54 protein-coding genes and 1 pseudogene (2 of these 55 cut by a window edge) are annotated in these 57,054 nt (G+C 64.0%); 29 read left to right on the top strand and 26 right to left on the bottom strand.

Annotated elements, in window-relative coordinates:
- Positions 1-2,552, top strand: partial view of an AAA-like domain-containing protein gene (locus tag V7066_RS05935; RefSeq protein WP_334182238.1) — the 3' portion only. The gene continues 46 nt to the left of window position 1, outside the view; only the last 2,552 of its 2,598 coding nucleotides appear in the window; its start codon lies beyond the left edge, outside the window; the stop codon is at positions 2,550-2,552.
- A gap of 151 nt (positions 2,553-2,703) precedes the next feature.
- On the opposite strand, the gene V7066_RS05930 is transcribed toward V7066_RS05935, so the two are convergent.
- The 4 genes from V7066_RS05930 to V7066_RS05915 form a co-directional block, all read right to left on the bottom strand.
- Positions 2,704-3,243 (bottom strand): hypothetical protein, encoded by a 540-nt coding sequence (locus V7066_RS05930; protein ID WP_132470008.1) that lies wholly within the window; start codon positions 3,241-3,243, stop codon positions 2,704-2,706.
- Positions 3,244-3,417: 174 nt separating this feature from the next.
- Complete coding sequence (gene mobF, locus V7066_RS05925; protein WP_132470006.1) at positions 3,418-6,663, bottom strand: MobF family relaxase; 3,246 nt, start codon at positions 6,661-6,663, stop codon at positions 3,418-3,420.
- A gap of 2 nt (positions 6,664-6,665) precedes the next feature.
- On the bottom strand, positions 6,666-9,011 hold the full coding sequence (locus V7066_RS05920; RefSeq protein ID WP_132470004.1) for a type IV secretion system DNA-binding domain-containing protein: 2,346 nt from the start codon (positions 9,009-9,011) through the stop codon (positions 6,666-6,668).
- Positions 8,998-9,291, bottom strand: coding sequence for a hypothetical protein (locus tag V7066_RS05915; RefSeq protein WP_054434477.1), 294 nt, complete (start codon positions 9,289-9,291; stop codon positions 8,998-9,000). The genes V7066_RS05920 and V7066_RS05915 overlap by 14 nt, the downstream gene beginning before the upstream one ends.
- Positions 9,292-9,832: 541 nt before the next feature.
- Here V7066_RS05915 and V7066_RS05910 point away from each other — a divergent pair.
- On the top strand, positions 9,833-10,069 hold the full coding sequence (locus V7066_RS05910) for a hypothetical protein (RefSeq protein WP_054434479.1): 237 nt from the start codon (positions 9,833-9,835) through the stop codon (positions 10,067-10,069).
- 187 nt (positions 10,070-10,256) lie between these two features.
- Here the strand turns inward: V7066_RS05910 and V7066_RS05905 are convergent, their stop codons facing one another.
- The 3 genes from V7066_RS05905 to V7066_RS05895 all read right to left on the bottom strand — a co-directional run bounded on the left by V7066_RS05905 (position 10,257) and on the right by V7066_RS05895 (position 12,835).
- Positions 10,257-10,871 (bottom strand): hypothetical protein, encoded by a 615-nt coding sequence (locus V7066_RS05905; RefSeq protein WP_054434481.1) that lies wholly within the window; start codon positions 10,869-10,871, stop codon positions 10,257-10,259.
- 371 nt (positions 10,872-11,242) lie between these two features.
- Positions 11,243-12,316 carry a DUF2493 domain-containing protein gene (locus V7066_RS05900; RefSeq protein ID WP_132470002.1) on the bottom strand — a complete coding sequence of 358 codons (1,074 nt, stop codon included), beginning with the start codon at positions 12,314-12,316 and terminating at the stop codon, positions 11,243-11,245.
- Between the two features lie 72 nt (positions 12,317-12,388).
- A complete protein-coding gene (locus V7066_RS05895) occupies positions 12,389-12,835 on the bottom strand; it encodes a DUF736 domain-containing protein (RefSeq protein ID WP_132470000.1) in 447 nt (148 codons plus the stop codon).
- A gap of 1,029 nt (positions 12,836-13,864) precedes the next feature.
- Here V7066_RS05895 and V7066_RS05890 point away from each other — a divergent pair.
- A complete protein-coding gene (locus V7066_RS05890; protein WP_054435167.1) occupies positions 13,865-14,479 on the top strand; it encodes a hypothetical protein in 615 nt (204 codons plus the stop codon).
- A gap of 87 nt (positions 14,480-14,566) precedes the next feature.
- Here the strand turns inward: V7066_RS05890 and V7066_RS05885 are convergent, their stop codons facing one another.
- A complete protein-coding gene (locus V7066_RS05885) occupies positions 14,567-15,232 on the bottom strand; it encodes a hypothetical protein (RefSeq protein WP_334182237.1) in 666 nt (221 codons plus the stop codon).
- 334 nt (positions 15,233-15,566) lie between these two features.
- Between V7066_RS05885 and V7066_RS05880 the strand changes: the two genes are divergently transcribed.
- The 4 genes from V7066_RS05880 (at position 15,567) to V7066_RS05865 (ending at position 18,070) form a co-directional block, all read left to right on the top strand.
- Positions 15,567-16,034, top strand: coding sequence for a hypothetical protein (locus tag V7066_RS05880; RefSeq protein WP_054435163.1), 468 nt, complete (start codon positions 15,567-15,569; stop codon positions 16,032-16,034).
- Between the two features lie 88 nt (positions 16,035-16,122).
- Positions 16,123-17,307: a hypothetical protein gene (locus tag V7066_RS05875; protein WP_132469995.1), complete on the top strand. Its 1,185-nt coding sequence runs from the start codon at positions 16,123-16,125 to the stop codon at positions 17,305-17,307.
- Positions 17,308-17,327: 20 nt separating this feature from the next.
- A complete protein-coding gene (locus tag V7066_RS05870) occupies positions 17,328-17,597 on the top strand; it encodes a hypothetical protein (RefSeq protein WP_132469993.1) in 270 nt (89 codons plus the stop codon).
- A complete protein-coding gene (locus V7066_RS05865) occupies positions 17,591-18,070 on the top strand; it encodes a hypothetical protein (RefSeq protein WP_132469991.1) in 480 nt (159 codons plus the stop codon). Before V7066_RS05870 ends, V7066_RS05865 begins: the two co-directional genes overlap by 7 nt.
- Before the next feature lie 93 nt (positions 18,071-18,163).
- Here the strand turns inward: V7066_RS05865 and V7066_RS05860 are convergent, their stop codons facing one another.
- From V7066_RS05860 to V7066_RS05780, 17 genes and pseudogenes are all read right to left on the bottom strand, one after another.
- Complete coding sequence (locus V7066_RS05860; RefSeq protein WP_054435152.1) at positions 18,164-18,358, bottom strand: hypothetical protein; 195 nt, start codon at positions 18,356-18,358, stop codon at positions 18,164-18,166.
- Positions 18,359-18,441: 83 nt separating this feature from the next.
- Positions 18,442-18,720, bottom strand: coding sequence for a helix-turn-helix domain-containing protein (locus V7066_RS05855; RefSeq protein WP_054435151.1), 279 nt, complete (start codon positions 18,718-18,720; stop codon positions 18,442-18,444).
- 80 nt (positions 18,721-18,800) lie between these two features.
- A pseudogene (locus V7066_RS05850) lies at positions 18,801-19,727 on the bottom strand (hypothetical protein).
- Between the two features lies 1 nt (position 19,728).
- Complete coding sequence (locus V7066_RS05845) at positions 19,729-20,112, bottom strand: hypothetical protein (RefSeq protein ID WP_231635534.1); 384 nt, start codon at positions 20,110-20,112, stop codon at positions 19,729-19,731.
- A gap of 107 nt (positions 20,113-20,219) precedes the next feature.
- Positions 20,220-20,477, bottom strand: a complete 258-nt coding sequence (locus tag V7066_RS05840; RefSeq protein ID WP_054435148.1) for a hypothetical protein — start codon at positions 20,475-20,477, stop codon at positions 20,220-20,222.
- Positions 20,474-21,760, bottom strand: a complete 1,287-nt coding sequence (locus tag V7066_RS05835) for a hypothetical protein (RefSeq protein ID WP_334182236.1) — start codon at positions 21,758-21,760, stop codon at positions 20,474-20,476. Before V7066_RS05835 ends, V7066_RS05840 begins: the two co-directional genes overlap by 4 nt.
- Positions 21,757-22,968 (bottom strand): helicase HerA domain-containing protein, encoded by a 1,212-nt coding sequence (locus V7066_RS05830; protein ID WP_054435145.1) that lies wholly within the window; start codon positions 22,966-22,968, stop codon positions 21,757-21,759. The genes V7066_RS05835 and V7066_RS05830 overlap by 4 nt, the downstream gene beginning before the upstream one ends.
- A 14-nt stretch (positions 22,969-22,982) precedes the next feature.
- Positions 22,983-23,489 carry a hypothetical protein gene (locus V7066_RS05825; RefSeq protein WP_054435142.1) on the bottom strand — a complete coding sequence of 169 codons (507 nt, stop codon included), beginning with the start codon at positions 23,487-23,489 and terminating at the stop codon, positions 22,983-22,985.
- Between the two features lie 60 nt (positions 23,490-23,549).
- Positions 23,550-24,191, bottom strand: a complete 642-nt coding sequence (locus V7066_RS05820) for a DUF6927 domain-containing protein (RefSeq protein WP_334182235.1) — start codon at positions 24,189-24,191, stop codon at positions 23,550-23,552.
- 30 nt (positions 24,192-24,221) lie between these two features.
- Positions 24,222-25,148 (bottom strand): ArdC family protein, encoded by a 927-nt coding sequence (locus V7066_RS05815; RefSeq protein WP_054435170.1) that lies wholly within the window; start codon positions 25,146-25,148, stop codon positions 24,222-24,224.
- A 102-nt stretch (positions 25,149-25,250) separates the two neighbouring features.
- Positions 25,251-27,539, bottom strand: a complete 2,289-nt coding sequence (locus V7066_RS05810) for a ParB/RepB/Spo0J family partition protein (protein WP_132469989.1) — start codon at positions 27,537-27,539, stop codon at positions 25,251-25,253.
- A gap of 246 nt (positions 27,540-27,785) precedes the next feature.
- On the bottom strand, positions 27,786-29,030 hold the full coding sequence (locus V7066_RS05805) for a MucR family transcriptional regulator (protein WP_054435136.1): 1,245 nt from the start codon (positions 29,028-29,030) through the stop codon (positions 27,786-27,788).
- A gap of 180 nt (positions 29,031-29,210) precedes the next feature.
- On the bottom strand, positions 29,211-29,816 hold the full coding sequence (locus V7066_RS05800; RefSeq protein WP_054435134.1) for an RES family NAD+ phosphorylase: 606 nt from the start codon (positions 29,814-29,816) through the stop codon (positions 29,211-29,213).
- A gap of 12 nt (positions 29,817-29,828) precedes the next feature.
- Complete coding sequence (locus tag V7066_RS05795) at positions 29,829-30,554, bottom strand: XRE family transcriptional regulator (protein ID WP_132469987.1); 726 nt, start codon at positions 30,552-30,554, stop codon at positions 29,829-29,831.
- 60 nt (positions 30,555-30,614) lie between these two features.
- Positions 30,615-34,847, bottom strand: a complete 4,233-nt coding sequence (locus tag V7066_RS05790; RefSeq protein ID WP_132469985.1) for a strawberry notch family protein — start codon at positions 34,845-34,847, stop codon at positions 30,615-30,617.
- A gap of 34 nt (positions 34,848-34,881) precedes the next feature.
- On the bottom strand, positions 34,882-35,655 hold the full coding sequence (locus V7066_RS28775) for a DUF7146 domain-containing protein (protein ID WP_442947307.1): 774 nt from the start codon (positions 35,653-35,655) through the stop codon (positions 34,882-34,884).
- Between the two features lie 418 nt (positions 35,656-36,073).
- Positions 36,074-37,366 (bottom strand): hypothetical protein, encoded by a 1,293-nt coding sequence (locus tag V7066_RS05780; RefSeq protein WP_054435046.1) that lies wholly within the window; start codon positions 37,364-37,366, stop codon positions 36,074-36,076.
- Here V7066_RS05780 and V7066_RS05775 point away from each other — a divergent pair.
- The gene (locus V7066_RS05775) at positions 37,327-38,295 is read left to right on the top strand and encodes a lytic transglycosylase domain-containing protein (RefSeq protein ID WP_243692770.1); all 969 of its coding nucleotides are present in this window, start codon (positions 37,327-37,329) and stop codon (positions 38,293-38,295) included. The genes V7066_RS05780 and V7066_RS05775 overlap by 40 nt on opposite strands.
- 43 nt (positions 38,296-38,338) lie before the next feature.
- On the opposite strand, the gene V7066_RS05770 is transcribed toward V7066_RS05775, so the two are convergent.
- Complete coding sequence (locus tag V7066_RS05770) at positions 38,339-38,839, bottom strand: hypothetical protein (protein WP_054435040.1); 501 nt, start codon at positions 38,837-38,839, stop codon at positions 38,339-38,341.
- A gap of 462 nt (positions 38,840-39,301) precedes the next feature.
- Between V7066_RS05770 and V7066_RS05765 the strand changes: the two genes are divergently transcribed.
- The 21 genes from V7066_RS05765 to V7066_RS05665 form a co-directional block, all read left to right on the top strand.
- Complete coding sequence (locus tag V7066_RS05765; RefSeq protein WP_054435037.1) at positions 39,302-39,628, top strand: TrbC/VirB2 family protein; 327 nt, start codon at positions 39,302-39,304, stop codon at positions 39,626-39,628.
- A gap of 51 nt (positions 39,629-39,679) precedes the next feature.
- On the top strand, positions 39,680-39,970 hold the full coding sequence (gene traL, locus V7066_RS05760; protein WP_054435036.1) for a type IV conjugative transfer system protein TraL: 291 nt from the start codon (positions 39,680-39,682) through the stop codon (positions 39,968-39,970).
- A gap of 1 nt (position 39,971) precedes the next feature.
- Positions 39,972-40,544, top strand: coding sequence for a type IV conjugative transfer system protein TraE (locus V7066_RS05755; RefSeq protein WP_054435033.1), 573 nt, complete (start codon positions 39,972-39,974; stop codon positions 40,542-40,544).
- Positions 40,541-41,356: a type-F conjugative transfer system secretin TraK gene (locus V7066_RS05750; RefSeq protein WP_054435030.1), complete on the top strand. Its 816-nt coding sequence runs from the start codon at positions 40,541-40,543 to the stop codon at positions 41,354-41,356. The genes V7066_RS05755 and V7066_RS05750 overlap by 4 nt, the downstream gene beginning before the upstream one ends.
- A 3-nt stretch (positions 41,357-41,359) precedes the next feature.
- Complete coding sequence (locus tag V7066_RS05745) at positions 41,360-42,691, top strand: TraB/VirB10 family protein (protein ID WP_054435027.1); 1,332 nt, start codon at positions 41,360-41,362, stop codon at positions 42,689-42,691.
- The gene (locus V7066_RS05740) at positions 42,678-43,553 is read left to right on the top strand and encodes a DsbC family protein (RefSeq protein WP_054435025.1); all 876 of its coding nucleotides are present in this window, start codon (positions 42,678-42,680) and stop codon (positions 43,551-43,553) included. Before V7066_RS05745 ends, V7066_RS05740 begins: the two co-directional genes overlap by 14 nt.
- The gene (locus V7066_RS05735; RefSeq protein ID WP_132469981.1) at positions 43,550-44,512 is read left to right on the top strand and encodes a TraV family lipoprotein; all 963 of its coding nucleotides are present in this window, start codon (positions 43,550-43,552) and stop codon (positions 44,510-44,512) included. The genes V7066_RS05740 and V7066_RS05735 overlap by 4 nt, the downstream gene beginning before the upstream one ends.
- Positions 44,509-47,088 carry a type IV secretion system protein TraC gene (gene traC / locus V7066_RS05730; protein WP_054435020.1) on the top strand — a complete coding sequence of 860 codons (2,580 nt, stop codon included), beginning with the start codon at positions 44,509-44,511 and terminating at the stop codon, positions 47,086-47,088. The genes V7066_RS05735 and traC overlap by 4 nt, the downstream gene beginning before the upstream one ends.
- A 5-nt stretch (positions 47,089-47,093) precedes the next feature.
- Positions 47,094-47,441 (top strand): hypothetical protein, encoded by a 348-nt coding sequence (locus V7066_RS05725; protein WP_054435056.1) that lies wholly within the window; start codon positions 47,094-47,096, stop codon positions 47,439-47,441.
- Positions 47,438-48,124 (top strand): type-F conjugative transfer system protein TrbI, encoded by a 687-nt coding sequence (locus tag V7066_RS05720; RefSeq protein ID WP_082370131.1) that lies wholly within the window; start codon positions 47,438-47,440, stop codon positions 48,122-48,124. The genes V7066_RS05725 and V7066_RS05720 overlap by 4 nt, the downstream gene beginning before the upstream one ends.
- Entirely contained in the window at positions 48,105-48,656 is a 552-nt protein-coding gene (locus V7066_RS05715) for a S26 family signal peptidase (protein WP_054435016.1), read from the top strand. Before V7066_RS05720 ends, V7066_RS05715 begins: the two co-directional genes overlap by 20 nt.
- A complete protein-coding gene (traW, locus tag V7066_RS05710; RefSeq protein ID WP_132469979.1) occupies positions 48,656-49,303 on the top strand; it encodes a type-F conjugative transfer system protein TraW in 648 nt (215 codons plus the stop codon). Before V7066_RS05715 ends, traW begins: the two co-directional genes overlap by 1 nt.
- Positions 49,303-49,575 (top strand): hypothetical protein, encoded by a 273-nt coding sequence (locus tag V7066_RS05705; RefSeq protein ID WP_054435013.1) that lies wholly within the window; start codon positions 49,303-49,305, stop codon positions 49,573-49,575. Before traW ends, V7066_RS05705 begins: the two co-directional genes overlap by 1 nt.
- Positions 49,572-49,955 carry a hypothetical protein gene (locus V7066_RS05700; protein WP_132469977.1) on the top strand — a complete coding sequence of 128 codons (384 nt, stop codon included), beginning with the start codon at positions 49,572-49,574 and terminating at the stop codon, positions 49,953-49,955. Before V7066_RS05705 ends, V7066_RS05700 begins: the two co-directional genes overlap by 4 nt.
- Positions 49,952-50,968 carry a conjugal transfer pilus assembly protein TraU gene (gene traU / locus V7066_RS05695; RefSeq protein ID WP_054435006.1) on the top strand — a complete coding sequence of 339 codons (1,017 nt, stop codon included), beginning with the start codon at positions 49,952-49,954 and terminating at the stop codon, positions 50,966-50,968. The genes V7066_RS05700 and traU overlap by 4 nt, the downstream gene beginning before the upstream one ends.
- A 10-nt stretch (positions 50,969-50,978) precedes the next feature.
- Entirely contained in the window at positions 50,979-51,722 is a 744-nt protein-coding gene (trbC, locus tag V7066_RS05690) for a type-F conjugative transfer system pilin assembly protein TrbC (protein WP_132469974.1), read from the top strand.
- 1 nt (position 51,723) lies between these two features.
- On the top strand, positions 51,724-53,550 hold the full coding sequence (locus V7066_RS05685; RefSeq protein ID WP_132469972.1) for a conjugal transfer protein TraN: 1,827 nt from the start codon (positions 51,724-51,726) through the stop codon (positions 53,548-53,550).
- Entirely contained in the window at positions 53,528-53,944 is a 417-nt protein-coding gene (locus tag V7066_RS05680; RefSeq protein WP_054434999.1) for a hypothetical protein, read from the top strand. Before V7066_RS05685 ends, V7066_RS05680 begins: the two co-directional genes overlap by 23 nt.
- Positions 53,928-54,785: a conjugal transfer protein TraF gene (locus tag V7066_RS05675; protein WP_279388392.1), complete on the top strand. Its 858-nt coding sequence runs from the start codon at positions 53,928-53,930 to the stop codon at positions 54,783-54,785. The genes V7066_RS05680 and V7066_RS05675 overlap by 17 nt, the downstream gene beginning before the upstream one ends.
- Positions 54,786-54,889: 104 nt before the next feature.
- A complete protein-coding gene (locus tag V7066_RS05670; RefSeq protein WP_207906153.1) occupies positions 54,890-56,290 on the top strand; it encodes a conjugal transfer protein TraH in 1,401 nt (466 codons plus the stop codon).
- An 18-nt stretch (positions 56,291-56,308) separates the two neighbouring features.
- A protein-coding gene (locus V7066_RS05665) for a conjugal transfer protein TraG N-terminal domain-containing protein (protein WP_292637032.1) crosses the window boundary here: on the top strand, positions 56,309-57,054 show its beginning. The gene runs 2,092 nt beyond the window's last position; the window shows 746 of its 2,838 coding nt (coding positions 1-746); its start codon is at positions 56,309-56,311; its stop codon lies off the right edge, out of view.

Below are 57,054 nucleotides of genomic sequence, written 5' to 3'. Positions count from 1 at the left end.
ATCTTTATGTCGATCGCGACGCAGACCGCCAGTTGAACGATGTTATCGATGACATGGGACGCCCGGGCTACATCCTAGTTGCCCGGCAGATGGGCAAGACTAACCTGCTGCTTAGGATGAAGCGTCGCCGTGAAGCAGACGGTGAATTGGCGGTCTATGTTGATCTGTCGATCGGCTTCAGTGACGCCCGTGGCTTGTTCCATCATCTAATTGACAGCCTGCTGGAATCACTTCCACTGGATGATGTACGCGAGAAAATCAATCTAGATCGTCTTGGATCCACTGTGGATCCGAGCGTTGAATATGATCGACATCTCCGGCTGGTTTTATCTGCCTCAAAAAAAGAACGGGTCATTATCATTCTCGATGAGATCGATTCTCTTGTGGGGCAACCTTACTCGGATCGTATCTTATCGCAGGTTCGCAGCATGTATTTCGCGAGGGCAAATTTCGCGATTTATGAAAGTTTGACCTACGTCCTATCGGGCGTGGCAGAGCCGACTGATCTCATTAAAGATAAAAACATCTCCCCGTTCAATATCGGTGAGAAAATATATCTTAGCGATTTCAGTCGCTCTGAGGTTTCTAGCCTCCTTCGCAAAGCCGGAATCGAGTTCGATCTGGAAATTCAGGAAGCCGTATACGGTTGGACAAGCGGAAATCCTCGAATGACGTGGGATGTATACTCCGCACTTGAGGATGCTATGGCCGCTGCCGAGCAAGTGGATCTTGCGACGGTCGATGCTGTGATAGAGAGACTCTACCTTACTCGCTTTGATAGGGCTCCGCTCGACCACATTCGGGCTCTAGCGGAAAATGAGCCCGAGGTAAGGGCTGCACTAGTTGCGTTGCTTTATGGGAAAGGCGAAACCCTCGACGATAGATCCAAAAGCAAGCTCTATCTTGCAGGTATTACAACCGCATCTGCGAACCACGCCCCCACCATTAAGAACCGTGTGATTGAACATGCATTGTCAGAGACATGGCTTGCTCAGGTGGAAGCGGGTCAAAAAGGTCTCCTGACTGCAGCTGGCCGGAGGTATTCCAGCGGCGAATATCGTGCGTCAATTGATTTGTTCAACCAATACATAGGTTCTGGCGGGGCCATCGAAAGCCTTGAGGACTTTGAACTCCTTCAGTACGGAATGGCCCTGTACAATTTGGGGCTTTTTCAAGAAGCCATAGGCATACTAGATCTCGCTAGCACCAAGACACGTTCCAACGAAGTGCGCACAATGCTGAGCTATCACAAAGGCTTAGCAATTATGCTACTTGGGAAGCCAGAAGATGCCATTGAGATACTGCAGCCAATTGCCGAGGCTGCAGGTAATTACATGCTCAAGGCAAGGCACGCCGTTGGGACCGCATATTTGCACATCTCAATGATAGACAATGCGGACTTGATTCTGAAAATTAACGAGGATGTTTTAAATGACATCCAGGTTGATCATGAGCTCACACCAGAGGTGAAATCGGAGATCATCACCGCAGTCTATTATAATATTGGGCAAGTGTACTCGGCTCTTAACAGGACTGCGGAAGCCAGGTCAGCCTTCAACTCAGCCCATAATGCAGCGGTAACGGCGTTCAAGCCCGCTTTCGCGTCTGTCAGACTCCGCGCTGCGGAGAATGATGAAGAGCGCGCAGCCATTCTTGCGGAGACGTCCGAAATTGTTGTCCGTGATCGCATCCCTTATGCAACCGTGAGGGGAACTCTCGGATTTGATGAAAGCGACATGGCCGAGCTTATGGCGGTCTCGCTGGCCCTGGGCGACCTAGCTACGTTTGATCGGCTTTTAGACGTCGCGCAATCGCGAGCCGGAACCAACCCATTTGAGACCATTGTTAATCTTGCTAACGTCGGTGATCGGAAAACCGCGACCGGTAGCATCAAGGCCCTACTTAAAAAAGCATTAACTACGCCATCTATTACTCGAGAGGCATTGTTCAAGCAGAAGCTTAGCGCAGCTTCTGCATTACTTGCTTTGTCCGCCGATAGTGATCAAGAATTGGCTTTTGAGACGTATTGGGCGCTCGTTTCTCAACCTGAAGCTATGGAATTCTTGAATGCTAACGATACGGTTTCTTTAGCGAATCAAGTTGGAACTGATCTCAACAACGGCAATCTCTCGCGTGCGAAGCAAATCATGCTCTTCGTCCGGAAGAATGAAAAGAGGTTAGCCGAAGGAAGCAGCACTATGTTTGCTTTCTTTGTTTATCAAGAGATGATAATTCATCGTATGGAACAAAACTATACGAAATCTCTACATGCAGCCAGAGAGGTATTGTCTTTGGTTTCACCTGAGAGCGTAAAAAATGATGCTGCTGCAATTCGTAACTCTGCGCTAGTTGAACGACTTCGCCAAGCCGCGACGCGGCACATTGGAAATCATTCAATTCCGGGACCTAGGATTGGGCGCAATGAGTTTGTTATAGTATCTGACGTTGCGACCGGATCTATAACTAGAGTAAAATTCAAAAAGGTTGCAGACAGGATTGCCAGTGGCGAACTTGAGATCGTAACTGATAGAGATAGCCTGATAAGTCGTTAGTATCGGGAAATTTCCGCCACTGCAGTTTTCGATTTACGGCTGATGATAAAATTGAATTTATCTTCGGCCGTAGTCCACGAACTTTGAAAGTGCTGATATTTACATTCCAATGTGACATTCGGCCACCGTATAAATTCATGTCCTACATTCACTAACTGAGAATAGCGCGCACCTCTGGGACGAGTGTATAAACCGCCTCGCGTCGCGCACCTCGGTTGTCATGGTCAACCCGATACCCTTGATAATGTCGGTGAACCAAACCTGCCCTAACCAGATCAGAAACCGCACGGCTGACGCTGCACCGAGCTGACTGCTGCAATCGGTCCTGCATCTGGGCGTCCAGCACATCGTCCAAATCTGCCGGATCGGCCGGCATAGTGTCCTCGCGCTTCATTTCATCGAGCAACTTCTGACGAATGGCCTGCCTGCGATGATGGCGCTGCGCCATCGGGATCATCGCTTTCCCCAGCCAGTCCCGAACGGGAACCGCCTGTTCCTCGTCGATGATGTAAGGGCCAGCCACTCCCTTGGGGTTGGCCGCCCGTGCCAGCAAATTGAGGACAAGCAAGGTGTAACGCGGGCGAGGTGACACCTCCATGATCCGCGCGACGAGCGTAGGCATGTCCATCCGTTTGATGGGAACGGGCGCGGGAACGGCGCGCGGTTCGAACAGATCGGGCTGATGGAACATGTCACGAATCTACCGCACCCGAATCCCGAGGTGAATCCCCTATCTCCCTTGCTTCAAGATTTTACAGCTATGGCACTTTACCAGCGATTTTGCGCGACGGGTAAAGTGCCATAGCTGCCACCTCACCATGAGCCGGCCAGCATAATCATTCCGCATTGGAAGATTGCGCGCACCTCACAGATCAAGCCCAAGGTTCTTTTCAGGAAGCCCCGGCAGTTGCGGTTCGCTACCCGCGATAGGCGGAAGACCGCGCAGATCATCAACATCGAGCGGCACGACGCCAAGCCCATCACCTTCAAGCTGGCCTCGATCGTCGCTCTGGCTCGCCTCTGGCAACGCGCTCAGCCCCATCAACGGCTTACCATCGGCATCGTACTTGGAATAATCGATCTCCGACGTTCCCATGGGCGGGAGATCCAACAGATCGCCTCCGTCCATTTCAGCGCCCTCTGCTGACGATCCGCCGTCCAACTCGATTTTGCCCAGCGCAGCCGTGAGCGCCGCATCGGCCGCGGCCTCCTTCGCCTCGGGCCCGTCAATATCGATCTGACCGGTCGTCTCGAGCGCCGAGGTCTTGTCGCCGGCATTGCGATCGAGTTGCCGCTCCAGCTTCTGCCGGTCGTCCACGACGATGGTGATGTCGTCGCGCACGCGCGTCACCCCGACATTGAAAAGCCGCTGGTTCGAGAGATTACGCTCGTAGCTCAGCATCACGGTGATCGCCTTGTCGGCGGTGACACCCTGAGCCATGTGCATGTTAAGCGAGTAGGCAAGATCCAACCGAGAAAGCATCGGATCACCGCGCTCTAGCGTGACCTGCTCCTTCGTCGCGGTTTCGACCGTCACCCCCTTCTCGTCGATCGCCACCACACGAGCGAGTGCGGAATTGAAAAGACCCCGCTCCTTGTCGTTGGCTGTCCAGCGGATCTGGTCGCCCTCGTACATCCTGAGGCTTTCGAGTTTGCTGAGCTCCAGGCGCTCTCGCGTCACGTTCGGATCGATTTGCTGCGGATCGAAGCGAATGCGCCGCCCGCTGGCCGACTGAACTTCGACTTTGCCATTCGCGAAAACATGGCTGACGGCATAGACGCCGCGCCCAAGCCCGATCTCTGGCACCCTGCCCGTGACATGCAGCGCCTGCCCCGCCGTATAGTTCTGCGCGTAGCGCAGCTCCTCGCAGGTCTTGCTGACCCGGTCGTAGACCGTGACCGCGAGCCCATCGCCCTTCAGCGATCCATCGGCGGCAAGCCCAGCCTGGATCTCGGCATTGACGGTAGCACGCGTCTCGCGACCCGAGGCGAAGACCGCTGTCACCGCCCTTTCCGCCTCCGGCAGCGCAAGCCAAAGCTGCGCCGCCTGCTCAGCCGGCTCGCCGCTTTCGATAACCTTGTCGCCGAGCACCTTGAGCGCCTGGGTTGCACGTCCGACATTCGCGAGCGCAGCAACAGTCCGCAGCTGATCGGTGCGCTGCCGGATGTTCTGGTCCATACGCGCCATGAAGGCGCCGCCAGCCTGGACCATGGCGAAGGCCTTGCCGGCATTGATCGAGGAAAGCTGCTGGCGGTCCCCGACCATCGCGACCTTGTCGATGCCCATTGCCTCGGCAATCGTCAGCAGCTTCAGCATATCGTCGCTGGAGACCATCGAAGTCTCGTCCACGACGATCGTCGTGTCCTTGAGTTCGTCACGCCGCGCCAGCGCCATCGGGCTCTGCGGATCGGCAAGGTGCTGCTGGTTCTGCCAGATGAAGGCGGCAATCGTCTGGGCCTCGATCCCGGCCGCCCTCATATCCTCGACGGTCATTTCCCGCGGAACCATGCCCTCACGCATGTCGGCGACCATCTTGTTCTGGAAGGCGAGCCCCAGGACCTTGCGCCCCTCCTCGCCGGCAACGCCCGACACTGCCTGCAGCATCGTGGACTTGCCCGCGCCGGCCACGCCCTGAACGACTACGTATCGGTCCGCCCCTGACACGATCATCGTCGCGGCCGCCAGCTGACCCTCGTTGAGCTGATGGGGCGAGACCGCCTGTAGCCGGTCCGGAGCCTCGGCCGGCACGACCATCCCCACGGCCTTACCATTACTGCCCGCGATATAATCGAGGATCTTCTGCTCGGTCGCCAAGGCCTCCGGCGTGGTCACCGCCGGCACTTTCACGCCCCGCTCCCGGATATGCCCGCTGACAAGATCGCCGCGCGCCACGAGACGATCGACCCGCGCCTCGATTTGCCCGATCGTGACGCCCTGCAGGCCAAAATCGAGCGCGGTCTTGGCAACCTTGTTGATGTCGAAGGCCGCCTCGCGCTGACCGAGGTGGCGGATGGCTGAGGCCACCGCGATCTGCGCGCGGGCCTCAGGCGCCGACTGGGCGATGCGGGCAATTCCCTTGTCCACCAACGGGTCGGGCGAGCGCAGCAATCCTGCTAAGAACTCGCGCGCGCTTTTCACCACCTCGACCATCGCCTGGTAGCCGCGCCCGAACGCGGAATCCGCCTGTGGCGCCTCCGCATCACGTAGCGCTGCTGCCAGCACATCCTTGCCGTCGAACCCGAGCGCGGCTGCCTTGTCGCTCCAGTCCTTCAGCAGCCCCTCGCGGCCTTCGACATTGAGCTTGGGATCGCGGGTATTGACGGTCACGCCGTCGCGCCCCTTGGCCGAGACGATCCCGAGCTGCTCGGCTTTCAGCAGGATCTGCTCGCGCCGCTGGCTGAAAGCCTCGATCACCGCCTTGGGCACCCCGGTGATCTCGAAGGTCCCGTGCTTGCCCTGAAGCTCGACCTTGTAGCCCAGCTTCTCCATCTCGGCGCGCAGGTAGGCATGGTAGATCGAGCCGATCACCGTGTTGTTCGACCACAGCTTGTCCGCGTGGAGCGCCTGCCATTTGCCGTCGGGCATGCGCGTCATGTTGGCGACGATCGCATGGATATGCGCCTGGGGATCGAGCGCCCGGCTCGTGTCGTGCTGGAACAGCGCATAGACGAGGTTGCCGGTGCTGACCGGCGAGGTCTTGCCATCCACCGTCTTGCGCCCTTCGGCAAGGTTCTTCTCGACCCAGGCCATGGTCTGCTGCACAGCCTTGAGGTGTGCGCCCTCGGGTCCGAGGATCCGCTTGTCGCCGGCGATATAGGCCATGAGCGAGACCGACTTCGGCGCCGAAAAGGTAAGGTCGTACCCGGGCCGGCGATTGTCCTTGGCATCGAGCCGCTCGCCGTCCGGCGCCACGCCCTTGAGCACGCTTTCGAAGGTATCGCGGGCGACGGCGCCGGCACTCTCGAGCGGGGTACCCTTGATGCCCTCCCCGCCCCACTGGCTGACATCGCCGGCGTGCGCGTCGGTGTAGTATTCCCCGCTCACGAAATCGTCTTTCGTGAAATACTGCGCCGCGCCGCCGGCGGAGCGAACCGAGGCGATCGACAGCATCGTCAGTCACCGATGCCGAGATCGGCATCCTCGCCCTCGAGACCGAACCCGTCGCGGGCCTCGCGCACGCCGAGATCTTCCTCCCAGGGCTGGGGATGGGCCTGGTGCAAAATGGCCGGATCGTGCCGATCCCCCCTGCCCCGCTCCTCCGCCCGGATCTGGCCGACATCGATGCGATCGACGGGTCGCTCACGCTCCTCGCGGTGCTCGTCATCGCGCCGACCGGCGGCGCCATGCGGAGCGCTCGGATCCATTCGCTCGAACGCCTCGCGCGCATTGGGATCGCGCCCGTCCCGGTCCTGCGCTTCGGTCGGTTGCTCAAGGATGCTCGCCGCCTGCGCCAAGACCAGATCGCGCGCGGCGATCTCCTCGTCGCTGGGCGCAAGGCTTTCGCCGCGCCCGCCATCATCCCCGCCCTTGCCTCGCCCCCCACTTCCGCGTCCCTGCCCTTCAGGATCGCCTGCCACCGGCAGCACGCGCTTCACGAAACCCTCGGCGACTTTGGGATAGTGCGTCCACTCGAGTCGGATGCGCGCCGCCGGAAACCCTTCGGCGAATTTCACGAAGCCGTGCATCGAGGGCAGGTTCATGATGTCGTCGGGAATGACCAGCGGCTCGATTTGCTTGCGCGGCGTCAGCGTCGAGGCGTCGCGGGTGTTGTTGTAGCCATAGCTGTACCCCTCATCCATCTGCCGGATTTCGCGGTTGCCGATATAGCGCGCGCACTGCTCGGCGGTGTCGAGATCGGCGGCGGCCAGCATCAGCTTGGTGCGCGCCAGCGAGGACAAGTTGCGGGCATTTTCCTCCCCGTAGACCTGCACGAGTTTGTCGAAGGAGTGGAGCCCGAGGATCATGGCCCCGCCGAAATTGCGTGCGGTCTGCAGGCCGCTCTCGATGGCGGGAAGCCGGTGCAGCGCGCCGAGCTCATCGAACATGAACCAGGTGCGTAAGCTACGCGTGTGCGCCATCGTCATGAGCGAATGGATGGCAAGGTTCGACCAGAGCGTCAGCAGCGCCTTGTTCATCTCGAGGTCGACGTAGTTGCAGGTGATGAAGAGGATCGAGCCGGGCTGCTTCTCGCCGGTGATCCAGGCCTTGATCGAGTACGCCTTGCCCTCGTCGGGGAGAAAGCGCAGCGCCTGGGCATTGGTGTTGAAGACCGCGCGGATCGATTCCGCCATGCGTGCCGCCTCGGGCGCGGTCAGCGGGTCGGCGATGGTCTTCTGCAGGTGGCGGTGGACCTGCTTGAGGTCGGCGGTCATCAGGTTGTCCGCGAGCGCGCGATTGGAGGTCTGCCCCTTCTCGATGAGCTTCATGCACATCTCGATGAAGAGGGTGCGCGCCGCGAGCGCCCAGAACGGTTCGGACGAGCCGCCATCCGACGGGATCAGCGCGGCCGCCGCCGCCGTGAATTCGCTGTAGCTCGCGCAGTCATTGAAGATCGTCCAGGCCGGGCAGCGCGCATCCATCGGATTGAGGATCGTGTCGCGCGCGGGATCGTAGAACGCCTCGACGTATGCGCCGGTCAGATCGAACACAACCGCGCTGTCCTGCCGCTCGCGCATCTGTGTCAGATGCCGGCGCAGGACCGTGGTCTTGCCGGTGCCGGTGGTGCCCAGCAACATCGTGTGCGACTGCTCGAGCCGGTGCGGATAGGGAATGCCGGCGAGCGTGTAGGCATGATGAATCCCCGCCGCCTTGCGCGCCCCGAACGGCATCGCCAGCACGTCCTCCGGCGAACGGTCCGGGAAAAGGTCGCGCGCTTCCTTCTCGAAGGCCGCATGGTTGTGCTGGACGATCTCCTGGTAGAGCACTTCGCGCGTCACCAGCATGGCCCCGCGCTCGTGGCGCTCCTCCATGATCGACTTGCCGCGCCGGCGCGAAAAATCGACATACCAGATAGAGGCCGGCACGGTGAGGAACGAGGCGATCAGGAACGATCCGATGACGCCGCGCACCGCCTTGTTCCAGGCCGCCATGACCTCGGGCACATAGGGCACGTAGCCCATGAACGTGCTGCGCACCGAATTGTCGGGCAGATGCAGGTTCACGCGCTTGAAGGCATCGAGCGCGCACCAGTCCCAGAGCGCAGAGAGGATCCGCATGCAGATCAGCTGGAAATTGTTCTCGCTCAGCGTCAGCGATAGGATCGCCGAATAGGCCAGCACGAAGATCGCCAGCCACATGACCGCAGGCATCTTGGCGCCCTGCAGCCACATCAGCACCTGGGTGTTGAGAAGCTGGCTGCCGCGCGTGAAATTGCCCGAGTTGCGCGGCACCTCGCCGCGCGCGGAATGGTGCTTCACATGGACCGGCCGCCCATCACTACGGATGTCAGCGCGCGGCATGGTATCGCTCCATCCGGCGGGCGGTTTCCGCGACGATTTTCTCGCGGTGTTCTGGGTGCTGTTCGAGGATGATCGTGTCGAGCGCGGCCTGCGCATATTCGGTCACGCGGGCAAGCCGCAGCTGGCTGTCCGACTGGGCGCGATGCCCCTCCAGATATTCGACGATGACGAGGCGCAGCAGATCGGCAAACGAGCGCTTCTGATCGGCGGCGATGGCATCGAGCCTAGCGATCTGGTCAGCCTCGAACCGGACGCTTCGCTGGATAATCGGTTTATTCATACTGGCCTCCAAAAAGGAGGCTGGCAGGCTCGAGGAAAGCCCCGATGACATACCGGTTATTCTGAGGGCAAGCAATACGGGAAGTGCCGGTTCTTCAGTATAGCGATCCCAACCGATCCCACGAAAACCGCTGCTTTACTGGTGTTTTCTGGCGCGATCCGGTTGGGATCACATTTGGGATCGGATGGGATCACATCCAATTTCCGTCTAATACCATGATTTGACGCTAAAATCCTGCAACACCGTTGCGTAGGGTGTGCTTAGGAAGCTTTTGTCTCACCCGTGGTCATGCGGCGCGTCTGGGCGTTCGGTCGACGCCGGGCCGGGCAACTAGTTCCGGCGGGGCTGGAGCCGCTGCCAAGCGGAACAGGCCCGCGGCCGCGGTAAATTCGGCGAGCGAGAACAGCAGGGAATTCCATGGTGAAACCTCGGCGATGGCAGTAGATCCGAAAGTACGGCCCGCGCCGTATTTGCGGAAGCGAAGATGCGCGTTAAGCTGAGCGCGTTCAGAGCCCGATCAGCCTGACCAAAGGTACAAGCAATGGCAAAGTCACTGGACGCAGAAATGGCCGCGATCGAAGCCGAGGAACGCAAGCTCGTCGAGCGCCGCCAGGCGCATCAGGCGAGAGTGCGCGAGACGGCAATCGGTTCGGTCGAAAAGGCGGGGCTGCTCAAGGTCCCGCTGGACCGACTGGAGCGGATCATGGCGGCAGTGAAGAGACTGGGCGTAGACGAGGTGGAGAAGCGGCTCCTGGAGGGAGTCCGGGCCGCTTCATAAAGGGGCTCGATCTACAACCAGGGCCGCGCGGTAGAGCCTTTACCGCGCGGCCATTTTCAATCCGGCGCTGTGCGCCCAGTCGGCAGATCGCGGCGCAGCCGTCTCGGCGGCAGGCAGCAAAAAAGGGGAGCCGAAGGCCGCGAGGCTTCGGCTCCCCCTGCATTTGGCGGGCGCTGATGGATACGGGTCAGTAGCAATAGGCCCAGAGCTCGCGCGAGGCTTCCTCGATACCGTGGTCGAGGTCGTGCAGCGTCCATCCGAGTTCATGGTGATGGCTGGCGGCGGTCTCGTAATCGTCCTTGGTCATCGCCGCCCAGTCGATCCGCGCAAGGTAGTCCTCGCTGCGCGCGTGGATGCGCTCGGTCTGGCGGACCCGTGCCTCCATGGCCTCGATTTCGCGCACCAGCTTGGCCTCTTCGGGCGCGGGCTTGGAATCGGGATGGCTCGAGAGAGCGAGGTGGATCGCCCCGCTCGCGCGATGCTTCCAAATGCGCAGGCAGCGGTTCTGGAACTGGGCCTCCTCGACCACCGCGATCACGGCGGTATCCTGATCGAAACAGGCGGCGATGGTCGAGATCGAAAGCAGGCAGGCGCGCGCGTCGAAGTCGTAGACGAGATGCGCGAGATCGCTGCGGTCGAAAACGATCATCTGGGTGCCGTGGCGCGCGCCGTGCGCGGCGAGGATTTCGCGCAGGGCATCGACCGATTGCTGGCTGACGGCAGCCGCTGGGGGCGGCGTATGGGGAGTGGGCGCTGAAGCGCCTGCGGCGGCGTCATCGACGATGCGGAATGACACGGTCATCTGAACCTCCTTCGTTGGACTGCCGCTCCCCTTCCCCCTCTCCTCCTGTCCGATCCGCCCAGCGGATCGGGGGGCGGATCGGGGGCCATTGCGCGCGCCGGTCCCGGCCCGCGCGGAGCCCTTCGGCTCGCCTGCGGCAGCACGTTACCGGAAGGGGGAGGGTCGCCGTGCGCACCGCCGCCAGCGAGCCCCGGCGGGGGCGAGGATGGCGGCGGTGCGCGCGGCGACCTGGCATGGGGGGAACCGTAGGGTTCCCCCCATAGACGCAGACGCCAACGACAAAGGGCCAGCGCCGGGGGAATGCCCCGCCGCTGACCCCATGCTCCTGCCAAGGAAACCGTGGGGCGGCCGCTGCTCGCCGCCCCGCTATGTCACCCCAGCCCCAGCCCGCGACCCTGCCGCTTGGCTTCGGCAGCGTGGGGCGCCTGCGCATCGTAGCGGTAGGCATGGACGGGCACGTTCGCGTCCTTGAGGGCATCGAGCAGGTGGCTCTGAATACCCGAACCCTGACAGATCACCGCTTCGACAGGACGCAGGCTCACAAGCTGGTCATTGCGCTTGAACCCGGCGGCGCGCCCGTGCCGGGCCTGCGGGGCGAACGTGACAAGCGGGACACCATTGCGCGCAGCCCATGCGGCGGCGATGGCATCGCATCCCTTGCGCTGGCCGGTGGTGCACAGCGTCATCGTGGGAATGCGCGCCTTGATCTGGTCGAGCCGGTCGTAAAGCGGCTGGAAATCGTGCCACTCCTGCCCGCCGGAAAACACCACAAGCGGCCCGGTTGGATTGCGCTTTTCGCGTAGCGCGGTGGCGCGGGCTTTGAGGAAATCGGCAGCGGCGATCTGGCTCGCCGTGGTCGCGCTCGACACTTTCGAGCCGCGCGCAGCGCTCCATGGATGGCCGGTCTGTGCCCGGTAGCATTCGGCCGCATAATCGCGCATGCATTCGAGCGCTGCGCGCTGTTCCATTTTGGTCTGCGCGCGCAGTTGCAGGTCTTCGAGTTCGGCGCTGTAAATCTCGCTGCCGTCGGGATCGCGCGCCATCTCGCCAAGCTCGCGGGAAAGGGTGTCTTCCTCACGCGCCACCTTCTCGGCTTCGTAGTGGAACGAATTGACGATGCCCCATGCGATGCCCTGCGCGCAGGGTTCGAGCCGCGTATCACGGAAGAGGTCGAACACGGTCATGACGATGGCGCGGCAATCGTGCTGCGCCTCCTCGGGCCCGGGCATCTCCAGTTCCTCGCGCTCGCCGCGCGGATCGAGGATCGAAAGCGCGTTCACGTCGTCGAAGGCGAGGTGGAACGCATCGCTGGCGGTATCCTCGCGGATCGCCTCGGCAACTGCTTCCTCGCGGCTAGCTGCGCGGTACTCCTCGGGGGTCATTCCGAGGGCTTCACCGAGCGCTGCGAAATCGTTAAACCTGCGGTTATTCGTTTCCTTGGTCATGGTGCAATCCTTGGCAGTGGTTGCGAGCAGGGTCGGGAGAGGGGGTCCAGCCCTCTCCCTTCCCGTCCGGGCTTAGAACGCGGGGATTTCGTCGTTCAGGTCCTCGGCGATGCGGCCGTCTTCGGTGGCGTTGCCTTCACCGAAACCGTCGTCCCGCTGGCGACGCCGGGTCTGGCGCGAACCGTCCATGTTTTCGCGCCGGGGCGTCTGGCGGTTCCAGACCACCCGGTAGCCCTCTTCGTTGTCGCCGAAGAGCATGATCTGGAGCGGTTCGGTAAGGCTGGGGTCTTCGAGACGGCCTTGATAGAACACCTCGCCGGTCGAGTTGCTGGTGGCTTCCCACAAGGCCCCCACCTGCACCCATCGCCGCGCCACATTGAGCGCCACGATTTCGTAAGCCGGGGCCTTGTCGTTGTCGCTCTCGACCGGACGCATGCCGAGACGTGGCAAGTCGATCGAGACGGTTGCGATCGAACCAAGCAGCTGACCATTGATGACCTTGAAAGTACCGATGTTCATGAGCGTTACTCCAATTAATGGGGGATTCTCCCCTAGTCTTTGGTCCGGGGCCTCTCCCCTTCCCTTCCGACACAATAATTCTACCCTCTTTCCTCTAAATACTAAATATCATTGATTTCTTGACAGTATTTCATCGTACACGGTGAGTCCGAGCAAACTAAAGGCCCCGACCAGGGGCCGCATACAGAAATACAAAGGACGTATTGCCCGCCCATGCGGGCAATTCTTCTTCTGACTGTGTTGTTGGGCGCAGCTCTGGCCTGATTTCATCGCACACGGAGCCGTCCTCGCAGGGTCGCAAGGGGCGGGCGCGGCCGGCGGGGGCAACAGAAATCGCGGAGGGTCCGCCCGGAGGGTGGAAACCGTTATTTCTGTTGAGGCGCTGCAAGCGCCGACCCCGGCGGACGGGTCTGCCACGCAGGGATACTGGGAGGCGGCGCAGGGTGCGGTGAAATCACTGGCCCAAAAGACACCATCATGCGCCCCTGCGCATGATTCCTTAGCCGAAGGCTGACTGTCGCAGCGCCGCAGCCGGCCCCAAGGCTCGATCACAGCCCTTCAACCTTTCCCGAGCGCCATCGCGCCGGGCAAAGCCACACCCGGGCAAGGGATCGTCACCCGAAGGGCGGAGATCCGCATAGCGGAGCTCCGGGAGCCGCAGGCGACTAGAGCCCGGTCCCGCCGCCGGCGGGATGCCCCAAATGTCCCCCCAAGTGGCCACCCCCAGTGCCCCTAAGCGTCCGGGCCAAACGCCTGAGATCGCCTGGACACCGCCGGCTTCATCGGCAGGGACCCTCGGCAAACCGGGTCGCCTCTATGACGCTGGAAAGCCCTGAGAGCAGCCGTACCGCGCATGGCTCGAGCAAGCCTGCGCGAATTCCATATTGCGGGCGATCGCCCCGCGCTTTGCCGGTCCACCACCGTCGTACCGCCCAGGCCGTTCATATCTGGAGGAAAGCGCGAAACCGCCATGCTCGACACGTCCAACCTCAAACGGCCGAACCATGGCCGGACTTTCTGCGCGGGATCATGTTCGGCACCTTTCTGGTTACCGTGGTCCTGCTGAAGTTTGCCCCGCTTGCCGGCCCGCACGATCCGGCGCTGCGGGGTCACTATCGCCTGGCCTGGGCCAAGGCGCTCTACGCCAGTTATGGAGAATTCAACCGGCAGCACCAGGCGATCATGACCTGGGTCATCCCGGTGGCATTTGCCGTTGCCGTCCTCTCGGCACTCGTGGCTCTTCGCTACAGCAAACGGACCGGGTTCAGGGTGTTCAAATGGACTTGCGGGCTGCTGCTGCTCGTGCCCATCAAGATCTACTTCCTGGCCCTGCTGGAGGTCATGCTCTGCATGATCATGTTTTCGGTGCCCGGATCCATGAGCGTCCAACTCAATGGTTTCACCCTTTCGGTGTTCGCCTTGGCGGGCCTCACCTACCTGCCGAACTTCGCCGCGCCGCCCGAAGTGGAGATAGCCGCTGAAGCAACGCCCGAAGAAGACACACCCCCGGAGGACACACCCCGAAAGGACACACTGGAAGCAGACAGGCCGAATCCCGAGGCGCCCGATGCCCAAACGCAGGCGCGCGCGCAAAGGCCGGCTACGGAATCACCGGACGAGGAACAGCCGGAAGACAGCGTCTAGCGCAGGCGCTGACGCGCGGCTTGCGCGGAAGGCAGGCACAGCCAGACGCACCGCCTTCGCCCCCAAAGCAACAACCAGGCTCTCCGGCTAGGCCAGCAGATTTGCGTGGATGGCGCCCGAAGCGTGGTGGTCGTGCCAATAGCCAAGCGCGTTATCGAGCCAGCCCTCGGGGAACGGCTGCTCGGCATCGGCGAACTCGGCGAACACGCCGTGCAGGTACTCGGGCGAGACTTCGCCGCTGAACAGCCCTGCCGCGCGGTCGCCCGAGACTTTCGCGGCGAGCGCCTGGACCTGCTGGCCGATGGCTCCGGGCGCCGGGTGCCCTTCGTCGTCGACGACCGCGGTGGCGCCATCCAGAACCACGAAATTGTATCCGGTGGTGCCCTTGATCAGGTCGAGGTCGGCCAGCGAATAATAGTTCGCGTCGCCGATCTGCGGCGGCGCCTGCGGGCTGGCGATCGAGAGCGCCATATAACGGGCGAGCCACTGGCGCGGCGTCAGCGCCGCTGCATGGCTATCGGGAACGGCCTCTTCGGCCATCAGCTTCAGCAGACTGGTTCCTGTCGATGGCAGGAGCAGGCTGCCATACCCCGTGGACTTGGCCTCAGGCACGGCGGCCGGGAACGTTCCATCGGCAGGCGCCGCGTCGTCAGGCAGCGCCTCGCGCGCCGATGAATGAGACGAGCCGGCTTCGCTGTCGATCGCCAGCGGGGCGGTGACAGGGACGACGGGGGGAACAGGGGTAATCGACAAGGGCACCTCCCGAGCGCGGGGACCGCCAGGTCCCGGACAACCGCGCTGCGGCGCGGCACCGATCACATCTTCGCTCGGTTCACTATAGGCGATCGGGACAAGGCTCGGGGCCTCCCAAGCTCTATTATCGCAGGAGCCGCACCGCAGCGCGCACGCGGGCGCACCAAGGCCAGAGCAACCCCATTCGTCGGCACTCAATGCGCTGATCAAGGGACTGCCCGTATGGAACCAGCCTGGAGCAATGGGATATAAGCCGCAGGACGGATCGACGTCTTCGCAGGGCGCCGCGCGACCGTGCCGGGCCTTACTCGCCCTTGTCTGCAGGAGTTTCAGGATGAACGTGAAAGATGCGATGGACGGGTATGATTACGACCTGCCCTTGATGGATGCGCTCGACAATCCCGAACTCTCGGTGACCCGCCGTGTGCTGGCGGGCGCGATGATCGGCGAGGGCGTCGACACCGCCTATTTCGCGACCGGCGAAATGGTTGAGGCCTTTGTCGCGCTCGAGGCCGACGCCAGAAGCAAACGTCGGCACGGCGAGGGCTTCCTGGCGCTGGAGGAGATCCTGACCGAGAAGAACCCGTTCCAGATGCGGCTCTGGCACCTGCTCAGCGAAAAGGCGATCGGCGAGGCCATGGTCGATCTTGCATGGCTCCGCGGCCTCGCCCTTCAGCGCGGCCGCATGGCGAAAGTCCTGCGCGAGGAAAGCCTGCCGCTCCAGTACATCCCCGAGCGCGATCTGGTGGAAGGCAAGTCGGCCGCCGAGATGCTGCGCGAGGTGACGCACGCAAAGCGCTGAGCGATCAGGCCACCAGCGCGAGGATCGTTTCGGCTCGGCCGGCCTTACGGACAAACCCGGCCGCCCTGCGTGGTCGATGGGGCTGTCGATGGCTTTGCCGATAGCGCACGTGTTGAAACGCATCGCAGGCCCGTCGACAACGAATTTATGCGCCGGTTGCGGCGCTACCATGGCGCTGGCCGATTGGGGCAGGACCGGGTGCGCGGCTCCATGGGTTGGATGCCCCGGGATGGCCGACACCAGAGCGCGCATCAAGCATCGCGATCTTCTGCCGATCTCCTCTTGTGCTTCGGCCGCAATCGGGTCAGTTTGCGCCATTCCCGGGGGGGCAATCATGATCCGTTGGCTACTATGCCTGACTGTGCTCGGCGTTTTGATGCCGCGTTTGGCCGAGGCGCAAGAGGTACATTTTCTAATCGCGCCCGACACCGTGGCAGCGAAACAGTGCGAGACCGAAGCAGGCAAGGACGCCTGGTGGAATGCGCTTCCCGAGCCGACGCGCCGCGACGCGGGGTTTCAGGCGGAAGGATTGGGCATAGCGCCGGAACAGCATCGCCAAGCCTTGATCGTCGAGCACTGCACGCTGGCCCGCGATGGACTGGTGGACACGTACTCGCAGACCCAAGGCCTCGCAGGCTGGGGTGAATGGTGGTGCAAGGCGAGCTGGAACGACAAGTGCCTCTCGAAGGAAGTCGTCACCGCGCCGGAGGGATCGCAGATCTGCCGGGTGATCTACAGTATTTCGAAAGATCGCGGCGACAATCGCTTCCTCACTGAAGCCTCGGCCTACCTGCAGGACGGGCCGGGCAAGACGCGGCGCTTCAGAACGCTGACAATGACGCTCGACGCGCGCGGGAAAGGCAGTCTGTTCAACCAGGAAAGCGCGCACTTCCGGCTCACCAACGTGCTTGTGACGATGGTGCCCGAGTATTGGTCCGATGCGGCGCGCCGCAAGAATGGCTGCCTCATTCCTGCCGCCCCGCCGGTGCCGCTCCCGCCCCAGCCCTCACCCGGCCCCCTGCCGCAACCGATACCCGCGACATTTTCGCAATCGACGACCGACGGCGGGCATTCCTATCGTTTCGGGTTCGCGAACAGCGGCAGCGTCCCCACCACCATGGGATACGAAGTCTACATGTTCGATGCCTCGGGCGAGCGGCTGTGGGGCACTGGCAGCGTCACCATCGCGCCGAACACCACCTGGGCCAGCGACGGCTTCCATAACTGGAACGCCGTAAGCTGGCGAACGCGCTTTTTCATGATCACCAACTGAAATACCGACGGGGGGAACGAATGACCAAACTGGCAACGCTGCATGTCGATCTTGAGGCGGCGAGGGCCGCGGGTTGCGCGGGCTCACTGCTGGCCGGAACCGAGATCCAGCGCTTTTTGGAGGAGCCTCACGCGATAGACCCCGCCTTGCGCCGGGTGCTCGAAGCAGGTGGGGCATGCACGGTCGTCTATTACGCCTGCGGGACGTGCGCGAATGGCGGTGCCAGGGTCGAGTATTTCTGTTCCGCCGGAGGCTCGGCGCCGGATCACGTCGGATGCGAAGCATGTTGAGACGGATCAGGCACGCATCGGCCGCCGCCATGATCGCTGCAATTGCGGTCACGTCCGCTCCGGGAACGAGTTTGGCCCAGCCCCTGCCCGCGCCGTCGCCCTATCTGATCGAGGGCAACCTCGCGCAGTGCGGACCGCATCCCATCTTTCTCGACTACGCGCTGCCCGACGTCGGAATGGCGACGATAACGCCCGCCGGAACCATGTTGGTCATCAACCCAACGCGGTTGGCGGAGCGGCCAACCGCTGTGCAACTGTTCATTTTTGCCCATGAATGCGGCCATCTGGTCACGCGTGGAAACGAAGCGGACGCGGATTGCTGGGCCATTCGGATCGGACGCGACCAGGGCTGGTTCACGGAAGAGAACTTCCCGGATCTGGTCGCGGATCTCGGAAACACGCCGGGCGATTTCACACATGCTCCCGGCCCGGTTCGCCTTAGGCAGTTGTCCGACTGCTTCCATGCCCCCTGAACGAACCGCGGTGCCAACCGGCGTGCCAGCGATGCAGGGCCCGTCGGCGGCCGCGATGGAGCACGAGGTCACCCCCGCCCCAGCACTGAACGATCAGGCGACCAGCGCCAGGATTGTCTCGGCGCGGCCGGGTCGCCGCGGCGAGACGCGAAAGGGCTGGAGCGGGTTGCCGGTGCGCACGACGAACTGCTCGGCGCCGGTCGCCTCGCGCAGCTGGACGGCCACGGCATAGGCGTTCTCGAACGAGGCGAGCCGCTGCCGCCGAGGGGAGAAGTTCGGCAAAGTCATGGCGCAATTCCTTTGACTGACCTGGGGTGGCCGGGCGCGCCAAACGGCGGTAGCGGGGCTTCAACGCTCCTGGGCCCCGCTCCTCAGCGATTGTCGGGCTGCTTCATGATTTCCTCGTAGCGCGCCTCGGCAACGCCGTAGAACGGCCCGCAATAGCGCATGAGCCCTTCGCGATCACGGATGATGACCAGACCCCGCTGCGCCTTGATCCAGCCCTCGGATTCGAGATTGTGGATCGCGTGGGTGATGCTGGCGCGTCGTACCCCGAGAATGACCGACATGTTCTCATGGGTCAGCGGCATTTCGTCGTGGCCGATGCGATCGTGATACATCAGCAGCTTGCGCGCCAGGCGCTGCTGCACCGTGGCAAAAGGTCATGGTCGTCCTCTCTCGGCCTCATCACGCGGCCAACGGTGAATATTCGCCGCCGGACAAGCTGGAATCACAGGCCAGCATTGAACCGGTCGAGCCAGTCCCGCATCGTCGGGCGTTCCTCGAGCGGGATGGTCGCAGCGACGTCCTGGAAGCGGATCAGATCGAGCGGCGCATCGCGCGCGATCCGGTCGATCTCTCCGGCGGGCAGAAGCCGTTCGTGCCTGATGAAATCGGTCATTCGGCCGGGCCGGGCACGGGTGGTCTTGCGCTACAACCCTTCGACGATGTGGAGGCGGGGCGCCGCCCGCGCCTCGACCAGGACGAGTAGGCGCAGGCACCATGCGGGCAGATCGCGGACCTCCTGCGGAGTCATGCCGATACAGAACCAGCAACTCGACTTGGGCGGTACGGGTAGCCCTTCGGCCTCGATACGGCGCGCGCAGGCCTCGCGGTCCCAGCCCCAGTCGCGCAGCGGATGGCGATAGTTGTAGAGCGGATCCTCGATCTTCGCCGCGTGGGCATGGCGGATCGTGTCGCGGGGGCCCGCATCGAAACCGATCAGCCGCACGACCTTTTGCCCGCGCGCCCAGGCATCGATTGCCGGCTGCCAAGTCTTGAGGAAGGCGTCTTGCGGCGCCTTCGTGTACTTGAGCGAGCAACTGCTGCCACCCAGGCTCTTGCTCGGGAGCGTCCCATTGGTGAGCGCCATCTCGAGCAACGAGTGGTAGGGCGGCCAGTGCTTGAAGCGCCTGGGCTCGTAGCGCACGATCTCGTGACGGATCCCTCGCGCCGCCATCCACGGCCCGATGACGTCCAGATAGGCATAAGTCAGGGGTTTCTCGACGCCGGTGTCGGCGGTCAGCACCAGGTCGGGCGGCTCCCCGCGACTGGCCAGTTCGACCAGCAGGCCGGTGCTGTCGACGCCCACGCCGTAGGCGAGGACGGTCGGGGCTGGCGGATGATCCGGCTGTTGTGCTGCAGTAAGCGTGGCCATCTCACGCGTCCTCGGGCGGGAATGCAGTCTGCCTTGCATCGCCGGTACCATCGGTGACCACGAGCGGCGGCACTGCGAAATCTGCTGCAGCGAACCAGGCCAATGCCGCTTCGAGAGATCCCAGCTTTTGCAGCAGATCGCGGCTCATCATGACCGTATCTTCCTCGTCCGCAGTGTAACCGCTAGGCACGCCCTCCCCTGTGAAGACGACGCGCCCGGCCCCCCAATCCGAGCAGTAGCCGCCGTACCAGCGAACATAGGCCAGGCCGAGATCGCGGCACCGTGCTTCGAGCGCTTCGAAGCGGCCCCACGCGACTTCGTGCGCAACGAGCCTGAGTGATTGGCCCCAAACGTGATCTTGGGGCTCGAACGGCTCGCCGTCCATTCGAGGGAAAGGCCGTCGCCCGCAATGATCCCGGCGAGCGCCGCAAAATCCTCGGGGCTAACGCTACCGCCGATCTCTATTGACGCGGAAACGCGATTGGCCATGGCTCAGGCCTCCGCGGATCGAACGGGGCGCGAGCCGCCCATGTGCTCGCCCGCATCCGTGAAGACGTCCGGGAAATTGCCCGCCGTGCGTTTCACTGCCGGCATGCCCGACAAGTCGATGACTTCGAATTCGTCGGACACATGGGTGTAGTCGCAGGGGCGGTAATCCTCGTGCCAGCACCATGTGCCGTCGGGCCACAGGAGGAGCTTGGTGCCGTCGTTGTCGCCATTCGGGATCGGGGTTTGCAGCGGATGGGTCATCGGGAAGTCTCCTGTTCCGGCGCACTGTTCATGCCGTCACTCCTCTCCTCCCCCTCCTCTCCAGTTTGCCGGCCAAGTTTCAGAATGTCCGCGACGCTCATGACGAACACGGCCTTGGCCCGGCGTCCGAATCTGAAGCCGCGATTTGCCGCGTATTTGTGAACCGCCGCCTGCTTGCGCCCAAGCGCCGCAGCGAGATCGGCCATGGCGATGCCCCGCGCAAAGGCGATTTCGAGCGCGGCGCATTCCTCATCGCTCCAAGGCCGATGGAAGCCGTGTACCAGGCCGAGAAGATTGGCGCGCGTGAAGATCGAGGCCTTGCTGCGCCCCATGGCCCGCGCGAGCTCGGCCGTGGGCACCTTCCCGTAGCCTTCGCGCAGCCGGGCAACGTCGGCCTCCGTCCAGTCCGGGCCGCCGCGCCAGCCACTGGTCCGGCCATGCGTGCCCCGGAGACCAAGATAGTCGGCGCGCCAGCGGATCGAACTGCCGCTACGACCGAGGCGCTGCCGCAGCGGCGTCAGACTGGCATTGGTCTGGTAGGCGCGGATCAGCAGCGCGTCTTCCTCATCGCTCCAAAAACGCCCCCAGCCTTTGCCTGCCCCGAGCCGGTTCATGAGGCCCCGAACGCCCGACTTGGTCCGTGCCACAAAGCCTTCAGCGCAGAGCATTTGCCCGATCGCTGCATAACGATGTCCGGCCTCGGCCAGGGCAAGCACCCGCTCGATCTCGGCGTTCGACCAACCCGGCGAGAAGTTCGGATGCCTAAGGCCGAGTTTGGACGCGCGGCTGACCAGTCCCGAATGCGTACGCCCCACGATCGTCGCGATCTGCGCGGTGGATATGCCGGCGACAAACCCGGCCCGCAACTGAGCATCTTCCCAGGGCGTCCAGTCCGGCGCATTGCCTTCGGAAAGATCGAGCAAGGCCGCGCGGGCATAGACGGCTGCGCAGGTCCGGCCGAGTTCCGCCGCGATTGTCGCGGTCGCATCCTGCCCGTAGCGCCGGACCAGATCCTCGTCCTCGATCGAGGTCCAGGACCGGAAGCTGTGCCGGCGCAGGCCGAGCAGGCAGATCCGGTCGGCGACGCCGCCCCTTCCCCGCCCCAGGGCCTTGGCGATTTCGCCGATCGGTAGATCGTCGGCGAACAGCTGCCGCAGCTGGCGGATTTCGGTCGGGGTCCAGGCATCGGCCCGAAACGGCATTTCACCGAGCTGGCCGCCCGGCCTGGGCAGCGACGGGCAAGAAACCAGCTCGACTAGAATGGGCTTACTGTCACCGATCATGACAGCAGCGCGACCGGCACATCGCTCAGTTTCGCGCGCAATCGCGCATGGAGCCGAGCCATACGGCCCTGCCCGCGCGGCATCGTATCGATAGCGCCGAGCGCTGCGAGCACATCGAGCGCCTGGTCCACGGCCTCAGTGGTCGCCGCAAGGTGACGCGCCAGTTCCTCGCTCGTCGTCGCATTGGGCGAAATGGTCTTGAGCGCAAGGCATATCGCGCTCGCCACTGGCGCCGCCTCGTCGAGCAAGAAAGCATCGAGCGCGCGCGTACCTCGCAGCTTCAACACCTCGTCGCGCGGCACGTGTGCTTCGCGCAGGGCGCCAAGATCAAGCAGACGCTCGGCTTCCGCACGGTCGAGATCCGCGGCGGCGTGCAACTCAGGCGTCGCGCCGAGATGCGCGGTGATGGTCTCGTCGATATGCCCGAGCACCGGGGTGCACGAGAGCGCCGGGCCGAGCGCATAGAAGTCGCCGGGCTGAAGCATGCGCAGCTTCTCGGCCTCGCTACGCGTGAAGCCGAGAATGTCGGCGGCGCGGGCGATATCCCGGTCGAAAACGTTGACGCCGATGAGGAAGTTCTGAAGCTCGGAGACGACCGAACTCGAGAGCTTGGCAAGGCGCTGCGTGGCGATGATCGGCGCGATCCCGCGCTTGCGGCCGCGGGCACACAAATCGGTGAGCGTCGCGACCCCGAGGCGGCGCGTCTCGGCATCGCGTGCGGAACCCGCCAGGTGCGGCGCGAGGAGATGGCCCTCGTCGATGGCGACCAGCACGGTGTGCTTCCAGTCCTCGCGCGGCGCACTGATGAGCCCGGCGAAGAAGGCCGAGGCCTTGACGATGCGCTGCTCGGGATCGAGGTCGGTAAGATCGAGATGGAGTGCGATGCGGTGATGCCGCGCGCGCATGGCTGCGGCGGTGAGACCATCGGCGGCGATCTCGCCGGCCTTGAGCGTGGTGGCTCCGATGTGCTCGGCAAGATTGCCGAACTCTCCTTCGGGATCGACGATCATGGTCTGGACGTAATCGAAGGCCTCCTCGACGATCCGGCGCATGGTCCGGCTCTTGCCCGCGCCCGAGCCGCCCTGGAGCAGCATGCGGCCGGCAAGGACCTTGTCGAGATCGAGTTCGAGCAGCCCATGCATGTGGCGACCGATCGGCACGGCATTGCGCGGCGACACGGTCGGTGGCTGCGAGCTCACAGAGGGCATAACGGCAAGATTACTCATCGCGGGTCCTTTCTCGCTGGCGATGATTGCTGGGAGTGGTGTTCAGCGCTTGCCTGCTCGGCCTCGGCGCGAGCGATCCCGGCCTCGATGAAACCGAAGAACACCCGCAGCGGCAGACGCACATTGCGCAAGTGAGCTTCTGGCCATTCGATCTTGTTCGGGCGGCGGAAACCGCCCTCCATGTAGAAGGGGTGGATCAGCAGCAGGACCGGCCCGATCACCGGGGGTAGTTGGAGGCCGAATGCCGCGCACAAGGTCCGCGCCTTGGCGAGATCATGGCCGACATGCCGGCGCAGCCACTCGTCGCTATGCCCGTTGAGCGCGAGCCAGGCCTTGAGCGCCAGCTCGAGGGCGACGGCGATGTCGTAATATTCGATCTCATGGTCGGGAGGATCGAAAGGCGGACGTGGCTTGGTGAGCCACCGCTCGGCAACATCGATGCGGTAGCGTGCAAGCAGCAAAGGCGCGAGCGGCAACCCGGGACTGGGCGACGAATCCGGCATGGGACACACTTCCTTCAGGGAATTCGATCAAGTGGGGCAATCCGACGACGATCTCGATCGTCATGGCTGCGAGGAGCCCGGCCCGGGCGCCGCGGCGAAGATGGTGCGATGCACTCGGGTTTCTGGAACGACCGACCAATCGAGCTCGCGAAAGCGCCGGATGCGGTAGTGGCCGCGCCCGCCCTCGGGGCGAAAGGTGATCATCGCCCCGCGCTTCACGACGATAAACGTGTCGCCATGGTGGCCGTCGGTGAAACTCAGCGCGCGCGCGAGCTTGATACGCATACCATCGACGATCTTGCGCGATCGGCGCTGCAGATTGGCCCGGCAACGGCGGCGCCAGTCGTGCGCATGCGCGTTGGTGGTCGGCGTCAGCATGTCGAGGATCCTCGCCGGACAGCCGTCCTCATAGGGGCCCATGGTTTCGGTCATGTCCTTGTAGCCGAACTGGTGCCCGTCGGTACTGCGCGGGTCCCAGCGCACGAGACAGACGATGGCGAAGACTTCGCCCGGCACATCATTTTCGAGAACTTGTGCGGCCGCGTACCAGACTCGGTTGCCGGGGCAGGCCGATGCGAGCACGCGCAGTCCGCGAACAGAACCATCCTCGCCGATATGCGAATAGGTGAACTGGGCATCGAGGTAGGCCTTGGCGGTCTTGTGCCCGCCCATGTGACAATGGTGCATGAAGAGCCAGCCCATGGCGATGTCTCCCTGTCTGTTGGGGCAAGATCAGTGCACGCGCTCGGCGCCCTTGCCCGGCGGGGGACCGGGCTGGCTGAAAGCGCGCAGAAAGTGGAAGGCCTGCTCGGCCTTGGCGGCGGCGGTGAAGATCGCTGTGTGGTCCGTGCGCAGCACCTCAAGCCACTCGCCAATGTAGCTCGCGTGGCTGTCGTGAAGCTCGCTCGGCAGGCCCAGTTCGGCGCAGATCGCCGCGCTGGTGCATTCGGCGACAAGTTCCTCGACGCAGTAAGCCGCATCGCCAAACCGCTTGCCGAACGTCCGGTCGAGCCGGGCCCTGCCGCCGCTCCAATGCGCCAGCTCGTGCGCTTTTACCGAGGCATAGCCGTCACCGCTGCGAAAGCTGCCGGGACTTGGAAGCTGCACATAGTCGCGCAGCGGGTGGAAATAGGCCTCGTCGCCGCCATGACGGATTTCGGCGGGGATCGGCGCGAAGAAGGCATCGATCGCCTCCTGCCGTTCGGAAAGCAACGCCGGCGTCGGCGCAATGTCGCGCGGATAGAAGTAGCGCGGGAGGCCCTCGATCTCCTCGGCATTGTAGATCACGTAGTGGCGCAGGAAGCGGATGAAGCGGACTGCCGTCTCGCCGAGAAGGTTCGGCTGCCCGGCCTTGCGGAAGGTCGACGCGTAGATCGACATCGTCGGGCGGGCATCCCGCCGGACATGGCCGCCCAGTTCCGCGGCCTGGCGTGCGGTCATCCAGTAGCGGCTGCGGTAGCCGCGCATATCGGCGATCGACCAGAGCCAGAGGCAATTGATGCCGCTATAGGGCGTGCCTTCGTGGCGCAGCGGACGTCCGCCTTCACCAGTCAGGGACCAGCAGCGCCGCCACGGCGCGGTCCCTGCCTCGAGGCGCGAAATGATGATCTTGGTGACCTCGCGGGCAATGTCGCGCGAAGACTGCGGGAAGGACGTCATGGCTGAAATCCTGGTGCTGGCTGGCGGCGCCTGAGGCGCGCAGACGATGCTGCCGGCATCGCGGATCGACGCCGGCAGCCTGCTCAAATCAGTTCAGGGGTCCTACTCGGCGGCCTCGGACCATTCGCTCAGCGCATCGTCGTCGCCGAAGACATGCGGAGATTCGTCGCCGCCATCAGACTCACCGATGCCAGCATCGTTTCCATCGATATCGAGGTCTTCCCCGCCATCGCCCGTCTCGCCATCATCCGGACCATCGCCGGCGCCATCCAGTGCGTCCTCAATCAGGCTCGCCAAATCGTCCTCGGCTTCGGGGTCTTCGGGGGCGCTCTGCGCGAACTGCATGGCGGCGGGCACCCAGGCGAGCGCCTTCTGCTTGATCTCCTCCTCGATGACGACATCGCCCGCGAAGAGCTTCTCGCACGATGCCGAAATATCGCCCTTCTTCTGGCTAGCATGGCGTCCAGAGAGCGCCGGGCCGCCGACGTCGTCGAGCAACGAAATCAGCGCGCTCTTCGAAACCCGGTCGAAGAAGTTTTCCGAAGTCGGGCGCCACCAGCTCGCCACGTCGATTTCGAGGATCGTCGCCAGGCGATTCTGCAGGGCGTTCTGGCGGGTCGCGCCGCTTTCCTTGGCCTCGAACGAAGTCGCGACCACCCAGGCGAGCCAGGCCGCCTTGGCTTCGTCGTCGAGCGCGCGGAAGGCATCGAACCGGCCGATCTTCGTGTCGTCCTCGGTCCAGGCCGCGTCGAGACCCTCGCGCACTTCGGCAAGGTAGTCTCTCGCCCGCGAGGCCGGCATGTTTTCGGCAAGCCCCGGGTCCTGCGGCCGCGATGCCCGGATGCTCGTGCCGCTTTCGAACCACTGGCCCGAGCGCTCGTCGGCCATGACAAAGAGCAGGTAGTCGAGAGCAAGAGCAGGGCTAGCAACGATCGCTGCGCCCAGGACGTCGCGGCGCTGCACCGCGAGCTGATCGGACAGCACTTTGCTGAACGCGGCGCCGCCCGGGGCTGCCGCATCAGGATCGACTTCGGCGGACTTACCCGAGGCGGTCGTGGCCGCCCCTTCCTCGATCCGGAAGGTCGGCGCGCGCGGAGCGCGAGCGGTGTTCTCGCCATCGGCCTCGCCGCCGGTCTGCTCGTCAGGCGCATCGCCATCCTGGGCGCCTGCGTCATCGTCCGGGCCAAGCTCGCCGGCTTCGTCGCCTTCGACCTCCTCGGGATCGACCATCGTCACGCGGAGCGGCGTTTCGCTGTAGTAGGTTTCGTCGAGTTCCATCGCGCCCTCGCGCGAAAGCGTGAGAAACAACCCAACGCGCGGCGCGATCTCGGGGGGCAGGATCGCTGGGCGGTGATGGCTGATCGCTGCCAGCTCATCGGCCAGGAAGTCGTTTTCGGCATCGAGGGCCTCGTAAGCCTCGTCGGAAAGTTCCTCGTCCGCCATTTCGGTCTGGATCACGGCGATGCGATCCTCGATTTCGCCGATGCGCGCGAACTCGGCCTCGGAGAGCGGCTCGGTCGGCAGGCTGACCCGGTGAAGGCCGCGCGCCGCATCCCAGGTCGAGGTTCCGGCGACCGGACGGATCCAGGCCAGGCCGCGTTCCTCGCCGATGCGCCTGGCTTCGGCTTCCATCAGCGCCGCGGCGAGATTTTGCGCGATCTCGGGATTGATCCAGCGGTCGCCGTCCTCGCTGAAGAGGTCGCGGTCGATCGCGCCGCCGGCCGCCACATAAGCGTCCTCGCCGACAAGTCGCGCGATCGGCTCGCTCCATTTCATGCTCTCGTTGGCGATGACGCGGCGAATGGTATCGGCGCCATAGTGCCCATATGTGCCATGGCTGTTCCAGACCATCATCTGGCGCTCATGGCTTTCGGTCGAGGCATAGGCCTTGGCCATGTCGAGCGTGAGCCGGCCAGCGGCGAGGGCCTCGAAGATCGGCTCGGCGAGGTTCGCAAGGCGCAGACGGCCTTCCACGAAACGGCGGGTAATACCGAAGCGCTTGGCGACCGCATCGATATCGCCGTTCTGTCCCAGAAAGTGCTGGAACGCCCGGCATTCGTCCGCCGGCGACATGGCGAGATGATGGAAATTTTCCGCAAGCGAGGCCTCGGACAACTGGCTCTCGTCGCCATTGAGCAAAAGTACCGGCACATCGTAGGTCACGGCATCGATCTCGCCGCGTTCGGCCAAGAGCAGGAGCGCGCGGTGACGCCGGCTACCGGCAATCACGGCGAAGGCGCCGCGCGGCTTCTTCACCGAGGTGACGATGAGGTTCTGGAGGATGCCGCGCGCGGAAATATCGGCGGCGAACTGTTCGATGAGGTCGTCGCCGGCTTTGCGCACATTGATCTCGGAGGCCACCAGCTTGGCGAGTTTCACGGTCTGGATCATGGGATTTCACCTTCTTCTGGCGTCCGGCCAATTCCCGGACACCAAATCCCATCCCTCTCCCGCTCTCATTCCCCGGCCGCTCTGATGCTAGGGCATGCCCCGCGCCCGCAGCCGGCATCCTGGACCCGCGCGGGCGCTTCCCCCCGCACACCGCCCAAATAAAAACGGCGGGCCATCGGATGGCCCGCCGCATCTATCATTGAGGAATCGTCAGCGGGACCCGCCGGCAGTGACCCTCGCCGCAGGTCAGGTGTCGGCGGCTGCCGGCTGCTCGGCCTTGACCGGCACATCCTTGACGGCCAGCTCTGCTACGGGCGCCTTCTCGGCTTTAGGAGCCTTCGGAGCCTTCTTGACGGCAGCCTTGTTGCTGGCACCGGCCTTGCCCTTAACCTTGGTAGCCGCGGCTTCACTGGCCTCGCCCTCAAGAGCGCGCGAAACGAAACGCAGTCCCAGTTTCTTGCGATCCTTGCCCGAGCTCTCGGAACCGGCCTTCGGAGCCGGCACATCACTCTTGGCAGCCGCCGGCGCTGCCGACTTGGGGCGCGCCATCTTGCGTGCGGGCTTTGCCGAGGGCGCTGGAGCAGCGTGCGCCACTGCCTGCGCGTCAGTCTTCACGGCCGGAGCGGCTGTCTCGGAATTTTCTACAGAGTTCGCCTTCACCGAGGCGACTTTGCCCGCCGCTACAGGCGTTTTGACCGACGCGTGCTTCGTGCCTGCAGCCTTGGCCTTAGTTGCCTTGCCAGTAGCGCTCACCGGCTTCGCGGCCTTGGCAGCTACAGCCGGTGTCTCGGTCGAGGTGGGAGCATTGCTGGCGACTGTGACGGGCGGCACAGACTTCGTGCGAGCCGCCTTGCGTGCTGGCTTCGCCTCGACAACAGGCGCTACCGCGCTCGAGCCTTGATCTTTCGCCTGGGGCTCAGGAGCTTTTTTCGGCGCCTTTGCAGGTGCTGTAGCGGGTGCTTTAGCGACCTTGGGCGCTTTCGCCTTGACCATTGCTACCTTCGCGGCGGGCTTGGTTGCTACTTCAACTTCGGCAGCCGGGACCGACGCCTTGGCAGAGGTCTTGGCGGCTGCACGCGCTGCCGAGCTCTTGTCCGCAGATCCCCCCAAACCCATCTTTTTGGCAACACTGCTGCGTTGTTCTGAATAGCTGGGCGCAACCATCGGGTAGTTGGCCGGAAGACCATACCGCGCCTTGTATTCTTCAGGCGTCAGCCCGTTGTTGGTGAGGTGGCGCTTCAAAGCCCTGTAAGGTTTGCCATCGATGAGACTTACGATGTGATCGCGCGACGCAAGGCTTGCCTCAACCGATACAGCCGGAACGAATTCTGGGGCCGGCTCGCCGCCGGCTTGCCTTTCGCCGGCAAGCGCTGCGCGCGTCGCCTCGATCAGTCCGGCAAGATCACCGCTCGCAACAGTGTTGTTAGCGACATAGGCGCTCAGCAGTTCGACTGTGAGACGGGCCAGTTCCGGTTGCTCGGCTTGCGACATGTGGAATTTTCCTCAACGGGTCACGGTAGGAACTGCACTTTCGCCCTATCGCGTGGCATGTAAAGGCTTATCCTGCGCGCACCGGTCGTTTTTTGCCCTGTTACGCAGTCGTATCTGCTCATCGCCCATAACCGATAGTGATTAAAGCGAACGAATGCTGCAAAGCATAACCTCGGTTTACTAGACCAGAGCAACCTTGAGATCGTTCAGTACCGAGGCGAAACCTGGTGCCAAAATCAAAGGCGACTTGTGAACCGACCGCAGGGCCGGCACCGCCCGCTCGTAGATGGCGAGGTTGACCTCGTCGTTGAGGCGCGACGGGTAGATGATCCCGTCGACTTTGGCGGGATGATCGTGAAGAGCGAGCGACCAGCCCCGCGAAAGCGTCTGCGAGGACGCGCGCACGACATCGGTCGGGATGCCCATGCGCACCGGACCATCGTGCCGCAAATCGACAAGCGTGAGCGGGCGGGTCGATGTGATATGGGCAACCACACGCTCGCGCAATTCGACCTCTTCGATCGGATAGTCGCCGACTTGCCCATTGCGTCGATCGCGCAGCGTGGCTTCGAGGAAGCAGACCTTGAGCGACGAGCCGAGGTAGAGCACTCCGAAGCGGTTGGCCGCGATACGGCGCCTCGGATCGCTGAAACGGCTCGGCGTCTTCCCGAACCCTAGGGGATCGGGAAAGCGTGAAAGAAAGATGCGCTGGTAGACTTCCCCTGCAGGAATGGTCGCGAGGTCGAGGTCGACCCGCGCAAAGGCTGGCGTTGGATAATCCGACATTCGGGCCGACATTCAGGCAAAAGCGCGCGCAACGCTCTCCGCCGCTTCGAGCACTTCGCCGTCCTGCCCGCGGCGCAGCGCTTCGGCGCCAGTGAAGCCGCCCAGCTCGCCATGCTCCTGCACGAGGAAGCGGTAGACCGCCCAGGGACTGTCGCCCAAGACTGCAAACAGGGCAGGCAAAGCCGCGAAAGGCCGGCCGTCTTCGCCGATCTGCCAGTCGGGATAGCGATAGCCGCGCGTCGCGCCCTGCAGCCCCAGAACCTGCTTGCCCACGCGCTTGGTGTTGATCGTCGCGCGGGTGGTTCCCAGGTGCTTGGCAAAATCCTCGGCGCTGAGCATGTCGGGGCCGGCCAGGATTTCGGCCACACGGTCGCGGCCGCGTGCCCGCGCCGCGGCGAGCGCCGCCTCGAGTTCGGCATCGGTCTCGCTCGCCGGTTTACCGACCGGTTCCGCCGCCGTATCGACGATACGCGGCTTGCCATTGGGCTTGACCTCGACGGTGAACTGGAGCGCCGTGCCATCGCTGCGGCTTCTTGCCGTCGCGGCTCGCAGCGCCTCGATGACGACTTCGAGCGCGTCGGTCGGGATCGACAAGGCGCGGCCGATTTCCTTGGGCATCGCGATGGCCTTGCTCGAACCATGGGCAACGCTGACAAACTGTCCGGTGCTCGGGTTGCGCATCATCCAGTTGCCCGACTTGCGGGTAGGTCCTTCGCGGCGGGTTTGGGGCTGGCTCATGGCTGCAAACTATCCATTCTCGTAAAGTTCGTCAAGTTCGGTAAGCTCGGCACCCCAAAGTTACGCCGCTTTCAATATCGCACCGATGACGGTCTCGGCGCCGTTCGCGGGCACGAAGACCCGCGTGCGGTACTGGATGATCTCGGTGAAGCAGCCCAGGCTCTTGAGCCACGGGAGCCGCCCGGCGGGTGCATCGACGATTTCCACCCGGTGCTTGCCGTTCACGATCGAGCGCCGGAAGGTCATTTCAAAGGGATGGCTGACCTGGACGGTGCGCCCCGACAACACCGAAGCCGCGATCGCATCCACGGGCATCTCTTCGCTGCGCGCGAGGCCCAGCTTGGTATAGAGCCCGACGACGTGCTGGTCGAACACGAGGCGGCCAAGCCAGCTGTTGCCGTGCTTGTCGACCACGCGGTTGACGGCGAGATGATCGGACGGCAGCGCCGACCAGATCGGCAGAAGGAGCCCGGTCGCGAGACGGATCGTCTGGGTTTCGAGCTGCTGCGCGGCCTCGGCTGCTTCGCTCGCCCAAGCCGCGGCAAACGCCGCCTCGTCGACTTCCTCACAGGCGCTTTCGGCAAGACTGTCCTCCCGCATGAATTCGCGGCGACATGGACGCTGCAGTTCGACGCGCGGGATCGGCTCGCCCTCTTCGCCCATCCACGAACGGGCGCGCGAGCGCAGTGCGGGCTTGCCCGAGCGAGCATTGATAACGAAGGCCGGCTTGTCGGCCCACCGGGCAGCCTCGAGGATACGTTCCAGCGAGATCGGCGTCTTCCGGCGCGCAATCTCGATCGTCAACAGGTGCGTCGTCGCGCCCGAATTGGGATCGGTCCGCAGCACGACGTCGTCGACCACTCTCGCGGTATCGGCCGTGATGGTCTCGACACCGACATCGTGCGTTCCGGCCTCGCGCGCGGCAGCAACCCGGGTTTCGACAAGCGCGAGGAATTCCTCGAAGATCCGGTTCTGCAGCGCGATCGGAAGAGCGAGCAGGCGATTGAGCCAGCGCTGGATCGGCGGCAGCTCGTCCTTCAGGACGCCGTCGCTATCGAAGATTTCGAGGCCGGTGAGCGATGTGAACTCGCCAATCGTCGTGCTCTTGAGCTTGCCATCGTTGAGCAGATGGAACCAGGACACCAGCGCATCACGGGCATAATCGCTTTCGAGATTGTCGGCGGGATCGAACAAGCCCTGCCCTCCGGTTTGGCGCTGCCCGCGCGTCAGGGCGCCCAAGCTGTCGAGCCGGCGGGCAATCGTCGAGGTAAAGCGCAACTCGCCCTTGCAGTTGGTCGTGACCGGGCGGAACAACGGCGTCGATGCTTGATGGGTGCGGTGCGTTCGCCCGAGCCCTTGAATGGCCCGGTCGGCGCGCCATCCCGGTTCGAGCAGGAAGTGCACGCGCTGTTGACGGTTCGCGGCGCCGAGGCTGGCGTGATAGGAGCGGCCCGTGCCGCCGGCATCGGAAAAGACCAGGACCCTCTTGGTCCCGTCCATGAAGGCGCCGGCCTCGGCCTGGCTGGTGCGCGGTGTGCGCGTTTCGACCTTCTGGCGCCCGTCCCCGGTTGTAACGAGCCGTTTCGAGCGCCCGGTCACTTCGGCAACCCGGTCGGCCCCGAAATGCTCGATCAGCGCGTCGAGCCCCGACTTGATCGGCGGCAGCGCGCAGAGATGCTCGAGCAGGCTGTCGCGCGCCGCGATCGCTTCGGGGTTATGGACCGGATGCCCGTCTGCATCGCTCATCGGCCGCGAGAAGGGATTGCCGCTATCGTCGGTGAAGACTTCCATCTGCCGGGTGGGAAAGGCGCGCATCAGGTAGTCGACGATCTGGTCGGTCGGAGAAAGCTCGATCTGGGGATCCGCGCGCTCCTCCGCCGACATCTGCGATAGCCGCCGATCGAGAATCGCTTCGGCCGTGGTGACGAGCTGGACCACCACCGACTGCTCGGCCTCGAGGTGCCGGGCGATCGCGGCGATCACCGTGGGCAGTTTCATCGAGAGGAGCACCTGGCCGAAGAAGCGCTGGCGGGTTCCTTCGAGACGCGAGCGCGCCGCTGCCTTGGCACCGCTGTTGAGCGTGCGCCCTTCGAAGGCATCGACGACATTGGTCGCCTCCAGAGCGGCCTCTAGGTTGGTGTTGATGACTTGCCAGGCCGCGCAATAGGAGTCGTAGATCTCGATCTGGATCGGCGTCAGCTCGTGGCGCAGCACTTCGTATTCGACCCCGGCGAAGCTTAGCGCCCGCGAAGTATAGAGCCCGAGCGCCTTCAAATCCCGGGCGACCAGTTCCATCGCTGCAATCCCGCCCTGGCGGATGCTGGAAATGAACGCGGCGCGGTCGGCGAACGCCGTCTCCGGCCCCCACAGACCGAGGCGAACCGCATAAGCGAGATTGTTGACGTCGGAAGCGCCCGTAGCGGACGCATAGAGTACGCGCGCATCGGGTAGATGGTTCTGGAGGAGTACGCCGCAAATGCCCTGCTGCGATCCTTCCTTGACGCCCAGCGCACCCTCGCCGCCGGCGACACCGCCCATCTCATGGGCCTCGTCGAATGCAATCACCCCGTCGAAGTCGGGGCCGGCCCAGTCGATGATCTGCTGGAGCCGTGAATGCTCCGCGCGCTGCGAGCGCAGCGTCGGATAGGTGACGAAGAGAATGCCTTCCTCCAGCTGGATCGGCTGATCGATCTTCCAGTTGGAGAGCGGTTGCACGTCGGCCGAGAGGCCGGCCAGTGCCGTCACATCGCGCCGGATATCTTCGAGCAGTGGCTCATTCTTGGTGACGAAGATGTGCCGGCGGCGCCCCTGCAGGCGGTTGTCGAGGATACACGCCGCGATCTGTCGCCCTTTGCCCGCACCGGTGCCGTCGCCGAGGAAGAAGCCCTTGCGATAAGCCCTGCCCTCGGGATCAAGCTTGAGCCCAACCCCTTCCTTTTCCGGGACGAACTTGCCGGGCAGCATCTGCGACCAGGCATGGCCTGCGTAGACCACCGTTTCGAGCTGCGAGGAGGAAAGCAGCCGATCGGTCACCGTGCGCTCTGGAAGATGCGGGATGTGGCTGGGGATCGGCGCCGGGATCGAACCCATGGCGACGGATTCGACGAGGGCGGTCGGATGCTCGCCGGCGACATCGAAGACGATCCGGCTCGGCCGGTAGGGCAGATAGACGCCGACCTGTTCGGCAAGCGGGGCCGGGCTTTCGAGTGTGGTGTAAGCGACCGGAAGCACGGCATTGCGCGTAGGCGCGTGATAGGGCCGCGGCGCTACGACCTTGGCCTTGCGCGCGGCGCCGAACATGGCTGGACGGCTGCTCGACACTGGTGTCCGAGCGGCGCCCTCCTCCGCCGCGCCATGCGCATCCCTGCACCGGGGCGGGATGGTCACGCTCTCGATGCAGTGCGCCACCTCATTGCAGTGCACTATGGTCGGCGTGATATCGCCCGGGACCTTGTCGATTACGTAAAGCCGCACGGCGATCTCGGTGCCGTGCTTGCGGTAGCAGCTTTCGAGCCGCAGCGACCGCTCTACGGTGCAACCGGCAAGGATCGTCGCGTAAGCCGCATTGAGACGCGTATTGGCAGCGAACCAGTCGGGCATGACTGCAACCACGCGGCCTCCGGCGCACACCCGCTTGATCGCCGCCTGGAGGTGCCGCAGCGCGGCAAGCGAGTCCGCGCCGCGCCCAAGGCTGCGCGCGAAGGGCGGGTTCATCAGGACGACGCTTGGCTTTGGGAGGCCGGCATGAAGGCTGACAAGGGCCGCGCCGTCGTGGCCGCTGATCGCCGCGCCGGGAAAGACATGCGCGAGGCGTTCGCGGCGGCGGTCGTCGATCTCATTGAGCTGAAGGCCTGCACATGGCCCAACTTGCGCGATCAGTAGGCCATTGCCCGCGCTGGGCTCCAGGACAATGTCCTCAGGACCAATCGCGGCGAGCAAGACCGCCAGGCCCGCAATATCGGCGGGGGTCGAAAACTGCTGGAGATCGATCTGCTCTTCGCTGCGCACCGTCTGCGTGGGCAAGCGTCCCATCAGGCCGGACAGGGCTGCAAGATCGCTCAGCGACCCAAGCCCATGGCCGCTACGCGAAAGATGGAGGGCAAGCGCGTGCTCGAGCATCTCGAAGCTGTCGCGCTGGGTCCAGTGGCCGTCGGCGTCGCTGCCGCCGAAAGCCAAGGTCATTGCCTCGTTGAGGTCGCGGCGGGTGATGTTTGCCCTGCCGCCCAGCAGTTGAGCAATGTGCCGCGCCGCCGGGGCATCGGTAACGGCCGGAAAATCGAGTAGGTCGCGCATGGAGGTCTCCTGGGCTTGGCTGCCCACCGGCAGCTCACCCCTCTCCTCCCCCTCCTCTCTTCATTGCCGCGAGCCGCCCCGCCCAGTCCTTGGCCCCCGATGGGAAGTCCGTGCGGATCAACCGCCCGGCCTTGGCATAGGCCACCGACGCGCGGTTGACCGCGCGGCGCCCGGCAAGGTCGTCATCGCCGGCAAGAATCAGTTCGCTCACGCTGTCGGGAATGGTCACCAGGCCGAAGCGGCGCGACCCCAAGCTGGCCCAGCAGGGAAGCCTGTGCAGCAGCGACCATGCCCGTGCGGTTTCGAAACCCTCGGCCAGCCCCAGCGTGGGCCCAATCCCCCCACCCCGCCAGGCGCCGAGGCCCAGCGGGCCAAGCGTGGCTTTCTCGGTGTACATCGCCGTTTCGGGATCGAGGAAGATCCGCTGAAGCGCCACGAGCCGCTGGCCCTCGCGCACGGCCACTAGAAGCGCCGGCTTGAAGACGGTGTGGGGTCTCGCGCCGCGTGGACAGCGCGGATGGTACCGGACATCGCCCGGCGCCGGCAACAGATGGCGCGAAGCGAGATACCGTTCACCAAGCGTCCCCATTAGGGGCATGGCCTGGGACCAGAGGCGCTCGACGTTTGCCCCGCCGCTAACAGGCCTTTTAGGCGGCCCAGGAAAGTGCCCCGATACTTGCACCCGCTGGAGTTCGCTTAGGACATCGGCGGAATTGCAGCCGGCAAAGCAGGTCACAAGGATGCCCCTGTCGCCTTGCCGCAGCGAAAGGCTCGGATCCCGATCGACATGGGCCGGGCAGCGGCACATCGCATAGTTCCCGTGCCATGTCCCCCGCAGTGTCCCCACGAGATCGATCAGGGCTTGCGTGGGCCGCCGCGCTACGACCGCCATGGGGCACTCCTGCCTAGGCGAGTTCCTGCGTATGTATTTGTCTCAGCGTGGCGGGCGACGACGCCCTGCCCGGATGACGTGCACGGAGGCGTGAACGTGAAAAGGACGCCAACAGCGCGCCCGCTCGAAGTGGAAAGATGATGTTCCATCATGGTTCTACCGTGTGACGCGGCCACAAAAAGCCTGGACCAGACGCACGGAGCCGCCCGGCTTCCCGATGTCTCGGACCCACCACCCCGACCTCCCTCTCCGCTCTTGCCTCAATTCTTCCGGACTGCTGCAACTCGAGATGCCGCCTCACGGGATACGGCAAGGGCACACAGAGACTGGAACTCTAGAACTCCAACGCAGCGAGGATCGCCGCCATTGCCGCAGGCTCATCCATGCCGGCTCGCTCGACTGTCACGATTTGGCCGAGATGCTGCATGCGGGGGTGCGTGATTTCCTTGGCCGCGAGATACTCACGGCTGTCGAAACCCATGGCCTCCACAACAACCGTACGGATCTCGCCGGTCATCCTTGAGCGTGCTTCGAGCACGAAATCCGGCCGGCAAGGGCCGTCCGCAGTGAGAACATCGAACAAGGGTTTCTCTATTGCCAGGTCGACGCCCCGGGCATGAAGGAGGTGCTGGCAGCGCAGGATGATCCGCAAGATCGTACGTTCGAACTCGGAGTCTACGGGCAGGAACATTCGGCCACTGAGAACCGGCTGGGCATAAGCGCGCAGCGGTGCATAGCCTCTCGCTTCTGGATACTGGCCCACTACGACGAGCACCAGGAACGGGCCGCTGATGCGGTTGCCCCGGACCGACGGCGACTGGACGCGATTGGCGATCCCGAGCGTATCACCACCTGGCAGCGTGATCTGGTGGCTCTGAATGGCGGGCGCGTAAAGCAACACGAAGCCTTGCGGAGCATGCTCTCTTGGCCACTGCGGCTCCAACGCACGCAAGGCGGCATAGACCGCCCGGGCCTGCAACGGACGGGCATGCGTCCATAGGACGCGCTCGAGGTCGATGCCCGGCGCAGCTTCTATCCGACCTGCCGCGCGAGTTAGCGCCGCGAATTCGTGCCTGATGGAGCGTTGCTCGCCAAAACTAAGCGGCGCGGCGCGATGGACATTGGCTGCCGCCATCAAACGCCAGAGCAAGCGCGCAAGCCTGGGAATGGAGGCGCCGCGTGTGCGGTCGTCGCTGGCGTCGTCTTCGGGGCGCTGGGAAAGCTTTTCCGGGGCGGGTTTCAGGACTTCGAAGAACCCTTCGGGCGGATCAAGGGGCGTCGAGCGTGACCGGACCTCGGTCAGACGATTGGTGACCTGATCGCGGAAAAACGGGCAATCGCCTCGGTGCTCGGGACGTTTGGGGCTGGTGAGGCGGCGCAGATAATACGTCTCGGCCTCGGACAGAAACGCTGGGGTTAGGATCGGCGGAGCGCTTCCGCTTCCAAGGCAGCCGCAAGCGATCCATCGGTGCCCGATCCGCGCATTCTGAACCAATGCGATCCCTGCTTGCTCATCATGTGCATCCCCTTCCCCGATGTACCAGCGCACGAGAGCCTCCTGCAGAACCGCTGGAAGGGGAATTCTGTTTGACGCCTTCCCGTCGGTATCGCGCTCAATCAGCCACATCAGGAAACTCTCCCGAACCGTCGGATGAGAAAGTATTCGGTGCGATTGAGACGTTGACAAATCCAATCGATGCGAACTTCAATCATCACATCGAAGCGAGGGAGCAGCTCATGCATCGGTACTGTCCGGCATTGATCAGCATTATATTGGCGTTTTCCGTCGACTCCGCGTCGGCCCGTCAGTCTAACGTCGTGCGCACCGTCCAGCTCATCGAAATGGGCCGATTGCCGCATGCGAGCCGATCTGAAGTTGCAACTCCGGATCCTGCGCAAGCAGAAGCCGTGTCCTTTCAAGTGTTGGACCTCAATCGCCGTTACGTGGCGGACCGAATGGCACTGGAGTTCGAGGCAGCGAGAAAAACCGCGAAAAGCAGCGCCTCGACGGGCTTTCCCGTCGCCGCTCGATCTTCCATCGCGGTGCCAGATTGGATGACCAGTGCATCCTTCCCCGCCATGTCCGCCTTTAACGCCGCTTGCAGTCCAATAGGCTATCGTCCTTCGGGTATCCTCAAGGCGGCTGCCGAAGCCCGGCGCTCGGCCTGGTACGCGGCGATGAGCGCGATTGCCTGCGAGCAAGGTATACCAACCGGCCTTTTCGATGCGCTGATCATTCGCGAGAGCCGCTACGACCCTGGAGCTGTATCGCCCAAGAGCGCAAAAGGGCTCGTCCAGCTTGTGCCCGGTACCGCGGCTTATCTCGGCATCGATCCGGACGATCCGGTGCAGAACCTCAGAGGCGGCGCGAGATATCTGCGAGAACAGCTCGACCGCTTCGGTCAGGTACATCTCGCTCTTGCCGCTTACAACGCCGGCCCTGCCCGCATCCGTGGCGGAATGGTGCCCCAGATACGCGAAACGCAAGACTACGTTGCCGATATCCTGGCCAACTGGTCTCGCCTGAGCCGCGAGGCCGCGATCGCATCGTTCTGATATCGGGTTTCGAACGGCCGGCGAAAGCTGCGGCGACATCGCGCTATTCGCCGTTATCCCTTAAAAACCGCAGATCCCTGCGCTGCACCATCCGGCTGTAAGTCGCGGTCAACTCTCTGATTATGCAGGCCTGGATGAACTCACCGTGCTCAGGCCGCACGTCATCCCACTCCAAACCATCAAGATCTGAAACGATATCGGGAATAGCGCTGCTGAGCCCCGCGACGATCGTTGCGATCAGACCGACGAGCCTGTCCAGGCCATGTGGTTCGACGCAGTCGCCGGACAGGATTTCCTGCGCGACGGTCGCTTCCAGCTGTGTGATATCGAGCGCGTCGAGCAAGGCATGGATTTCGTCGAGGCGAAGTGGGCGCCGCTTTCCGCAGTCCCTATGCAAGGTGTAATGCATTCTGCTTCTGCGCAGACCGGTTCTCATCGCCAGATCGCGGTAAGTAAGCCGTTCGGCATGCATTCGGTGCAGAATGAAATCTGCCAAGCTGAAGGTTTTTCGGTGCGCATATTGCTGCGGCCCGGCGTCGAACATTGGTGATCCCATAGCCCACCTTTCTGCTGTGTCGCTTATTGGGTAGTCCGGGTACTCGAGATAACAATAAAATTAACCATCGCAATCAATAGGACTTTGCGATCAATCGGTGAGATCAACCTCGTTATAGGTAGAAAGGCGTAGGACTGCGCGCCCATGCACTACGGCGACACAGTTCAAAGCGGTCCCGATGTTTGCGCAGTCGTAGAATCAGACCAACCGGCGGCTTGGTGTCCCTTCTAATGGACAACCGTCCACAATACCGAGTTTCACGTCCATGGAGATGACACTCGGTCCATTTTCATGGACAATACCGATATAACGACTGCAATTACTCTCAGGTACGAGATAAATGCCGCATCGAACCGGTTGCCATCCCAATTCTGATTGAAGTGAACGTGCGCAATTCCTCAACTGTGGGTCGGGCGCAACGAAAGGCGCTCGCTCTCAGGAGAAGCCTTCATGAAATCCCTGCTCACGAAAAGCAGCCGAACCGACTTCACGGTTATCGCTGCAACCGCCGTCGCCCTCGTGGCAGCCACCGTGGCCTTCGCCGGACCGGCGTTCGCTGGCGCCGACACGACATTCGATACCGCGCTCACCCAGTTCACCGGGTTCCTCGAAGGCTCGGGCGGCAAGATCATCACCGTTCTCTCTCTTGCCGGCGGCATCGTCGGCCTCGCCTCCGGCCGCTTCAGCCTTGGCCAGGTCGCCATCCCCGTTGGCGTGGGCGTCGGCGCGGGCACGGGTATTCCGATCGTCACTTCGACCGTCACCGCGACGATCTGATCCCAAACGGCGGCGGAGCGGCAGTTCCACCGTCATGGAAGGCGGCGCGGTATGTCAGTCGACCGATATGTGATCCCTTCTCATCTCGACGATCCTGAGCTGATCGGGTTTTGGACGCTGGATGAGTTCCTGGCCATGGTCATCCCCTTCATCTGGGGGATCCTGTCCCAGCACATCGTCATCGGGATAGGCTTTGCCTTCCTTGGCTGGTGGGTTTTGAGGAAAGCCAAAGCTGGGCGGGCAACATCATGGCTGATCCATCTCGCGTATTGGCATTTGCCCGGCGGGTTCCCCGCGCTGCGCGCCACGCCGCCTTCCTACCTCCGGCTGATGGTGGGCTGACATGGAATTTTCGTACCAGCACGCACAAAGCCAGCGGATCCTGCGACAGCGCAATCTGCTTGGTCTCGTATCGCTCGGCCTCGCCGGCGCGCTCGGCCTCATGCTGCTCTTCGCCGCGACGCGCAGCCGCGAGGTGGTTCTGCAGCCGGTGCTGCGCTCGCCGCTGACGCTTTCGAGCGGCGGCGTCTCGCGTGAGTACCTCGAGCTCATCACCCGCGATACCGCGATCCTGACCCTCGATCGGTCGCCCGGCAGCCTCGACTACTGGATGACCTCGGTCCTCGAGATCGTCGCCCCGCGCGCCCAGGGCAAGATCAAGGCGGATCTTCTGCGCATCGCCAATGAGCAGCGCGGCTCCAGCATCTCGCAGTACTTCCAGATCCAGTCGATGGAGATCGACACCGGGGCCCTGACCTCCTCGGTCACCGGCAAGCTCAACACCGTCGTCGGCCAGAAGGTGATCTCCAGCGACATCCGCACCTTCCAGTTCGCCTGGGAGTACCAAGGCCTCTCGCTGAAGCTGATCGGCTTCGGGATGGTCCACCCCAAGAAGAAAGAAGAGGGCGTGTCATGACATCGACCCCGTATGCGATCGGCGCCTGCGCCATTGGCGCGGTCCTGGCATCGCGCTGCTCCTGCCTCGTCAGTCGCACCTTGGGCGCGCTGCTCGTCGGCACGGCGGCCGTCGTGCTGGCGGCTCCAGCTCATGCCACCGGCGACCAGACGCTGATGGCGTCCGACGGCAGCCAAGTCGACTGCAACGCCTCGGCGCGCGACCTCACCCGCATCAGCCTCGTCGAGGACGAATTCGCCGCAGTCTCCAAGATCAGCACGGGCAATCCGACCGACGATTTCAGCGTCGTCAACGAACCGGTGCGCGGAGACATCTATCTCTCGGTTCCCGACGGCTTTGCGCGGCCCGCCCTCTCTTTTTTCGCGACCTCCAAGCGCGGCTATGTCTACAAGTTCGTCTGCCGCATCGCCGGCGACCAGGCAGTGCAGGTGTTCATCGCCAACCCGGCGATCGCCAAAGCGGATGCAGCGCAGGCGGTGCCTTCCGGCCCCCAGCAGGTCAGCTCGCAAGATCAGGCCATCGCCCTCGTCCAGGCGATGTACGCGAACCGGATTGTCGATGGCTACGAGACGCGCCAGCGCGCGCTGCGGCCGGTCTACGTCGGCGACCTCAAGGTGCAGATGGTCGCCGAGTATCGCGGATCCGAGATGACCGGCCGGGTCCTCAGGATCGAGAACAAGGGTACCCAGGACGCCGCGCTTACCGAGGCCAGCGTCGCGCCCGCCTCTGCGCTGGCCGTCTCGATCGCCGAGCCGCGCCTTGCTCCGGGCAAGGTTACCACCGCCTACCTCGTCACTCGCAGCGGGAACTAAGCCATGGCGCTCAAGGATATCTTCTCGCGGGGCCGCAAGCCTCTCGACGGGCCAGAAACCGGCAGTGATGCGGGCGTATCGCCAGTACCCACCGAGCTCGAAGAAAACGCCGCAGCGCGCAAGAAGCAGCGGATGCTGCTCGCCGGCGCCGCCGGGATCGGCGTCGTCGCCTCCAGCTTCTGGATTTTCGGCGACACCGGCAAGGTCCAGGGCGAGGAGGGCCCCAAGGGCGACAAGATCACCGTCTCCACCAACGACATGCTGAACCGCAACCTTTCCGAGCAGGAATGGATGGCGGCCTCGGAAAATCGCTTCCAAAGCCAGGAAAACCAGCTGCGCAGCGTCGATGGCACCAATGCCAAAGTCGCTCAGCTCTCCGAGCAACTCGAAGCCCTGCGCGCGCAAAACCAGTCGATGACCGCCGATGGTCAGCGCGTGGTGAGCGCCTATCAGTCGGAGAACGAGCAACTGCGCCGGCAGATCAATGACCGCGCCGCGCCGGCAGTGCCGCCGCCAGGGCCCGCGGCGCTCTACGGCGCCGGCATGCCGACCTACCAACGCCCGGATGCGGCGGGCGCCGCCGGGCCGGGCTTGGCCCCTGCCCGTTCCAGCGAGGTCAAGATGGTGTCCTTCACCAGTGGCAACACCGGCACGGCCAGCAAGGTCGAGAAGGGAAACACGGTCTACACCGACAGCCCCAATTATCTGCCGCCCAACAGCTTTGCGACGGCCAAAGTGATTGTCGGCGTCGATGCCGCCGCCGGCGTGCAGAGCCAGACTGACCCGCTGCCGGTGGTGCTGCGCATCACTGGTCCCGCGCGCTCGGTGCTCCAGAACGGCAAGCTCCTCACCACCAAGATACAGGGCTGCCTCATCAACGGTGCCGCGCGCGGCGAACTTTCCAGCGAGAAAGTCTACGTCAAACTGCAGAAGATGACCTGCCCGCAACCTGGCGGCCGTTATGCGGTGTCGGAGGTCAAAGGCTTCATCGCCTTCGGTGGCAAAACCGGCGTGCGCGGCCGCGTTGTCAGCCGCGAAGGCGGACTGGTCAGCCAAGCCTTCATTGCCGGGCTATTTGGCGGGTTCGGCAGGGGCTTTGCCGCCAATTCAAACAATGCCCTCACCCAACCCAGCGTCATCATCGATGGCAAGCGGCAGGACCTCTCGATGGGCGACATTGCCAAGGGCGGCCTCGGCGAAGGCATTTCGCAAACGGGCGACATGGTCTCGAAATACCTGATCGAGCGCGCCGAGCAGTACCAACCCGTGATCGAGATGCCCACCGGCATCGATGTCGAAATCGTCTTCTTGGAGGGTGTCTATGTCCGGAACTGAAACCAGCTGGCGCGTCCATCTCCCGACCAGACAGGTGATGCTGCCGCTCGTCTGCTCCGCGATCGGCATGCTGTCGATCGCCGCCGCGCCTTACGCCGCCGAAATGGCAAGCGGCAGCGGCCAAGTTGAAGAACGGCTGAAGGCCAGGCTTCCCAAGACCAAGGTGACCTCCGTCAACTGCGACAAGGTCGGCGGCCTCTGCGAAGTGACCGCCGGCAGCAACCTCTTCTACATCGACCGCTCGGCGCGCTACCTCGTGATCGGCCGCGTCTACGACATGGAGACGCGCCAGGACCTGACCGCGGTCCGGCTGCTCGAGATGAACCCCGACATGCTGGTCGGCGGGGCAGCGAAAGCCAGCGCCGCCGGCGGCCCGGAGGACGCCGCAGAACTTGCCGCCCATCCCGCGCCGTCCGCCCAGGCCGCACAGGCGCCAATCCGCAAGCTCCCGCTCGATACGCTGCCGAAGGATGGTGCGATCGTCTGGGGCAATCCGGCAGGCAAAACCGTCACGGTCTTCAGCGATTTTCGCTGCGGCTACTGCCGCGCGCTCAGCAACACGCTTGCCGCGATGGATGTGCGGGTGATCGAGCGGCCGATCTCGGTGCTCGGGAGCCGCGATCTCGCGGACAAGGTCTACTGCGCTAAAGACCGCGCCAAGGCGCTCCATGCTGCCTATGCTGGCGAAGCCCTCGCGGCCGGCAAGCCCTGCAACACCTCGGGGCTCGATGCCAATGAGGCCTTCGCGCGCAAATACGGTCTTGGGGGAACCCCGGTCATCGTCCGCGAGGACGGCTCGGTCCTCGAAGGCTATCGTCCAAGGGAGTTCCTTGCGAACTGGCTGTCGGGAGCAGGCTCGTGATCCGGCCTCGCCTCGCTTTTGCCGCCGGTCTCGTCGGCGGCCTGCTCGGCGCCGGTGCTTTGGCGGGATGCACGACGCTCGGTGGCAATATCAAAGGCGACTTTGCCTGCCGGGCACCCGACGGCATTTGCGCGCCCAGCGCGACGATCGACGATCAGGCGCTCGCGCTCATTTCGGGAGAGGACGGCGACCGTCTGGTCGCGCCGGCAGGTCCCTACCTCGAACCGCCAGCTGAGGGCCGCGGTTTCCAGAAGGCATCGGCCCCGGTGCGGACGCGCGAGCGCGTGCTGCGGATCGTCTTTCCCGCCCAGATCGACGCCGCCGGGCGGCTTCATGAACAGACAGCCGTCCACGCCGTTGTCGAACAGGGTAATTGGGCGGAAGCCCTTGCCGCCAGTGCGATCGCAACCTCGCGCGAAGACGTCGCTGCCGCCACCGGGGCGGATACGCTGCTGGCCGCCGTCGAACGCGCCGATCCTCCGCTTATCGATATGTTGCCAATCGACAGCGGCGTACCCAGCGCCGAGGCCGTGGCCCTCGCCAGGTCCCAAACCGGCCCCGCCCGGGCAGCAAGCACCGACCCGGTCGGCGACATCAAGGACCAGGTGACACGCACGCTGCTGACGCCGCGCGGTACGCCGACGGCGCTGCCCCCGGCCAAGCGAGCGCCGACCGCCGCAGCGAACGTTACTCCCGCGCAAGCGGCAACGCCGGCAGCGGCGCCGCCAGCGCCAGTAGCATCCGATCACAGCAGCCCGCGCCCCGTCGCCAGCACGGCGCCCTCCATCGCCGTGCCCAAGTTTGCGACGCCGGAAGGGAAGGCCGCGATCGCCGCCGTCGCTGCCAACCCGGCGATCCGAGCAGGCCTCGATCGCGGGGAAAGCGAAGCCAACATGGCTGCGCAGAATCCAGCGGTTCCAATGCTGCGCGCCGCGCCATTTCCGGGGCTTCAGCCATGAATATGCTGCGCAGCATAATGGCCTCGCTGCTCGGCGATGACAGCGCACCCGAGATGGCCCGACCCGACACCGCAGTGCCGCGGCTCGTCCACTGGCTGCCCTATCGCAGCTTCGATCCGAGGACTCACCTCTTCTACAACAACGCCTCGCGCGGCTTCGTGCTCGAGGCCGCGCCGATGATCGGGGCGAGCGAGCGCTCCGCCGACATCCTGACGCAGTTCCTCTCCGAGGGCATCCCGACGCCGGGCACGCTGCAGATCCATGGATGGATGAGCCCGCGCGTCAGCGAACGGCTCTCGCAGTGGTACCTGCCGCGCTACTCGGCTGCCGGCGTCTACGAGCGAATGGCAAAGCACCGCACCGAATACCTGCTGGGCGGTGTGTGGAATTCGCTCTCGACTTCGGCCCCCTTCTGCCTGCGCAACCACCGCCTCGCGATCTCCTATGCGACGCCGGAGACAAGCCGGGTTTCGGGCGAGGAAATCGTCGCGGTCATGGAGGGGCTGACCTCGGCGCTGGAATCGATCGGCATCGAGGCGCGCCCGATGGATCCGCAGGCGCTGATCGCCTGGATCGACGACATCACCTCGCCGACGACGGCCCCGGGCGACGACACGATCGTCTACAATCCCTTCGACCCGATCGCCGACCAGGCGGTGCGACACGACCTCGAGATCAAGATCGAGCCCGATCGCATCCTGCTGCGCACCGAGCGTTTCCGCCCCACCGGCAAGATGATCGACGAGGCCCCGGAGATCGGCGAGATCTACCCCGACGTCTTCGATGTACGCTCCTTCTCGGTGCGAAACCTGCCGCAGCGCTGGGCGCCTTGGGATATGGCCAAGCTGATCGGCGACATGTTCGCCGACAAGCTGCGCATGCCCTGCCCGGTCTCGACCAACCTCTGCCTCGACTTTCCCGACGCCGAGAGCGAGGGCCTGCGGGCAAGCCGCAAGTTCATGCGCACCACCAGCCTTGCCGATTCCAAGTCGGCGCGCATGCTGCCCCAGCTCAAGGACCAGTCGGCGGAATGGAAGTTCGTGAAGGACGAACTGCGCCAGGGCCGCAAGTTGGTGCAGGCCTTCTTCTCGGTCACGTCCTTTTCGCCCAAGGGCAAGGGCGATGCCAACGAGCGGATCCTAAAGTCGGTGTACCGCGCCGCCGGGTGGGACCTGCTCGACGATCGCTATCTCCAGATCCAGGGCCTGCTCGCGGCGATGCCGATGACGATGGCCAACGGCCTCTCGTTCGACCTCCGGAACATGAAGCGGCTGCGCACGGTGCTCACCACGACCGCCGCCAGCCTCGCGCCGCTGCAGGGCGAATACCTTGGCGGCAACAATCCGCACATGATGCTGATCGGCCGGCGCGGCCAGCCCTTCTTCTGGTCCCCTTTCGAGAACAGCGCCGGCAACCACAATGTCGCGGTGTTCGGCAAGTCGGGCTCGGGCAAATCGGTGGCGCTGCAGGAACTCTGCGCCGCGCTCTGCGGCGCAGGCGCCAAAGTCGTGGTCATCGACGACGGGCGCTCGTTCGAGCACTCGGCCAAGCTCCAGGGCGGTGCCTTCGTCGAGTTCACGATGTCCTCGGGCTTTTGCATCAACCCGTTCTCGATGATCGACCCCGAGATGGCCGCAGCCGACGAGGACTACCTGCTCGACTGCTTCGCGATGCTCAAATCGATCGTCAACCAGATGGCGCGGCACGTCGACAAGCTCAATGACACCGAGCGCGGGCTCATCGACGGCGCGGTCAACGAGGTCTGGAACCGGAAGGGCCGCAGCGGCTCGATCGACGACGTCATCGCCGCTCTCACCGAGACCGGCAACCCGCTCGGCGCCGATCTCGGCATCGCCATGCGCCCGTTCTCGTCGGTCGGCACGTATGGCCGCTTCTTTCAGGGCGAGGTCTCCTTCGAGCTGAAGGCGAACCTCACGGTCTTCGAGCTCTCGGACCTCGCTTCCCGCGAAGAGCTGCGCTCGGTGGTGCTGACCGCGATCATGTTCATGGCCTCGCAGATGATGCGCCGGGTCGACCGCAGCATTCCCAAGGCGCTGTTGCTCGACGAAGCCTGGCAGATGCTCAAGGGCGGCTCGATGGCCGACTTCATCGAGGCTTATGCCCGCACCTGCCGCAAGTACGGCGCTTCGCTGGTAACTGCCACGCAGAGCCTCAATGACTACTACAAGTCGGACGGCTCGCGGGCCGCGCTCGAGAACAGCGACTGGTTCGTCATCCTGCAGCAAAAGGCCGAGACGATCGCGGACTTCAAGAAGCACGACCGCTTCGAGATGGACGACTACACCGACGCCCTGCTGCGCTCGCTGAAACGCAGCGGCACCGAATATTCCGATGTCATGATCAAGGGGCCCGACACGCTCGCGGTGGGCCGCCTGGTGCTCGATCCTTATTCGGCGACAGTCTTCTCCTCCTCGCCCCGCACCTTCGCCCAGATCCACGAACTCCTCGAGCAAGGCTTCACGATGGACGGGGCGATCGAGCGTGTCGCCTTTCCGGATAACCCCGAGAAATGGGGCTGCGATGATGCGGCTACCATTCCCATGGCTGCGGAGTGACCAGCATGGCGATGCGCACCTCGAAACCGAACAGGGATGCCTGGAGCAAGCCCGATATGGGCTACCTCCTCTATGCTGCACTTCACAGTGCCGGCGTGCTGGCAACGACGCTGCTGATGACCTGGGGCGTGTTCGTGCTTTTTTTTGCAGCGATCGGCGGGTTCTCCCTCGCCGGCGTCATGCACCAGCTCGCCAACATGTCGAACCGCTATCTCGCGGCTGACGCGGACCGTATCACGCAGTTCCGGGCGCTGGTCTTTGGTCTCCACCTCATTGTGGGCGGCACAATCCTGTTCTTGCGCCGCGACAACCTTCGCCCGCGCGATCCCCTCCCACGGGAGCACAACGCATGACCGAAGCCAGTCCGACCTTTGACTTCATCGATGAACCCGAACCGGCCGCGCCCCAGGCAAGCAAGCGCCGCACGGTGTTCGCCGGCTACACGGCCGGGCAGCTTTTTGCCGGCATCGGTGTCCTCGGCCTCGTAGTCTGGGGCATGTGGGTGACCCGCACGATCACCGCCGATCCGCCCCAGCGCATCGTCAAAGCCAACCTCTCCGGCATCGTCGGCGACTATGTCCAGGCGCAGGCGCGCAGCACCAACCCGCCCCAGGAAGTCGAGGCGCAGATGCGCCAGTTCATGGCCTCGCTCGACACCGAGCTTCAGCGCCGCAGCGCCGCAGGCCAGGTCGTGCTGGTCGGTGAGGCTGTGCTTTCCAAAGGCGTCCCCGACATCACCCCCGAGGTGGTCAAGGCCGTCTACGCCTCGGGCGTCGGGCGGCCACAGCCCGCATCGGCGCAGCAAATGATGCGCAGCGGCCCGGCAGCATCCCCGATGTCGCAAGGGCTGATCCCGCAAGTGCCCGTGCCCCAACTGCCGACCGGAGCAGCGCCGATGGCCGCCAGCCCATTCGGGCCCTGGCAGGGTTTCGCGCCGGACGATGCCGGCGCGGCCGGACAGGGAGCTAGCGGACAGGGCGCCGCCGGCGCGAGCGTTTCCAGCTTTGGAGGGGGCTATGCCGCAGGCAATCCTTGAGCGCTGCGCCGATCCACACCCCAAAGCGAAGTGGCGCCCGAAGAGCCGCCGCTGGGCCGCGCTCGGCCTCTTCATCGGCTGCGGCATTGCCCATTCGGCGGTCAGCGAATGGCAGGGCAGCCATGCCCTGCTCATCAACACCTCGGAATCGCTGCCGAACTGGGCCTTCGTAATCCACAAGACCTCGGTGCCCCAGCGCGGCGACTTCGTGTTCTTCGTGCCGCCGCCGGGCTCTCTGCTGGTCCGGCATTTCGGGGCGAAGAAGCAGCTCTTCGGCAAGATCGTCTACGGCCTTCCCGGCGAAAGGGTCGAGCATCTCGGCGCCGAGGTCGCCGTGAACGGCCGTGTTGTCGGCCGCATGAAGCCGCGCACACGGCTTGGGGAACCGCTCGCAGAAGGCCCTACCGGCGTGATCCCGCCGCGCTGCTATTACGTCGGCACGCCGCACAAGGACGGCTTCGACAGCCGCTATGCCGCCATCGGCTTTGCCTGCGCGCGGCAGATCGTCGGCGTCGGAAAGGCGATCCTGTGATGCGGCCGGCATGGACCACGCGCCAGGCTCTTGCGCTCGCCGCGCTCTGCACACTGACGCTGTCCTCGGCCGGGCGCGCCAGCGATCACGGCGTGGTTGGGCAGACTTTTCCGATCATCGAGACCGACCTGCTTTCTACGATCGAACAGCGCCTGCAGACCCTTCAGGCCTCCGGCGGCATCGAGCGGATGAACGCCGAGTTCGCCCGGCGCACCGAGGCGAAAGTGCGCCGGCCGCCCCCGGTCGCCGGGATCACCGCTGCGACGGAGACCCGCGCCTGGGCTTACGATCCCACGATCGTCATCGACGAGGATGTCCGCGACCAGAAGGGCAATCTCGTGGCCCAGGCCGGGCAGCGGGTGAACCCGCTCGATTTCGTGGCCATGCGCCAGGCGCTGGTCTTCGTCGACGGCGATAGCGCCGAGCAGATGGCCTGGGCCACTGCACGCTATTCCGATCTGGGTGCCAAGATCATCCTCGTCAGTGGCTCACCGATCGAGGAGATGACGAAGCGCCGGCGCCGTTTCTACTTCGACCAGGAAGGCCGGCTCAGCGGCAAGTTCGGGATCCGCCACACCCCGGCGGTCGCCGAGCAAAGCGGCCGGATCGTCAAGCTCACCGAGATCAAGCTGAAGGGAGCCCCGTGATGCCGCTCTGGCTCGATTTGCTGCGCACGCCGATGGCGGCACCGGAAACCACGCGGCTGCGCCGCATGCGGCGCACTTTCCAGCTGCTCTGCGTGAGCACGGCCCTCGCCGTCATGGCCATCAAGCCGCTGGTCGTCGTGCTCGGACTGCGCGCCCCTCTCGTGATCGGCGCCTTGCTTACCTTCTGCGCGCTCCACGCCCTGCGCTATGCGCGCGAAAAACACCGTGCGGACACGGCCTGGATCGCAGCCCTTACTGAGGAGCATCCATGACGGCTCTAGGCAAAATGTGGCGCTGTATGCGGTCACCCATCATGTTTGCGCCGACTGTCGCTTTCGGCCTCGCCATGGTTCCACTGGAACAGGTCGACATCGGCACGATCGCCCTCACTGCCATGTTGCTTTGCGCGTGGGCGCTCTCCGGGTTGCTTATGTCTGCCCTCGTGGAAATCCTGCCCCCTGCCCGTGACAGTTTTTCCGAAGGTGGGCCGACGCCGAGTCGCGAATGGTGGAACCGGGCTCTCGTCGCCGGCTTTCTCGTTCTTCCCATTGCCCCCGGCCGCGCGCTTTTGATCGGGATTTGGCTCGCCGCTCTCCTCTGCCTTGCCTTCGTCAGCGGTGCCCGCGAAGGTGAATCGGGGAACGAGCCATGATGGCTCTGCGAACCCTCATCGCCGCTTTTGCGCTGTTTTATGCGGTGGCGCTATTTCCGCCTTCCGCCCAGGCGCAATCGCGCTGCACCGGCAAATTCGTCAATCCGATCACCGACGTATGCTGGTCCTGCCTGTTCCCGATGTCGATCGGCGGGCTCAGCATCTGGCCCAGCACCCGCCCCGACACCAGTAACCCCTCGCTTCCCATTTGCGCCTGCGGCAGCCCGATCCCGCGCATCGGTATTGCCGCGGGGTTTTGGGAGCCCGTGCGGCTCGCCGATGTGTCGACCAAGCCTTGGTGCTTCGTGAACCTTGGCGGCATGAAAATCGCCCCCGGCTTCGACATCGGCAACGGCTATGTCGAGGGGCCATCCCAGATAGGAGGCAAGGCCCAGAATACGTCCAAGTGGCATGTCCACTGGTACGTCTATCCCCTGCTCTACTGGATGGAGATCCTGACCGATTTCCTCTGCTTCGAGCAGGCGAGCTTCGACATCGCCTACATGACCGAAGTCGATCCGCTCTGGCAGGACGATGCGCTCACCACGATCATCAATCCAGAAGCGGTGATCTTCGCCAATCCGATCGCGCAGGCGGCCTGCGCTGGCGATTGCATTGCCGCAACGCTGCGCCTGCCGCTTGATGTGACGTTCTGGTGCGCGGGCTGCCAGGGCTCGATGTATCCGATGAACGGCAACATCGGCGCCTCGATCGACCACGTCCAGGCCTCGCGGCTCGCGCTCTCGCGCTTCACTTTCAAGATGCACCGGCAAGGCCTCGCCTGGGGGACGATGGGCAGCAAGGGCCTATGCGAGAAGTACCTCATGCCGGTGCTCAAGAAGCAGCAATACCGCGTGCAGATGACCAACCCGACCCCGACGGTCAGCGGCAAGGCCGGCTGCTCGCCGATCGGTGCCTCCACGTTGCCGCCGCAGGCCGGCCGCGCCTTCCCGGTCCAGGGCGAGGACATGGGCTACCTCATGTGGCGCAAGCGCAATTGCTGCGTGCTCTAGGAGAAACGAGATGCGACGCTCCAGCATAGCCCTCGCCGCGCTCCTAGCCGGCGCCGGCGCCTACCAGGCCATCGCCCAGACTGTGGACGGTCTCGATCTCGATGCCATCAAGCGGCGTTCGAGCGAGGCGGCCGGAGATGCCGACGCTTTCGTCGCCCAGGTGCAGAACCGCGGGGACGCCTTCCGCGAGGACGCTCTCGCCGCCCAGAGCCAAGGCACCGACAGCCTCTCGGGCCTCACCGCGAAACATGTTCCGCAAAATGGCGAGGGCCCGGTCGATTTCGATGAGATCATCGAGGGCGCGTCGCAGAATGTCGCGGCCAGGAAGGGCGAAGCACCTCAGCTCATCGTCTTTGCCAGCCTGTCGATGCCGCCGCCCGCGCTGCGCCAACTGATTGCCGATACCGGCAAGGCCGGCGGCATCGTGGTGTTCCGGGGCTTTCCGAACAATTCGTTCAAGGCCTTTTCGGCGGCGCTCAGCAAAGTCGTTACCGAGCGGGACCAGCTCTCCAACGTCGGCATCGATCCGCGTCTGTTTCGGGCCTTCGCGGTCACAGCCGTGCCGACGTATGTCGCGGTATCCTCGGATTTCGACCTCTGCTCAGGCTTTCATTGCACGACGCAGGTTCCGCCCCACGACCGCATGACCGGCAACGTCTCGGTCGGCTATGTGCTCGAGACTTTTGCCGGCGGGAATGGACCCGGCGCCGGCGTCGCGGCCGTCGCGCTGCGCAATCTGTCGAGGGCCAGCTGACATGCGCTGCGGCGGGCTCCTTCCGCTGCTGATGCTGGCTTTCGCCAGCCCCGTACTCGCGCAAACGACAGTCCAGGAAGCGCGCGAGGAAGGCAAGGCCTTCGGCAAGGGCAAGAGCGCCAACGACGCGCTGGTCCCGAGCGAGGGCATGCAAAACCAGGTGCCCTTCTACGCCGGCACCGACCTGCCGCAGAGCCAGTACTTCGACGATCCCGACAAGCTGGTGGCCGACGGCGGCGCGCAAGCGAGCAGCAGCGAGGCCGTTGCCATCACGACGGACCGGGCGCGCACACGCGCCCAGTTCGATGCGCAGGAGATCCTCGCCACGACCGCGCGGGCCAGCGAGATTGAGAGCAATCCCGATGCCTACCTTCAGGGCGAGCAGCTCGGCGGCGATACCGGGTCCTGCACGCCCCTGCCGCAGGGCGGCGGCAACGTCAGCTACTATGAGGCGACCTGCAACTACGGCGCCGCGATCAAGGAAAGCAGCCCGATGTGCACCGCGCCGTTGGTGGTGGCGACCGAGGGCGGCGAGCCTGCCTATAGCTACAAGTGCGACGACTACTATTACGCGCCCGCCGCCAATCGCAGCCGGCTGTGCTCCAGATTCGATCCCTATCTCGCCTCGGGCCAGTGCAGGGTTGCGGACCCGGACATCCTGACCATCCGGATTTGCCTCCAGTCGGGCCCGAATGGCGGATGTTATGAGCCGGATTTCATGACCGGCCAGCGTCTCGAGTGTTCCAGTCCGGTCATCACGGACCTGGCCTACACCAAAATCGACGAGGGCCATGTCGTCAGCGAGGCAGTAGATGAAGGGCAGTGCAGTAATGCCACGGCGGGTAAGACCTGCGAGCTCGTTTCCGAAACCTGCGTCGATGCCGATCCCTCTACAAGGACGATCAACGGCGTATCGGTCACCCGCGCCTGCTGGGCCTGGCAGCGCAGCTACCAGTGCCATGCCATCTCGCAGGGCAATGACTGCGGCGATCTCGATGCCAATGCGCAGTGCACATATGTGCGTGACGAATGCATCGATGACGAGGACGATCCGAACTACGATCCGGCCGCCTGCAAGGTCAGCCAGAAAGTTTATCGCTGCCCGGTGCCGAGCAGCGCGGAGCCTTCGCCCAAGCAATATGTCTGCGGCGATGATGTCTACTGCATCAATGGCGACTGCGAGCCGATCGAGCGGGAGGCTTCGACTGAGTTCAAGGACGCGCTCGTTGCGCTCCATGCGCTGGGTCAGGCCGGAGACGAGTTCGACGAAGACAACTTCACGGTCTTCTCGGGCGATCGGCAGACCTGCCACAAGCCGGTTTTCGGGCTCATCAACTGCTGTGCGGGCAAGACCTCGGGCCTGTTGACCCTTGCCGCCGGCGGCGCGGCGCTGGCGGGCGGCCCGGCCGCGCTTGCCGCCGTGGCAACGCCCTTCCTCACCCTCTTCGCCTGTTCGAGCGAAGAGAAGATGCTCGATGTGAAGGACCGGATGGGCTTCTGCCACAAGGTCGGAACCTACTGTTCCTCCAGCATTCTCGGCATCTGCCAGAGCAAGAAGACCGCCTACTGCTGCTTTGAAAGCAAGCTCTCGCGCATCCTCCAGGAGCAGGGCCGCCCCCAGATCAACAAGCCTTGGGGCAAGCCGAAGAAGGAGCAATGCGAGGGCTTCACCATCGACGAGTTCGCCCGGCTCGATCTCTCCTTGATGGATTTTACCGAGGTCTACTCGGAATTCACCGACGCCGCGAAGCTGCCCGACGAGGTGAGCACGCTCGCCGATATCCAGACCAGGATCCAGGACTACTATGACCTCCATACCAGCCAATGATGCGGGCGATGGCGAAGGCCTGCTGCTCTCAGCCATCGATATGTCGGTCCTCGATCTCGCGATCTTCCTGCGCGTGCACCGCGCCGACCGGCCGACCCTGGCCGGCGAAGTGTCGGCAACGGTCGAGCACTGGTTCGCGTGCCCGGTCGATCCCCGCGAAGTCGAGCGAGGGTTTCGCCGGATGCTCGAGCGGGGCTGGATCGTGCGCCGAAGCGGCGGCGTGCGGCCCACGGTTGCTGGACGCCGCCATAGCCGCACCCACCTGCGCGGCCTTGTCCGGATGATGGACCAGGGCACCAAGATGCTCGACGTCGCGAGGCTGATGTCGGTCCTGAACCTCGCGATGATCGAACTCGATGGGGAGCATGAAGTCGATGATGACCAAGATGCCTGATGATCGCGCGGCCACCAGCGCCGGAGAGTTCGCCGTTGCTGCAGCCATCCTGCTAGCCCTGACCGCACTCGCGCCCGGGCCCGCAATGGCCGAGGACGAGGCCGCACCGCCGGCCCCTATTGAGGCGGGCGAGGCGGGCGACGACTTCTACTGCCGCGAGCGAAAGCTGGGCCAGTGGTTCTATTGCGAGAAGCCGCGAGCACAGCCGCCCCAACGGCCGGCAGCGCCCGAACCCACACCGAGCGAACGCATGGCGGCAATTGCCAAAGAACTCGACGAGCTCAAGGCCCGCGCAATCCTCGATCCCACCGAGGAAAACGTGATCGCCTATGTGCGATTCCAGCGCGAACAGCTCGACCGTGCATCGCTGTTTGCGGACACCTGGCAGCGCGCGCTCTGGCAGAACCCCGACATTGACTACACGCTGCAGCGACCGGTCTCGACCGTCGCCAAGCGAGCATGGTCTGATAATCGGACCGCCGACCGCGACGAGGTCCTGACGCACCTCAGCCAGCGCTATGGGATGTTCTACTTCTTCGCGCAGAGCTGCGGCGCCTGCGAGATTTTCGCGCCGATCCTGCGCTCGGTCGCGGACTCGCACGGCCTCGCGGTCATGGCCGTCTCGATGGACGGCGGCCCGAGCCGCACCTTCCCGAATTACGTGGTCGATTCCGGGCAGCGCGCCCGGATGGGGGTACCCGGCAATGCCACGCCCGCGCTCGTGCTTTTCGACACCGCGACCCGCAAAGCCGTGCCGATCGGCTTCGGCATCATGTCGGCCGACGAGATCATGGAGCGCATCTTCATGCTCACCAACACCAAGGTCGGGAGTGATTACTGATGAACCCGCTCCAGAGCCCTTCCCTCGCTTCGCCGTGTCCGACTTTGCCTGACCGCACCCTCCCGCGCTTGCGCGCCAAATCCCGGCGGCTTGCCGCCGGCGCCATGATCGTCGCGGCCGCCAACATGGTGCCGACCGGCATTGCCCGCGCCGATGTCGCCGGGCAGATGAACTCGTTCTTCAATGACGCTGGCGGCGCTGCCAATGTCACCGGCCCGACCGCCTACGAGGGTCAGTCGGCCGGCTACTATTCGCTCGGCAATGTCTGGACGCGCTTTCCCCAGAAGAGCGTCTCGCTGTTCAATCTCCAGCTTCCAAGCGCCCGGGCGGGCTGCGGCGGCATCGACCTTTTCACGGGATCGTTCTCGTTCATCAATGCCTCCGAGATGGTCGCGATGCTCAAGGCGACCGCGAACAATGCCCTGGGCTTTGCCTTCAAACTGGCGATCGACAGCGTCTCGCCGATGATCGGCAAGATCATGGGCGAATTCCAGCAGGCCGCCCAGCAGATGAACCAGATGAACATCTCCTCGTGCGAGGCTGCGCAGGGACTAGTGGGCGCGGTCTGGCCCAAGATGCAGGGAGCGCGCTCCACGATCTGCGCCTCGATCGGTAACAGCCAGGGGGTCTTTTCCGACTGGGCGCGCTCGCGGCAGGGCTGCGGGGCCGATGGCCAGCTCGACAGCGTGCTTGAGGGCAACAACGACCCGAAAATGAACGAGCATATCCCGGGCTCGCCGCGCAATTACACCTGGCAGGCGATCAAGCGCTCGAACAAGTTCGGCTCCTTCGACAAGGGCTTTGCCGAATATCTGATGACCGTCGTCGGCACGATCATCACCAACCCCAAGGCCACCGATGGCGCGTCTATCCAGTACATCGGCCCGGCCGAGGACGCGGTGGTGACCGCCCTTCTCGACGGCACCCAAACAGGCAATTCGGTCAAGGTCCTCACCTGCGACGATGAGGACGAATGCCTGAACGTCACGGAATCGAACCTCTCCGTGCCGTCGAGCGTCGCTCTGCGCCCTCGCGTCAAGGCGATGATCGTCTCGATGAACGACAAGATCCGCACCGATGCTGCGCTGAATGCCGCAGAGCAGCAGCTTCTCACGATGACGACGGTGCCGCTTTACAAAATGCTTGCCGTACAGGCGATGGCGCATGCCAGCTTCAGCGACGGCGAGGTCGACGCGCTTGCCGAGATCGTCGCAGTCAACCTTTTGAGCGCGATGATCGAGAACATGCTCGACCGCGTGAGCCAGTCAGAGGTCCACTTCCAACCGGCAGACCAGGCCACCGCCGAAACCTGGCGCAAGCAGCTCTCCGAGGCGCGGGGAAAATACGCCGAACGCGACGTGAAGGTGAAGAACACCCTCAACGTCACGATCGCGCTGATCAACAAGTCGGTGATGCTGGAATCGACGCTGCAGAACACGATGTCGCCGGGCATGGCGGCCGCGCTCAACTTTTCGCGCGGCCTCAATGCCCAGGGCCTCAACTAGCAGCGCGGGAGAAAGGCGATGGTCGAGGTCTTCACGGTCGGCGGCGGTGAGTACATCGTCAACACCTTCAACGCAGTCGCGGCATGGACCGGAGGCGGCGGCTATCGCTCGCTGATCAAGGTCGTGATGGTGCTTGGGCTCATCTACGCCCTGCTCTGCGTCGCCTTCACCATGAACATCCGCGTCTGGCTGAACTGGTTTCTCGGCTCGACGCTCATCTACATGTGCCTGATGGTGCCGACCGTCGATGTGAAGGTCACCGATCGCATCAATCCATCACTGGCACCGGCAACGGTCGCCAACGTGCCGCTGGGCCTCGGCGTGATCGCCAGCTTCACCAGCCAGGTCGGGGATTGGCTGACCCGCACCGCTGAAACCGTGTTCCTGATGCCGAGCGAGCTCAACTACACGAGCAATGGCATGATCTACGGCGCGCGCTTGTTCGACGCGACGCGCAATTTCCAGATACGCGACGCCGAGTTCGCGACCAATCTCCAGTCCCATTTCAAGAATTGCGTGTTCGGGGACATCCTGCTCAACCACAAATCGCTCACCGACCTCGCTGAAGCGACCGACCTCTGGGCCGCCATCGGGCCGGGCTCGGAAGCCCGCGCGCAGCCTTGGCTCGAAAAGTCCGGCGGCACGGTGAGCACCTACATCGTGACCTGCCGCGCGGCGTATCAGAACCTGACGGCTCAGTGGGCCGAGGTGATCGATGCGGCGACGCCGCTCTGGGGCCGGCAATCATTCCCCAAGCTGACAAA

This window comes from Novosphingobium sp., from assembly GCF_036820275.1.
GTDB lineage: Bacteria > Pseudomonadota > Alphaproteobacteria > Sphingomonadales > Sphingomonadaceae > Novosphingobium.
Note: the sequence above shows the minus strand (reverse complement) of the source record. Positions and strands in the feature narration are given on the sequence as shown.

Bases quoted from the DNA above. Each gene is read 5' to 3' on its own strand.
- V7066_RS05930 (WP_132470008.1), bottom strand. From the start codon at position 3,243: ATGTTCCATCAGCCCGATCTGTTCGAACCGCGCGCCGTTCCCGCGCCC.
- mobF (WP_132470006.1), bottom strand. From the start codon at position 6,663: ATGCTGTCGATCGCCTCGGTTCGCTCCGCCGGCGGCGCGGCGCAGTAT.
- V7066_RS05920 (WP_132470004.1), bottom strand. From the start codon at position 9,011: ATGCCGCGCGCTGACATCCGTAGTGATGGGCGGCCGGTCCATGTGAAG.
- V7066_RS05915 (WP_054434477.1), bottom strand. From the start codon at position 9,291: ATGAATAAACCGATTATCCAGCGAAGCGTCCGGTTCGAGGCTGACCAG.
- V7066_RS05910 (WP_054434479.1), top strand. From the start codon at position 9,833: ATGGCAAAGTCACTGGACGCAGAAATGGCCGCGATCGAAGCCGAGGAA.
- V7066_RS05905 (WP_054434481.1), bottom strand. From the start codon at position 10,871: ATGACCGTGTCATTCCGCATCGTCGATGACGCCGCCGCAGGCGCTTCA.
- V7066_RS05900 (WP_132470002.1), bottom strand. From the start codon at position 12,316: ATGACCAAGGAAACGAATAACCGCAGGTTTAACGATTTCGCAGCGCTC.
- V7066_RS05895 (WP_132470000.1), bottom strand. From the start codon at position 12,835: ATGAACATCGGTACTTTCAAGGTCATCAATGGTCAGCTGCTTGGTTCG.
- V7066_RS05890 (WP_054435167.1), top strand. From the start codon at position 13,865: ATGTTCGGCACCTTTCTGGTTACCGTGGTCCTGCTGAAGTTTGCCCCG.
- V7066_RS05880 (WP_054435163.1), top strand. From the start codon at position 15,567: ATGAACGTGAAAGATGCGATGGACGGGTATGATTACGACCTGCCCTTG.
- V7066_RS05875 (WP_132469995.1), top strand. From the start codon at position 16,123: ATGGCTTTGCCGATAGCGCACGTGTTGAAACGCATCGCAGGCCCGTCG.
- V7066_RS05870 (WP_132469993.1), top strand. From the start codon at position 17,328: ATGACCAAACTGGCAACGCTGCATGTCGATCTTGAGGCGGCGAGGGCC.
- V7066_RS05865 (WP_132469991.1), top strand. From the start codon at position 17,591: ATGTTGAGACGGATCAGGCACGCATCGGCCGCCGCCATGATCGCTGCA.
- V7066_RS05860 (WP_054435152.1), bottom strand. From the start codon at position 18,358: ATGACTTTGCCGAACTTCTCCCCTCGGCGGCAGCGGCTCGCCTCGTTC.
- V7066_RS05845 (WP_231635534.1), bottom strand. From the start codon at position 20,112: ATGGACGGCGAGCCGTTCGAGCCCCAAGATCACGTTTGGGGCCAATCA.
- V7066_RS05840 (WP_054435148.1), bottom strand. From the start codon at position 20,477: ATGACCCATCCGCTGCAAACCCCGATCCCGAATGGCGACAACGACGGC.
- V7066_RS05835 (WP_334182236.1), bottom strand. From the start codon at position 21,760: ATGATCGGTGACAGTAAGCCCATTCTAGTCGAGCTGGTTTCTTGCCCG.
- V7066_RS05830 (WP_054435145.1), bottom strand. From the start codon at position 22,968: ATGCCCTCTGTGAGCTCGCAGCCACCGACCGTGTCGCCGCGCAATGCC.
- V7066_RS05825 (WP_054435142.1), bottom strand. From the start codon at position 23,489: ATGCCGGATTCGTCGCCCAGTCCCGGGTTGCCGCTCGCGCCTTTGCTG.
- V7066_RS05820 (WP_334182235.1), bottom strand. From the start codon at position 24,191: ATGGGCTGGCTCTTCATGCACCATTGTCACATGGGCGGGCACAAGACC.
- V7066_RS05815 (WP_054435170.1), bottom strand. From the start codon at position 25,148: ATGACGTCCTTCCCGCAGTCTTCGCGCGACATTGCCCGCGAGGTCACC.
- V7066_RS05810 (WP_132469989.1), bottom strand. From the start codon at position 27,539: ATGATCCAGACCGTGAAACTCGCCAAGCTGGTGGCCTCCGAGATCAAT.
- V7066_RS05805 (WP_054435136.1), bottom strand. From the start codon at position 29,030: ATGTCGCAAGCCGAGCAACCGGAACTGGCCCGTCTCACAGTCGAACTG.
- V7066_RS05800 (WP_054435134.1), bottom strand. From the start codon at position 29,816: ATGTCGGATTATCCAACGCCAGCCTTTGCGCGGGTCGACCTCGACCTC.
- V7066_RS05795 (WP_132469987.1), bottom strand. From the start codon at position 30,554: ATGAGCCAGCCCCAAACCCGCCGCGAAGGACCTACCCGCAAGTCGGGC.
- V7066_RS05790 (WP_132469985.1), bottom strand. From the start codon at position 34,847: ATGCGCGACCTACTCGATTTTCCGGCCGTTACCGATGCCCCGGCGGCG.
- V7066_RS28775 (WP_442947307.1), bottom strand. From the start codon at position 35,655: ATGTGCCGCTGCCCGGCCCATGTCGATCGGGATCCGAGCCTTTCGCTG.
- V7066_RS05780 (WP_054435046.1), bottom strand. From the start codon at position 37,366: ATGTGGCTGATTGAGCGCGATACCGACGGGAAGGCGTCAAACAGAATT.
- V7066_RS05770 (WP_054435040.1), bottom strand. From the start codon at position 38,839: ATGTTCGACGCCGGGCCGCAGCAATATGCGCACCGAAAAACCTTCAGC.
- V7066_RS05765 (WP_054435037.1), top strand. From the start codon at position 39,302: ATGAAATCCCTGCTCACGAAAAGCAGCCGAACCGACTTCACGGTTATC.
- traL (WP_054435036.1), top strand. From the start codon at position 39,680: ATGTCAGTCGACCGATATGTGATCCCTTCTCATCTCGACGATCCTGAG.
- V7066_RS05755 (WP_054435033.1), top strand. From the start codon at position 39,972: ATGGAATTTTCGTACCAGCACGCACAAAGCCAGCGGATCCTGCGACAG.
- V7066_RS05750 (WP_054435030.1), top strand. From the start codon at position 40,541: ATGACATCGACCCCGTATGCGATCGGCGCCTGCGCCATTGGCGCGGTC.
- V7066_RS05745 (WP_054435027.1), top strand. From the start codon at position 41,360: ATGGCGCTCAAGGATATCTTCTCGCGGGGCCGCAAGCCTCTCGACGGG.
- V7066_RS05740 (WP_054435025.1), top strand. From the start codon at position 42,678: ATGTCCGGAACTGAAACCAGCTGGCGCGTCCATCTCCCGACCAGACAG.
- traC (WP_054435020.1), top strand. From the start codon at position 44,509: ATGAATATGCTGCGCAGCATAATGGCCTCGCTGCTCGGCGATGACAGC.
- V7066_RS05725 (WP_054435056.1), top strand. From the start codon at position 47,094: ATGGCGATGCGCACCTCGAAACCGAACAGGGATGCCTGGAGCAAGCCC.
- V7066_RS05720 (WP_082370131.1), top strand. From the start codon at position 47,438: ATGACCGAAGCCAGTCCGACCTTTGACTTCATCGATGAACCCGAACCG.
- V7066_RS05715 (WP_054435016.1), top strand. From the start codon at position 48,105: ATGCCGCAGGCAATCCTTGAGCGCTGCGCCGATCCACACCCCAAAGCG.
- traW (WP_132469979.1), top strand. From the start codon at position 48,656: ATGCGGCCGGCATGGACCACGCGCCAGGCTCTTGCGCTCGCCGCGCTC.
- V7066_RS05705 (WP_054435013.1), top strand. From the start codon at position 49,303: ATGCCGCTCTGGCTCGATTTGCTGCGCACGCCGATGGCGGCACCGGAA.
- V7066_RS05700 (WP_132469977.1), top strand. From the start codon at position 49,572: ATGACGGCTCTAGGCAAAATGTGGCGCTGTATGCGGTCACCCATCATG.
- traU (WP_054435006.1), top strand. From the start codon at position 49,952: ATGATGGCTCTGCGAACCCTCATCGCCGCTTTTGCGCTGTTTTATGCG.
- trbC (WP_132469974.1), top strand. From the start codon at position 50,979: ATGCGACGCTCCAGCATAGCCCTCGCCGCGCTCCTAGCCGGCGCCGGC.
- V7066_RS05685 (WP_132469972.1), top strand. From the start codon at position 51,724: ATGCGCTGCGGCGGGCTCCTTCCGCTGCTGATGCTGGCTTTCGCCAGC.
- V7066_RS05680 (WP_054434999.1), top strand. From the start codon at position 53,528: ATGACCTCCATACCAGCCAATGATGCGGGCGATGGCGAAGGCCTGCTG.
- V7066_RS05675 (WP_279388392.1), top strand. From the start codon at position 53,928: ATGACCAAGATGCCTGATGATCGCGCGGCCACCAGCGCCGGAGAGTTC.
- V7066_RS05670 (WP_207906153.1), top strand. From the start codon at position 54,890: ATGATCGTCGCGGCCGCCAACATGGTGCCGACCGGCATTGCCCGCGCC.